Annotated in this window: 49 protein-coding genes and 3 pseudogenes (1 of these 52 running past the window's edge); 28 read left to right on the top strand and 24 right to left on the bottom strand. The window is 40.2% G+C overall.

The annotated features are described in order from the left end of the window. Together chrA and B9T24_RS15610 are read right to left on the bottom strand one after the other, a co-directional pair. A protein-coding gene (chrA, locus tag B9T24_RS15615; protein WP_086166637.1) for a chromate efflux transporter crosses the window boundary here: on the bottom strand, positions 1 to 692 show its 5' portion. Its footprint begins 658 nt before the window's first position; only the first 692 of its 1,350 coding nucleotides appear in the window; its start codon is at positions 690 to 692; its stop codon lies off the left edge, out of view. Beyond that, entirely contained in the window at positions 689 to 1,615 is a 927-nt protein-coding gene (locus B9T24_RS15610; RefSeq protein WP_086166636.1) for a chromate resistance protein ChrB domain-containing protein, read from the bottom strand. Before B9T24_RS15610 ends, chrA begins: the two co-directional genes overlap by 4 nt. A gap of 336 nt (positions 1,616 to 1,951) precedes the next feature. On the opposite strand from B9T24_RS15610, the gene B9T24_RS15605 reads away from it, so the two are divergent. The 5 genes from B9T24_RS15605 (at position 1,952) to B9T24_RS15585 (ending at position 9,004) form a co-directional block, all read left to right on the top strand. Further along, positions 1,952 to 3,829, top strand: a complete 1,878-nt coding sequence (locus B9T24_RS15605) for a potassium transporter Kup (RefSeq protein WP_086166635.1) — start codon at positions 1,952 to 1,954, stop codon at positions 3,827 to 3,829. Between the two features lie 341 nt (positions 3,830 to 4,170). Then, complete coding sequence (locus B9T24_RS15600) at positions 4,171 to 5,139, top strand: SphA family protein (RefSeq protein WP_143223766.1); 969 nt, start codon at positions 4,171 to 4,173, stop codon at positions 5,137 to 5,139. A 74-nt stretch (positions 5,140 to 5,213) separates the two neighbouring features. Next, positions 5,214 to 6,020 (top strand): SDR family oxidoreductase, encoded by an 807-nt coding sequence (locus B9T24_RS15595; RefSeq protein WP_086166634.1) that lies wholly within the window; start codon positions 5,214 to 5,216, stop codon positions 6,018 to 6,020. A gap of 153 nt (positions 6,021 to 6,173) precedes the next feature. Further along, a complete protein-coding gene (locus tag B9T24_RS15590; protein ID WP_171264925.1) occupies positions 6,174 to 7,391 on the top strand; it encodes a multidrug effflux MFS transporter in 1,218 nt (405 codons plus the stop codon). Positions 7,392 to 7,879: 488 nt separating this feature from the next. After that, the gene (locus tag B9T24_RS15585) at positions 7,880 to 9,004 is read left to right on the top strand and encodes an FAD-dependent monooxygenase (RefSeq protein WP_086166633.1); all 1,125 of its coding nucleotides are present in this window, start codon (positions 7,880 to 7,882) and stop codon (positions 9,002 to 9,004) included. A 65-nt stretch (positions 9,005 to 9,069) separates the two neighbouring features. Here the strand turns inward: B9T24_RS15585 and B9T24_RS15580 are convergent, their stop codons facing one another. The 7 genes from B9T24_RS15580 to B9T24_RS15550 all read right to left on the bottom strand — a co-directional run bounded on the left by B9T24_RS15580 (position 9,070) and on the right by B9T24_RS15550 (position 15,437). Next, positions 9,070 to 9,501, bottom strand: a complete 432-nt coding sequence (locus B9T24_RS15580; protein WP_086166632.1) for a DUF2147 domain-containing protein — start codon at positions 9,499 to 9,501, stop codon at positions 9,070 to 9,072. A gap of 221 nt (positions 9,502 to 9,722) precedes the next feature. Beyond that, positions 9,723 to 10,916 (bottom strand): MFS transporter, encoded by a 1,194-nt coding sequence (locus B9T24_RS15575; protein ID WP_086166631.1) that lies wholly within the window; start codon positions 10,914 to 10,916, stop codon positions 9,723 to 9,725. A 121-nt stretch (positions 10,917 to 11,037) separates the two neighbouring features. Next, entirely contained in the window at positions 11,038 to 12,180 is a 1,143-nt protein-coding gene (locus B9T24_RS15570) for an FAD-dependent monooxygenase (RefSeq protein WP_086166630.1), read from the bottom strand. A gap of 17 nt (positions 12,181 to 12,197) precedes the next feature. Continuing rightward, a complete protein-coding gene (locus B9T24_RS15565) occupies positions 12,198 to 13,031 on the bottom strand; it encodes an alpha/beta fold hydrolase (RefSeq protein WP_086166629.1) in 834 nt (277 codons plus the stop codon). Between the two features lie 39 nt (positions 13,032 to 13,070). Next, complete coding sequence (locus tag B9T24_RS15560; RefSeq protein ID WP_086166628.1) at positions 13,071 to 13,499, bottom strand: lipocalin-like domain-containing protein; 429 nt, start codon at positions 13,497 to 13,499, stop codon at positions 13,071 to 13,073. A gap of 23 nt (positions 13,500 to 13,522) precedes the next feature. Continuing rightward, positions 13,523 to 14,434: an alpha/beta fold hydrolase gene (locus B9T24_RS15555; protein ID WP_086166627.1), complete on the bottom strand. Its 912-nt coding sequence runs from the start codon at positions 14,432 to 14,434 to the stop codon at positions 13,523 to 13,525. 28 nt (positions 14,435 to 14,462) lie between these two features. Beyond that, a complete protein-coding gene (locus B9T24_RS15550) occupies positions 14,463 to 15,437 on the bottom strand; it encodes a VOC family protein (RefSeq protein WP_086166626.1) in 975 nt (324 codons plus the stop codon). A gap of 196 nt (positions 15,438 to 15,633) precedes the next feature. On the opposite strand from B9T24_RS15550, the gene B9T24_RS15545 reads away from it, so the two are divergent. From B9T24_RS15545 to B9T24_RS15450, 20 genes are all read left to right on the top strand, one after another. Continuing rightward, complete coding sequence (locus B9T24_RS15545; RefSeq protein ID WP_086166625.1) at positions 15,634 to 16,440, top strand: alpha/beta fold hydrolase; 807 nt, start codon at positions 15,634 to 15,636, stop codon at positions 16,438 to 16,440. Positions 16,441 to 16,470: 30 nt separating this feature from the next. Continuing rightward, positions 16,471 to 17,700: an NAD(P)/FAD-dependent oxidoreductase gene (locus B9T24_RS15540; RefSeq protein ID WP_228145739.1), complete on the top strand. Its 1,230-nt coding sequence runs from the start codon at positions 16,471 to 16,473 to the stop codon at positions 17,698 to 17,700. 90 nt (positions 17,701 to 17,790) lie between these two features. Beyond that, on the top strand, positions 17,791 to 18,711 hold the full coding sequence (locus tag B9T24_RS15535; protein ID WP_086166623.1) for a LysR family transcriptional regulator: 921 nt from the start codon (positions 17,791 to 17,793) through the stop codon (positions 18,709 to 18,711). Positions 18,712 to 18,816: 105 nt separating this feature from the next. Further along, the gene (locus B9T24_RS15530) at positions 18,817 to 19,818 is read left to right on the top strand and encodes an ornithine cyclodeaminase family protein (RefSeq protein WP_086166622.1); all 1,002 of its coding nucleotides are present in this window, start codon (positions 18,817 to 18,819) and stop codon (positions 19,816 to 19,818) included. Between the two features lie 49 nt (positions 19,819 to 19,867). Continuing rightward, positions 19,868 to 20,887, top strand: a complete 1,020-nt coding sequence (locus B9T24_RS15525; protein ID WP_086166621.1) for a dihydrodipicolinate synthase family protein — start codon at positions 19,868 to 19,870, stop codon at positions 20,885 to 20,887. Between the two features lie 11 nt (positions 20,888 to 20,898). After that, entirely contained in the window at positions 20,899 to 22,392 is a 1,494-nt protein-coding gene (locus B9T24_RS15520) for an NAD-dependent succinate-semialdehyde dehydrogenase (protein WP_086166620.1), read from the top strand. Positions 22,393 to 22,561: 169 nt separating this feature from the next. Beyond that, entirely contained in the window at positions 22,562 to 23,506 is a 945-nt protein-coding gene (locus tag B9T24_RS15515; protein WP_086166619.1) for a VOC family protein, read from the top strand. Positions 23,507 to 23,646: 140 nt separating this feature from the next. After that, the gene (locus B9T24_RS15510; RefSeq protein WP_086166618.1) at positions 23,647 to 25,074 is read left to right on the top strand and encodes an aromatic ring-hydroxylating oxygenase subunit alpha; all 1,428 of its coding nucleotides are present in this window, start codon (positions 23,647 to 23,649) and stop codon (positions 25,072 to 25,074) included. Next, on the top strand, positions 25,074 to 25,571 hold the full coding sequence (locus B9T24_RS15505) for an aromatic-ring-hydroxylating dioxygenase subunit beta (RefSeq protein WP_086166617.1): 498 nt from the start codon (positions 25,074 to 25,076) through the stop codon (positions 25,569 to 25,571). Before B9T24_RS15510 ends, B9T24_RS15505 begins: the two co-directional genes overlap by 1 nt. Positions 25,572 to 25,615: 44 nt before the next feature. Beyond that, positions 25,616 to 25,834: a ferredoxin gene (locus tag B9T24_RS15500; protein ID WP_086166616.1), complete on the top strand. Its 219-nt coding sequence runs from the start codon at positions 25,616 to 25,618 to the stop codon at positions 25,832 to 25,834. 16 nt (positions 25,835 to 25,850) lie between these two features. Further along, a complete protein-coding gene (locus B9T24_RS15495) occupies positions 25,851 to 26,390 on the top strand; it encodes a VOC family protein (protein ID WP_004649283.1) in 540 nt (179 codons plus the stop codon). A gap of 190 nt (positions 26,391 to 26,580) precedes the next feature. Continuing rightward, positions 26,581 to 27,372: a 2-keto-4-pentenoate hydratase gene (mhpD, locus tag B9T24_RS15490; RefSeq protein WP_086166615.1), complete on the top strand. Its 792-nt coding sequence runs from the start codon at positions 26,581 to 26,583 to the stop codon at positions 27,370 to 27,372. Positions 27,373 to 27,389: 17 nt separating this feature from the next. Further along, on the top strand, positions 27,390 to 28,334 hold the full coding sequence (locus tag B9T24_RS15485) for an acetaldehyde dehydrogenase (acetylating) (RefSeq protein ID WP_322853453.1): 945 nt from the start codon (positions 27,390 to 27,392) through the stop codon (positions 28,332 to 28,334). An 11-nt stretch (positions 28,335 to 28,345) separates the two neighbouring features. Next, the gene (gene dmpG, locus B9T24_RS15480) at positions 28,346 to 29,377 is read left to right on the top strand and encodes a 4-hydroxy-2-oxovalerate aldolase (RefSeq protein WP_086166613.1); all 1,032 of its coding nucleotides are present in this window, start codon (positions 28,346 to 28,348) and stop codon (positions 29,375 to 29,377) included. A 117-nt stretch (positions 29,378 to 29,494) separates the two neighbouring features. After that, on the top strand, positions 29,495 to 30,424 hold the full coding sequence (locus B9T24_RS15475) for a DUF4116 domain-containing protein (RefSeq protein WP_086166612.1): 930 nt from the start codon (positions 29,495 to 29,497) through the stop codon (positions 30,422 to 30,424). A gap of 291 nt (positions 30,425 to 30,715) precedes the next feature. After that, on the top strand, positions 30,716 to 32,878 hold the full coding sequence (locus B9T24_RS15470) for a TonB-dependent siderophore receptor (RefSeq protein WP_086166611.1): 2,163 nt from the start codon (positions 30,716 to 30,718) through the stop codon (positions 32,876 to 32,878). A gap of 529 nt (positions 32,879 to 33,407) precedes the next feature. Then, positions 33,408 to 34,415: a DUF1852 domain-containing protein gene (locus tag B9T24_RS15465; RefSeq protein WP_086166610.1), complete on the top strand. Its 1,008-nt coding sequence runs from the start codon at positions 33,408 to 33,410 to the stop codon at positions 34,413 to 34,415. A gap of 30 nt (positions 34,416 to 34,445) precedes the next feature. Further along, positions 34,446 to 35,474 (top strand): methionine synthase, encoded by a 1,029-nt coding sequence (locus B9T24_RS15460; RefSeq protein ID WP_086166609.1) that lies wholly within the window; start codon positions 34,446 to 34,448, stop codon positions 35,472 to 35,474. Positions 35,475 to 35,690: 216 nt separating this feature from the next. Then, positions 35,691 to 36,182 (top strand): flavin reductase, encoded by a 492-nt coding sequence (locus B9T24_RS15455; RefSeq protein WP_086166608.1) that lies wholly within the window; start codon positions 35,691 to 35,693, stop codon positions 36,180 to 36,182. Positions 36,183 to 36,227: 45 nt separating this feature from the next. Next, on the top strand, positions 36,228 to 37,028 hold the full coding sequence (locus B9T24_RS15450; protein WP_086166607.1) for a sulfite exporter TauE/SafE family protein: 801 nt from the start codon (positions 36,228 to 36,230) through the stop codon (positions 37,026 to 37,028). 379 nt (positions 37,029 to 37,407) lie between these two features. Here B9T24_RS15450 and B9T24_RS15445 read toward each other — a convergent pair whose 3' ends face one another. Both B9T24_RS15445 and B9T24_RS15440 read right to left on the bottom strand, forming a co-directional pair. Further along, entirely contained in the window at positions 37,408 to 38,106 is a 699-nt protein-coding gene (locus B9T24_RS15445) for a DUF1826 domain-containing protein (protein WP_086166606.1), read from the bottom strand. Positions 38,107 to 38,240: 134 nt separating this feature from the next. Then, a complete protein-coding gene (locus B9T24_RS15440; protein ID WP_086166605.1) occupies positions 38,241 to 41,729 on the bottom strand; it encodes an indolepyruvate ferredoxin oxidoreductase family protein in 3,489 nt (1,162 codons plus the stop codon). Positions 41,730 to 41,931: 202 nt separating this feature from the next. Here B9T24_RS15440 and B9T24_RS15435 point away from each other — a divergent pair, with 202 nt between their 5' ends. Continuing rightward, positions 41,932 to 42,870 (top strand): LysR family transcriptional regulator, encoded by a 939-nt coding sequence (locus tag B9T24_RS15435; protein WP_086166604.1) that lies wholly within the window; start codon positions 41,932 to 41,934, stop codon positions 42,868 to 42,870. Positions 42,871 to 43,566: 696 nt separating this feature from the next. On the opposite strand, the gene B9T24_RS15430 is transcribed toward B9T24_RS15435, so the two are convergent. After that, on the bottom strand, positions 43,567 to 43,950 hold the full coding sequence (locus B9T24_RS15430; RefSeq protein WP_213032955.1) for a MarR family winged helix-turn-helix transcriptional regulator: 384 nt from the start codon (positions 43,948 to 43,950) through the stop codon (positions 43,567 to 43,569). A gap of 160 nt (positions 43,951 to 44,110) precedes the next feature. Here B9T24_RS15430 and B9T24_RS15425 point away from each other — a divergent pair, with 160 nt between their 5' ends. Next, positions 44,111 to 44,557 (top strand): MaoC family dehydratase, encoded by a 447-nt coding sequence (locus tag B9T24_RS15425; RefSeq protein WP_086166602.1) that lies wholly within the window; start codon positions 44,111 to 44,113, stop codon positions 44,555 to 44,557. Between the two features lie 133 nt (positions 44,558 to 44,690). Here the strand turns inward: B9T24_RS15425 and B9T24_RS15420 are convergent. Continuing rightward, a pseudogene (locus B9T24_RS15420) lies at positions 44,691 to 45,140 on the bottom strand (FAD-dependent monooxygenase); the annotation flags it as partial. Here B9T24_RS15420 and B9T24_RS15415 point away from each other — a divergent pair. Continuing rightward, positions 45,135 to 45,458: pseudogene (locus B9T24_RS15415) on the top strand (IclR family transcriptional regulator domain-containing protein); the annotation flags it as partial. The pseudogenes B9T24_RS15420 and B9T24_RS15415 sit on opposite strands and share 6 nt — an antisense overlap. Before the next feature lie 87 nt (positions 45,459 to 45,545). On the opposite strand, the gene B9T24_RS15410 reads toward B9T24_RS15415, so the two are convergent. From B9T24_RS15410 to B9T24_RS15360, 11 genes and pseudogenes are all read right to left on the bottom strand, one after another. Then, entirely contained in the window at positions 45,546 to 47,975 is a 2,430-nt protein-coding gene (locus B9T24_RS15410; RefSeq protein ID WP_086166601.1) for a glucose/quinate/shikimate family membrane-bound PQQ-dependent dehydrogenase, read from the bottom strand. 175 nt (positions 47,976 to 48,150) lie between these two features. Beyond that, on the bottom strand, positions 48,151 to 49,470 hold the full coding sequence (locus B9T24_RS15405) for a carbohydrate porin (RefSeq protein ID WP_086166600.1): 1,320 nt from the start codon (positions 49,468 to 49,470) through the stop codon (positions 48,151 to 48,153). Between the two features lie 64 nt (positions 49,471 to 49,534). After that, positions 49,535 to 50,995: a right-handed parallel beta-helix repeat-containing protein gene (locus B9T24_RS15400; protein ID WP_086166599.1), complete on the bottom strand. Its 1,461-nt coding sequence runs from the start codon at positions 50,993 to 50,995 to the stop codon at positions 49,535 to 49,537. Positions 50,996 to 51,016: 21 nt separating this feature from the next. Next, the gene (gene aroD, locus B9T24_RS15395) at positions 51,017 to 51,826 is read right to left on the bottom strand and encodes a type I 3-dehydroquinate dehydratase (protein WP_416224365.1); all 810 of its coding nucleotides are present in this window, start codon (positions 51,824 to 51,826) and stop codon (positions 51,017 to 51,019) included. 123 nt (positions 51,827 to 51,949) lie between these two features. Then, complete coding sequence (pcaG, locus tag B9T24_RS15390; RefSeq protein ID WP_086166597.1) at positions 51,950 to 52,579, bottom strand: protocatechuate 3,4-dioxygenase subunit alpha; 630 nt, start codon at positions 52,577 to 52,579, stop codon at positions 51,950 to 51,952. Positions 52,580 to 52,596: 17 nt separating this feature from the next. Beyond that, positions 52,597 to 53,322, bottom strand: coding sequence for a protocatechuate 3,4-dioxygenase subunit beta (gene pcaH, locus B9T24_RS15385; protein WP_086166596.1), 726 nt, complete (start codon positions 53,320 to 53,322; stop codon positions 52,597 to 52,599). Between the two features lie 21 nt (positions 53,323 to 53,343). Beyond that, entirely contained in the window at positions 53,344 to 53,751 is a 408-nt protein-coding gene (pcaC, locus tag B9T24_RS15380; protein ID WP_086166595.1) for a 4-carboxymuconolactone decarboxylase, read from the bottom strand. Between the two features lie 12 nt (positions 53,752 to 53,763). After that, a complete protein-coding gene (locus tag B9T24_RS15375; RefSeq protein WP_086166594.1) occupies positions 53,764 to 55,119 on the bottom strand; it encodes an MFS transporter in 1,356 nt (451 codons plus the stop codon). A 39-nt stretch (positions 55,120 to 55,158) separates the two neighbouring features. Continuing rightward, on the bottom strand, positions 55,159 to 55,947 hold the full coding sequence (gene pcaD, locus B9T24_RS15370) for a 3-oxoadipate enol-lactonase (RefSeq protein WP_086166593.1): 789 nt from the start codon (positions 55,945 to 55,947) through the stop codon (positions 55,159 to 55,161). Next, positions 55,944 to 57,302, bottom strand: coding sequence for a 3-carboxy-cis,cis-muconate cycloisomerase (gene pcaB / locus B9T24_RS15365; RefSeq protein WP_086166592.1), 1,359 nt, complete (start codon positions 57,300 to 57,302; stop codon positions 55,944 to 55,946). The genes pcaD and pcaB overlap by 4 nt, the downstream gene beginning before the upstream one ends. A gap of 19 nt (positions 57,303 to 57,321) precedes the next feature. After that, positions 57,322 to 57,671 (bottom strand): annotated as a pseudogene (locus B9T24_RS15360) (acetyl-CoA C-acyltransferase); the annotation flags it as partial.

Raw genomic sequence — 57,671 nt, 5'->3', positions numbered from 1 at the left:
ATTTTGATCAGATGAGACCATTTAAAAATAGCATGTTCAGGTGTAGGGGTATCATCATCAATAATGGCACGTCCATAAGATTTTTGACTGGACTGATGTGCATTAAGCATAAATAAATCAGGATGCTTTTTACCGACCAGATAACCCGATATTGCTGCACATAAAACAATGAAAGGAAAAGGGATATTAAAAATAAATATTGCCAGAAAAGCTGCAACCGCAATTGCCCATAGAAATTTATTCTTTAATGATCGACTACCAATACGATACGTGGCATGGAATACAATGGCGGCAACAGCGGGTTTAATCCCGTAAAACAGACCTGCAATGATGGGAACATTGCCATATTTCACATAGACCCAAGACAGTCCAATCAGGATAAAAAGCGAAGGTAGAACAAAGAAAACCCCTGCAATGATGCCACCTTTGGTTTTATGCATTAACCAGCCAATATAAGTGGCAAGTTGTTGAGCTTCGGGGCCGGGTAAGAGCATGCAATAATTCAAGGCATGCATAAAACGCTGTTCTGAAATCCATTTTTTTTCTTCAACCAACTCTTGGTGCATAACCGCGATTTGCCCAGCAGGGCCGCCAAAGCTAATAAATCCAAGTTTTAACCAAAATTTGAATGCTTGCCAAAAGTTGATAGATTCAATTTCTGTTTGATCTTCTAAAGATGACTTATTATTCATGTTAAATTCCTTTGAAAGTCTGCATATAAGCCATCAAAAATATGGTTTGAAAGATGGAGTAATTGATCATCATTTGTGATTGTGCTTCTAAGCCCTTGTAAAATCTTTTCAATGCCTAAGGCTTCGGCAGGCTCATTGCCTCCAACATCTAAAAAATGCACAATTTCAGCGATTTTATTTAACGCAGGATTTTGTAATTCAAAGCTATGTATTAAGACTTCAAAGCTGACTAGATTATTCACATGCGTAAATTGGGCATGATCAAAATCAAAACCTAAGGCATTTTTGGGGCAATCATTGGGATGCTCTAACCAAATAAATTTTGCCTGAGGGTCTACAAATTTCTGAATGATCCATGCCGATGCCAAGCGGTCAACCCAAGGACGCTTTCTGGTTGCCCAGATTTTATTTTGAAAATCTTGCTTAAATAAGACTTTTAATTGCTGTTCAAAATTATTGGGTTCATCGTATTCACCTAACCGAGCAATGGCATGTTCTAATCGAGTGAGTTCATTCAGTACTTTGCTTTGATGGGTATTGGGGAAAAAATCTATTTCTATCAGTGAATTGAAATTTTTTCTTAATTTTCTAATCTGTTTAAGATGTTCTTTTTTCTTATTTTCCTCAAGCGTATTTTGTATTTGTGAAATCTCGGTTCTCAGTTCTTCATATTCTGCAGTCCTGTCAAAAAGTTGAGCAAGGTCTAAATTTTCAGGCGCTTCGGTCTGAAAGATATAGGCATGCCCATGTTCATTAAGATGATCATGAACAACCGATTGGAATTTTTCAGAATGTATTGCTGGTAATAGGTAGACACCATCTCTTAAAGTTGCTGCACCATTTGACTTTAATGAACGCCAAATTCGCATTCTTGCGGTTGTGCTTTGACTGGGAAGTGATGAAATAAGCAATGCTAATTTCATGTTATAAACTCAACAAATTTTGTTTAATTTATAACAATTTTTTAAGATTGAAAATGGTTTTTCTTGAATAAGAATATGTGTAAAAGTCATAAAAAATTTCTAGATAATTTTTTTTAAATACCTTTTTAAACTCATGTACATCGTAGAGATGAAATAATATCGAGCAATCGGATGATATTTATTCCATTAAAATGCTTTGAATGTGCACTTATATAGAACAGACTTACATAAAAAACCTATTAATTTCTTATAAAGCATTGTTTTTTATGTCTAAGAAATTTTAAGACCACTCTAATGATAAAATTATAGACTTATCAATTTTATGATTCGCATATCATGCAGAATAAAGTGAGTAAGCCGGCAGTACCAGCATTGACACTGGCTGCATTAGGAGTGGTTTTCGGTGACATCGGAACGAGTCCTTTATATGCATTAAAAGAGAGCTTTCATGCAACGCGTGGATTACCTATTAATGAAATTAATGTTCTAGGCATTCTGTCTTTGATTTTTTGGACTATCACGTTAATTGTTTCAATTAAATATGTATTGGTCATCATGAGAGCTGACAACAATGGTGAAGGGGGAATTATGGCTTTATTGGCGTTAAATCTTCGCCAAAAAGGTCTCTCTCCTCGAAAGAAATTTATAATAATTATTTTAGGCTTTGTGGGAGCTTCTTTATTTTTTGGGGATGGCATTATTACCCCTGCAATTTCTGTACTTTCAGCAGTAGAAGGTCTTTCCATTGCAACACCAGCTTTTGATCGGTTTATCATTCCGATCAGTATCGGAATTTTAGTCGCGCTCTTTGCTGTTCAAAGACATGGTTCTGCAGTCATGGGGAAATTTTTTGGTCCTATAACTTTAATATGGTTTCTCTCCATTGGCGCTATAGGTATCAGCAGTATTATTCAAAGTCCATTTGTGCTCGCATTACTTAGTCCGCATTGGGCTTTTTTGTTTGTGGTGAATAATCCTTTTATTTCATTTTTTGTGATGGGAGCAGTCGTTCTAACAGTTACAGGTGGAGAGGCTTTGTATGCTGATATGGGGCATTTTGGAATTTTTCCTATTCGATTAGGCTGGTTTTTAATCGTTCTGCCATGTTTAATCCTAAATTATGCGGGTCAAGGCGCATTATTGTTACGAGATCCAAGCGCAATCGCCAACCCATTTTACTTACTTTTACCCTCAGCTCTTCTCTATCCAATGATTATTCTTGCAACAGCAGCCGCAGTAATCGCGTCTCAAGCTTTAATCAGCGGTGTATTTTCTATGGCGAAACAAGCCATTCAATTGGGATATTTACCTCGCCTCACAATTTTACATACCTCTGATTCAGAAATTGGGCAGATTTATATACCGTTACTGAATTGGCTATTATTTATTTCTATTACAATCTTAGTCTTAATATTTGAGAATAGTAGCAGTCTAGCAGGCGCATACGGCTTAGCCGTGACAGTAACGATGTTCTGTGACACGTTATTAGTTGCTTTTCTTGCTTACAGTTATTGGAAATGGCAAACATGGAAAGTATTACTTTTCATTATTCCTTTTGTCTTTATTGACCTTATTTTACTGAGTTCTAATTTGCTCAAGGTCTTTATTGGTGGCTGGGTGCCTGTATTTATTGCGATTATCGTTTTTACCTTAATGATGACTTGGAAAAAAGGCAAAGAAATTCTGCAAGAAAAATTGCAGAAAGATACGCTTGCTCTTAGTACTTTTATTCAGTACATGGGTGATACAAATCAACGTATTAGTGGAAATGCTGTCTTTTTAACGGGAACACCACAAGTCGTACCTCATGCTCTGCTACATAATTTGAAACACAATAAGGTTCTTCATGAACGTAACTTATTGGTCACTATAAATATTATGGAAATTCCTTATGTCGATTCGGAAAATAGGATTGAGACAGAAGTACTGGATAAAGGCTTTTATAGAATACGTTTAAATTATGGTTTTAAAGAAGAACCTGATGTACCTAAAGCACTAGAAAAAGCCTTCGATACATTAGGAATTGAATATAATTTAATGGATATAAGTTTCTTTGTGTCTAGAGAAAGGCTGATTCCAATCATGTCAAATAAGATGTCCAATTGGCGTGAGAAGCTATTTGTGACTATGCAAAAAAATACCAGCCCTGTGAGTGATTTTTATAAAATTCCTTCAAACAGAGTAGTCGAATTAGGCAGCCAAATTGAAATTTAAAAAAAATTAATCTTAAAAAACACCTTCTATGAAGGTGTTTTTTTATGTCATAGAAAAATTCTGATACGAGAGTTACTGTTAGAAAGCATTTAAATGTCTGTATTCTCAACCATAAAAAGCCCCACACTTGGTATAGCTTAAATTCTGTAAGTTTTAAAAAAGATATTCGTTCTTTTTTGAATGTAATTATTTTTAGGGGAGATTACCTTAGCATCTTTCATTAAAGTGTTATCTAAATTAAGCATATCTGTTTTAAAAATAAGACTCTATCTACTTATAGAGTCATACCGTACTGTTTAGCCATTAATTATAAAAACGTAAACAGCTAAATGGAGTCAGCTATGTTTTTAAAAATGGTTAAATGCACAACAGCATTATCTATTGGATTATTTTTATCTGGGCAGGTTCTAGCATTGGAACCCGGCGCAGCGCCTCAAGCACCAGCTGGAAATACCATGGGTATACCACTCAGCGCACCATTACCACCTGGGCTTTACTATACCAGTTCAACTAAATTTTTAACTGGCTCATTGAAGGATGATAACGGTGATAATTTAGGTTTGGATTTAAATGCACCGGCTTCAACCTCTATTTTTATTTATACCCCCGGTTTTCAGGTTTTAGGGGGAGATTACCGTGCATGGCTTGCGGTGCCATTTATTCTAGCAGAAGAGACTATTAGTAATCCAATGCTTGGGGAAACAGGTACGCATTCACGAACTGCTCTGGCAAATATTGATGTGCATTTCGCGGATATTGCTTGGACTTTAAGCCCAGGACAATTTATTAGCTCAGGTCTAGGTGTTATTACTACAACAGGTTTTTGGAAGCAAGGTGGTACCAATACAAGTGGTGAATACTGGTCAATCAATCCACGTGTTGGTTATAGCTTAATGAATCAGGATTGGAACATTGCATTAGAAAGTCATTATTTTTATAACTTTGAAAATGATAAAAATAAATATGATTCAGGGGATGAATTTTTCTTTGATGCAACAATTCTGAAGAAATTTGATTTTATTGAGGGTTTGCAAGTTGGGCCGATTGGTTATATCCGAGAGCAAGTGACTGACGATAAAAATAATGGCACAGCTTATTACGGTACAACCAATGCTAAAGCACGTCAGATGGGCTTAGGTGTACAGGTTCTAAAGGACTTTGGTCGTGGTCTATTTGTTGGACTAAGTTGGTCTAAAGATTTGGAAACCAAAAATGCAGTCAGCAACGATGGACGCTTTGCATTAAACGTTTCTGTGCCAATGTTTATGAAACATAAACCTAAGCCTGCAAACCTACCAAGTAAGTTTTAATTAAAACCTTATCATTTAGAAAAAGGGTCATCTATGGATGGCTCTTCTTCATATTTAAATCAGGATAGGAAAATATGTCATTACTTCAAAATCATGTCATTTTAGTCACGGGTGCAGGTTCAGGTTTGGGTTTAGGCATCGCAAAATACTGCCAAGAACAAGGTGCACAAGTCATTTTTACTGACATTTCACAAGATAAAATTGATCAATTAAAGAAAGTAGTTTCAGCTGATACATTAATTTTACAATGTGATGTGACTCAAATTCCCGATTTAGAAGCTTGTCGTGATGCCATTCTTAACAAATATGGCCGTCTTGATGCATTAATTGGTGCTCAGGGTATTTTTGATGGCAATATTCCACTCAAGCAAATGACAAGCCATCACCTTGATGCTTTATTTAATGAAATCTTTAATGTAAATGTAAAAGGATATCTGCTTTCAGCGCATATTTTTCATGATTTACTTAAAGCGAGTAAGGGATCTATTGTACTGACCACGTCAACGGCAGCGTATGCTGCAGATGGTGGAGGTGCCGTCTACACCGCTAGCAAAGGTGCTATCCGTAGTTTAGTGAATCAACTTGCTTTTGAATTTGCACCGAATATTCGCGTCAATGCCGTTGCACCAGCTGCTATTGGTAACAGTGAACTTAAAGGTCCAAAAAGTCTTGAACTGGATAATCAAAAACAATCTGATATTCCAAAGGATGCTTTTCTCCAGTTATTCCAATCTATTAGTTTGTTGCAAGAACTGCCACATGCCCGTGATTATGGTGCGATATATGCATTTTTGGCATCCAAACAGAATATTGTCATGACTGGGCAAACCATTGTTGCCGATCAAGGCTTACTCAATCGTACCTTATTAACCCAGCCTTAGCTCCACATCTCAGGGAGATGATCCATATTTTCATCTCCTTCATAGCCACTTTATTTAAAGAAGAACTGCTACCTATGTGGAATTTCATTTAAAGCCAACAATACTTTAAGCGAAAAAATGCTATTCAAATAAGATAAAAATGAAGATAAAGTCATGAATACAATGGAAATTAAGAAAGAGTATACTACGCGCTGGATTTTACTCCTCGCGATTTTGACTGCAATAGCACCATTATCAACAGATATGTATTTACCCGCACTGCCTGAAATGGCAAAAGACTTTGGTGTAAATACACTGATGATGGCCAATTCCTTACCCGCCTACTTTTTAGGGATTGCAGTGGGGCAGCTCATCTACGGACCGATCAGTGATCGTATTGGTCGTAAAAAACCACTGGTTTTTGGCTTGAGCCTACATATTGTTGCCAGTATTTTATGTATTTATGTTGATAATGTTTGGTCACTGTTTTTTGTCCGTGTTTTACAGGCTTTAGGTAGCTGTGTAGGATTGGTTTTGGCACGAGCAGCTATTCGTGATGTCATGGATACGAATTCAGCAGCAAAAGCGTTTGCCAGCATGATGATTGTAATGGGGATAGCGCCAATTCTTGCACCTACATTTGGTGCATGGTTGTTGATTTTCTTTAGCTGGCAATCTATTTTTATTGCGCTCTTTGCTTTAGGTATAGTGAGCCTGATTTGGGTATTATTTGGATTTAAAGAAACCTTAGCAGAACATAGACGTTTACAACTTTCGTTTAAAGAAGTCGGTCAGTTATATAGTACGATTTTAAAAGATCGAAGTTATCTTTTTCCAATGTTAGCTGGATGTTTTAGTTTTGGCGTGTTGTTTTGCTATATCAATGCTGCCTCAGCAGTGCTAATGGATGGTTTTCATTTAAATCAACAACAATTTGCTTATGCATTTGGTTTTAATGCCTTGGGTACTATGATTTTATCGGCGATGAATCATAAGTTAGCCGAACGTTTTAATGTCATACAACGCTTACAATTAGGTGGAATTATTCAATTGATTGGTGCCATTTTTCTTATTATTGTCGGGCTATTTCCAGACTTTGGTTTGATATTAACCATGTTGGGTTTATTTATGGCTGTGGCTGGAATTGGATTAACCGCTCCAAATTCGACAGCATTGGCTATGTCACAACAAGGTCGTCAGGCAGGCTCAGCCAGTGCCTTAATGGGTGGGCTACAATTTATCTTGGGTTTAAGCAGCGGTTTGATTCTGAATTTCTTATTCTGGAGTCCAGTGATGAATATGGCCATTTCGATGCTCATTTTTGTCGTTTTCGCAAATATCGCTATTCAAGCTACCGTTCGCTACCAACAGCAACAATCCCTTACTATCTAAAGCCACACTTGAAACTATTTTGAATGATGATTTATGGAGTACAGCGCTCCATTCATCATCTTAAAGTAGTACACTTTCGTTAAATAATTACAATCTCATATTATAAATAAACGCTTTATTCGATTAATAAGTGCTATCTGAATTTAAGATATCTCATATATCTGAATCCTCCATTTTTGAATTATTTTGCCGTTACCATCTAGCAATACGCTTTTCTAGGGATAGAGGAAAGTACATGCGAATTCTGAACAGGAAAATTTGAATGCACAGCTTAATCATTCATATCTAAAGACCGAAAATTGAGTGCATATTTTATATAGTTCGACATCTAATTATTCATTTTAAAAACCAATTTTAGGTATTTTCAAATAAAGTCGTTATTTAAAAATAGGATAGCTGCTTTAACTTTTTATGCATATTTTGATTATCTAATTTGTTTTATGCTGAAACATGAAAGGGAAAGTTAGTTCGATATAAAGGATGCAAAAATGAAAATATTGGTCTTAGGCGGTGGTATTGGTGGCATGGCTGCGGCGTTAAAGCTAAAAGCTTTGGGGCATCAAGTCGATTTAGTTGAACAAGCCAAAGACTGGAAGGCGGTAGGGACAGGGCTGACACTCTCGGTATTAACTTTACGTGCTTTATGGGATTTGGGAATTGGGAAAGAAATTACTGAGCAGGGTTATGTTCATGATGGCGTCGATATTTATGACCAACATGGCGAATTTATCCGCACAGTTTTATCAAAACGGGTAATTTCATCAGAAACCCCTTCTGAAGGTGCAATTCTACGTCCTGTATTACATCAGATTATGTCTGAGAAAGTGATTGAAGCTGAGATCAATGTTCGTCTAGGCGATACGATTGATACTATCCAAAGTGAGCTTAAAACAGGTTCAGACGTTCAATTTGTCAGTGGCGTTAAAGATCACTATGACTTAGTGATTGGTGCAGATGGCGTGTTCTCAAAATTAAGAGACTTACTTATGCCTGAACAAGCCAAACCTGAATATACTGGCCAAGCTTGCTGGCGTATTCAGTTTGAACGTCCAGCGGAAATTACACGTGGGCGCATGTTCCAGTCAGAAAGAATGAAGGTAGGATTTAATCCCTGTAGTCCAACACATATGTATATGTACATGATGGAATGTGTACCAAAGGATCAGGTATGGCGTGAAGAGGCAGAACTACCACAGATTGCAAAAACTTTACTCAGCGATTTTGATGATGTACTACATGATTATATTGCACAAATTGATGCTAATACGCCCATCATTTATCGTCCTTTGGATCGCGTTATGGTCGATGGTGCGTGGCATCGGGGTTCAACATTGCTAATTGGCGATGCAGTACACGCTACAACCCCACATTTAGGTTCTGGTGCAGGCTTAGCTGTGGAGGATGCCATTGTATTGGCTCATTTTATTGAACAATATGGTGATGATCTTGAGACTGTTTTTAAAGAGTTTATGCATAAACGTCTAGAGCGTGCACGCTATGTAGTCGAAACGTCTGGTGAAATTGGTCGTATGGAAATTGCAGGTGAGTCGATGATCGCACGCAGTATGTTGCTTGCTAAAGGTTTTGAACAAGTCACTAATGCTTATATGTAAAAGTTAATTAGAGTAAAAGCCTGCATTCAGCAGGCTTTTTTGTTTTTAAAGGCTTGTCCTGTCGGTTATTTCATCCGAATCCAAGATAGCTTGCGTCCAGCTTTTTCTTCATCTGAACTGTTTCTTAAAATTAATACGGTACCTTTCGTGTTGAGTTTTCCACTCACCTCATAAAGTTGGTTAATCGCAGGATCGACCACTTTACCTTTACTAAAATTTTTAGGATTGTTTAGATTTTGCTGTAAACCAGTGAGCAATTGAAAACCAGTTAAACCGCTTAAATTTTTTGCGGGAGCATTCGGTGGATTAAATGCCTCCACAATATGTCCGTTATAGCTATTTCTATCCTGCTTGGTTATTTTAATTTTGACCAATGTAAAACCACTTTTATCATCAATGACTTTCCATAAACCGCTTAGATCATTCATATCCTGCGCGAAAGCCATCTGATACATCGTACTGTTTAAAGCAAGCAATAAAATCCATTTAAGAAACATGGTAAATCTCAACTGTTGAATAGGCAATATAGCCAAAGACTAAATTTTTACTCAGCTTAGGTTTTTAATTTAATCATTAAATAACTTAAGCATGATTGTTTTAACTATGGAAAAACGTATTTTTAATAAAACGAATAAATACGATTTTAGAGTTTAAAAAAGCCATTCATGGACAAATGGCTAAAGGAAAAAACTCATTTTTTATTTAAAGAAGTTATGGGTTAAGCAAAGGGAACAGGCTCATCTTTAATCACTGATTTAGGCAGTGCTGTACCAGACAATACCGCTTTACGCGTTTGGCTAAATAAATAAACTTGTGCAGCAACCGCTACACAGCAGGCATAACCAATTGCTTCAAAACTAATAAATTTCACCAGTGTTCCACTAATAAAGGGTGCAATTGCAGCACCAACCATCAGCATGGCAGGTGTACCTGCGACTGCACGGCCTGTCGGGTCTAAACGCGCCAATAAGCCGAATGCAAAGGTATGAACAAACAAAATTGTAAATGCCATGAAAGGTCCTGCAAGTGCAAAGACCATATAGTTATGCGTATGTGTCGTGAGAAGTGAAAAAATGGCTTGAAAAATAGGACCAAAAGCAATAATGGCCGTTACGCTGACACGGTTTTGTAAAATGGCAGCTAAAGGTGCAGGAAAAATAGTCACTATTCCGTAAATGACCAATGCCATAGTCACCATATCTCGTGTAAATCCACGTTCTAAACCGATACGTTCATAGAAACTTAAAGTCATGGCTTGGGTCATAGCAAGTAACGCGACACCCACCATACAAAACCAGACTGGACGACCCAAAGGAGGAAGATTTTTGATATTTTCATAATTATCAAAATCAACAGCACGAGTGGGTTTAGGAAAAAAGAGTAAACAGGCAAGTGTCGCAGCGAGCATGACGCCAGCTAAAACAAAAAACATGGTACTTCCACCAAATTTTTCAATTAAACCTGGGGTTCCGCCTAAAAATAACACACCAAAAATACCAATCGCTAAACCCGCAATGCCAAATATACGATGTGGATTGACCGCATGCCCCATGGTGCCATGAGTCACACTTAAGGCTGTACCCGCTGCAATTCCTCCTGCCAAATGCAAGCCTGCAAGAATAGGAAAACTGGTATTCATTCCCGAGATAATAAATGCCAAACCAGCCAGACCAAAGCCAAAAATGGCTGCAAACTTGACATGAATACGATTAAAACGTGGTGCAAAAAATATACTTGCACCCGCAGCACCCATTAAAAATAAGGTTGCAAGACCACCTGCCTGTTGGGGGTCAAAATGATAATGTGCAATTAATGTTCCTACCCAAACAGGTAGGGCAACCAAATCGACCATACCTGCACAATGGGCAATCATTAGGGCAAATATGCCACGCTTACTTTCTATTTTTGTCATTTCCATCTCCTATGGCAGCTGCCATATGTCCTTTAAGTGAATGCATTAATTCACTATCCTTTTGCTATTTTTTCCTTAAATAGCCGTTTTTTCTGTGACCATTCAAAACAAAAAGAAGCGATTAAATCGCTTCTTTTAGAATATTGAGGGCTTTTTCAACCACAGCAGTTTGCTGTTCGACAGGAGCGCGTTGTTGTTCTAAACGACCAATTTCCATTGAGCTTTGCACCACAAGGCGACAGCGGTTTTCACGGCGATGCATAAATGCAGCAAATGCTTTTTCGACATTACTTTCTTTTTGGAAAATCTCCGCCAGTACTAAAGCATCTTCAATTCCCATGCCGGCACCAGAGGCAAGTTGTGGAGTTGTGGGATGAGCTGAATCACCGATGAGTAAGACTTTTCCAACATACCAAGGGCCGGGAAGATCAAAACATTCCAATGGACGGAAATTAATGTGAGGATTGTCTTTTTCAGTTAAGGATTCACGAATTTCTGCCAAAATACCGTCATAACCTTCAAGCAGTTGTTTTAAAGTTTTGTAATTGTCTTCAGGTTCTTGCCAACGTTGTGGGCAACGTTCCAGTAAAAACATATACATATGATCTTTAGACACAGGGGTGAAGCCAACTTTGACAGGACCGCCTAAGAAATAAGTACGACGTTCAACTGATTCAGGTCGTTTTAAAAATAAACGCCAGCAGCTTTGACCGGTATATTCAGCTTTAGGGGCATTCGGAAATAAAAGTTGACGTGTTTTAGACAGCACACCATCTGAACCCAAAACAAAATCATAACGATCTGTTGTGCCATCGCTGAATGTGACCGTTACGCTATCATCATCTTGTTCAAAGGCATCTGCGGTTAAACCTAAACGCATTTTTACGCCAGCATCTTCAACATGTTTATGCATGATCGAATGCATAGTAGGGCGCATGATGCCACCACTACCCGCAGTATCTGCTCCTTCAAGCATGGGGGTAGGTAAAATACGTAATGGATTGCCTTGTGGGTCGCAAACCTGAATACCATCGCCGACATAGGCTTGATTGGTTACTTCGTCATAAACACCAAGCTGTTTTAAGGCTCGCAGAGTTGGGCCAGTAATGGTCAGACCTGCACCGAGTGCACCCCAATTGGGATTAATATCAATAATATCGATTTCAATGCCAATACGAGACAGCGTAATAGCAGATGCCATGCCCGCAGTTCCCGCACCAATAATCAGGGCTCTTTTTCCTTGAGCAGCAGAATTTTGAGTCATAGTAAACATTCCTTTGTTTATTGATCTTTCAAGAAGTTGGCAACCAATTGGGTAAATGATTTGGCATGTTCAATTTGAGTCCAGTGCCCACATTGGCTATAAATATGCAGTTGTGAGTTTTCGATCCAATTCAACATGGTGAGTGAGGTTGAAAGCGGAATAACTTGGTCATCACGGCCATGCACCATCAGCGTGGGGTGTTGAATGCTGCGAATATCTACTTCAGGATGTGACATCGCTTCCACCCAACGCTGACGCGGTGCAGGGAACATACGTTCATAGGCAGCACGGGTATCTTCTTTGGTACTGGCGATATAGCGCATTTGTACCAATTCATCACCGACCAGTTTTTGGTTGTAAGCGAAAATTTTCATAATCGCCTGCATATTTTCAAACGATGGTGTGTAACCCCAAACGGCATCAAGTCCTTTCGTCAATTCAAATGGCACACCCACGCTACCCATAAGAACCAATTTATTGACTCGTTCAGGATGATGAATGGCCAATGCAAGTGCCATAGAACCACCAAAAGAGTTACCAATGACATTAACTTTCTCTAGCCCCATTGCATCGAGAAAATCAACAATTTGTTTGAGCCAGTTTTTACGACTAAACTGCATATTTTCAGGGAATTGGCTGTAGCCAAAACCTGCCAAATCAGGCGCGATCAAACGGTATTGGTCTTGCAGCGATTGAATAGTTAAACGCCAGTTTGCCCAAGCGCTAACTCCTGGACCTGAACCGTGCAGCAATAAAATAGGTTCACCATTTCCAACATCATGGTAATTGGTGACAATGTCACCACATTGAATGTTTTTACCAATTTCAGGATTATTAATCATGGTATTCATATTCATTCCTTGGGAATTTTCTGATTCACAAAAATGGGATTAACTACGTTTCCATAGCAACAATGCCGTGCGTGCCTCTGAGGTATTTTCCTCAAGACGTGCGGTTAAACTGAGCAAGCCTTGTTCATCAAATTTGAAAACGCGCTGTTGTTGTCCACCAATCCAGTTAGGAAACAAGCTTAAATCGACAAAATGGGTCACCGTATGGTCGGTAACGCTATAACGACCCGCATACGACATCATGCTGTTATATGCACCCGCTTTTTCAGCATCGCTGGCATTCCATTGACCGCCTGTGGTGAAACTTTCACGATTTGGTCGGCTAATCATGCAACTCATAAAACCATCTTCAGTGTATTGAATGATGCCTTGAGGACCTTCACCCATGGGATAAACACGGCGACCATCGTCATAATTTTGTTCAAAAGTCACGAGTTCCCAACGACCTGCTAAATCTTGTGCTGACATTTTTATTTCCTAATTTGAATGCTTTAAATCATCTGTGCTGAAATGTTTTTACCCAATAAAAACTGAGTCACAATTTCATTGTGTACAGCAGCACTTTCAAACTGTGCCCAATGACCTGTATCTTTTGCACAATAAAATTGACCATTCTGAACTTGCTGAGCAATATGTTGCCCAAGTGCGGGCGGGGTACGGTTCGCATCTCCCCAGTACACCAAAGTCGGTTGACTAATTTCTGTGGCAAGCTCATCTGTAATGATGTGTTTTTGAATGGTTGAACCCGATAAATATTCGGTAATAAAAAGCTTTTGAACTTCTGCCAAGTCAGGTTGTTGATACAGGGCTTGACGCACTTGAATGGCTTCGTCCGTTAAGCGATTTGGATTGGCTAAAATACGGCTCATACGAGCGCGGACATTTTCAAAGGTGGGTTGTTCGAGCACTTCAATTGAACTGGGAACATTGGCTGCCCAATTTGGCTCGACAAAACCGTCAATGGCATTTGCATCGGGACGGTAGCCCATGGTCGTGGTTAAGACCAAACGATCAACACGTTCAGGATGTTGAATAGCGAGCTGCATTGCGACCCAACCGCCCAAGGACTGACCTTCCACATGTGTAGAAGTCAAACCCAGTTGATCTATGACATCAATAATTTGATCCACTAAAACGGGAATAATCTCAGGATTATAATTTTCTGTTTGTGAGCGACCATGCCATAAAAAATCCAGCGCAATCACATGGAAGTGTTCAGCCAGTGCGCTAATATTGCGGGCATAATTTTCTAAATGACCACCTGTGCCATGCAATAAAATTAGGGCAGGGGCATCTTGATTACCCGCTTCAAGAATACGTGTTTTGTATTTACCTTGAAGAATCCGTGTTTGTGTAGCCAGTAATTGCACCCAATATGGAGCGTCTTTAATTTGTGCATTCATTTCAAAATCCTTTACTCAATTCGCGTGCTTAGCTTTTTAGTTCTTCAGCTTTACTTTGAGAAATAGGACCTTTGAGCGTTCCATCAGATTTTTCTAGACCAAATGTCCATTCAGAGAAAATATGCGCTTCGGCTGCAAAATCGGTGGATTGCCATTCTTTGGTCACAATATCTTCATCTGCTGCATATTCCCAAGCGCCACCAAATGGGGTAAGGAAATACCAGAAACATGCCGATGACACACGATGACGCCCTGGACCAGCAAAGGTTTTCCAGCCTTGAGCATCAATAAATTGCCCACCGCCAATTACTTCATGGATATCACGCACTTTAAAGGCCAAATGATTGAAACGTGTGCCCGGTTGTTTGCCATTCATAAAGAACACATGGTGATGATTACCTTCAGCTGAACAGCGTAAAAATACACCACGATCGGCATAGCGGTCTGAGACAATAAAGCCAAGGCGGTCGGTATAGAATTGAATCGCTTCGCCAGCATTATCTACCCCAATGGCTAAATGACTAATTTCATGTGGACGGGCTTTTTTATACATAGGCGCACGGCTATTTAAGCGTTTTGGCTGCCCCGGTGCATTGAATTGAGTCGGTTCATAAGGAACCTCTTTGCGCTGTGCGATTCGGAAAGCCAAGTGGATGCCTAAATCATCCTGACAACGCAACACGCCATTTTCTAACGAAACTTCACGGTCTGTAGAGAGTTCAGCGACTAAGGCCTCAATGCCTGCTGTATTTTTCACTCCCCAAGTCACTTCGCACATGCCGCTCGTGTTACCAATCGGGGTACGGTCAGGACGAGTAGGATCGGCTAATACAATTTCAATCTGTGAACCATCAACCGCAACAAACAAATGGCTGTCTTGTTGGTCGGCTTCAACTTCAGTTAAGCCCCAATCATTTGCAAAACGTAATCCATCTGTTAAATTTTCAACAGCAAATTTGATTCGTTCAATTCCTGTCAGTTGGAAAGCACTATTTTGTCCCATGTCAACACTCCATATCAGTGAACAATTTATTTATTGTCCTCACTTTACGAAGCATTGAATTGTGAATACAGCATCTAACTCATAAATCAGCTATTCAATAATTAGATATCTGCTTTAGATTTTCAAAACTAGCAGCACCTACACATTTTCCATAAGGTAGTCGATATAAACCGACATTTATGGAGTAGGTACCGACATGACGTCACTACCTCAATTTAATTATCAAGTGATTGGCCCTGAAAATGGCCCAGTTCTGACCTTTATTCCCGGGATTGGCAATGATCTGCATTTTTGGGAAAAGCATGCACAATTTCTATCTAGTCATTTTCGTGTGATTACTTTTGATCCGTGGGGACATAATCACAGTCCTTTGCCACCAGAACCCTGTTCTTTCCTGCGTATTTTAGAAGGTGTGATACAACTCTGGAATCATTTGGGGGTAGAGCAAAGTGATGTCGTGGGCCTAGGTTTTGGTGGTTCTATGTCACTGGCACTCGGGTTGTATTTTCCTGAACGGGTGAAACGTATTGTGGCGTGCTGCTGTCGACCTCGTCAGCCCGATAATCGTCATGATTTTTGGCGACAGCGTCGTGATATCGCCCGCCGAGACGGATTAAAAGAGTTAGGGGAGATCACCGTGGATCGTTGGTTGAGTTCTGAATTTCGTCAAACTCATCCCGAAGTGGATCAACAATTACGAGACATGATTCATCGCACCACGGTTGAAGGCTATTGTGCTTATGTTGAAGCCTTTATTGAAATGGATTTTAGCCAGCAACTTGGGCAGATTAAGCAACCGACATTATTACTGGCTGCGGAACATGATCATGGTGGTGGACCAGTTGAAGATATGCAAGCAATGGCCGCGCGAATGCCGAATGCTGAAATTGCGGTGATTCAGGGTAGTGGGCATATATGTAATTTTGAAGCCCCTGAACAAGTCAGTCAGTATTTAACTCAATTTTTAACACAGCCCTCTTTAGATGCTGCCTTATTGGCATAAATAAAAAGATACATTTTCAAGGAGATGAGAGTGAATAAACAACGCGTCATTATTATTGGTGGTGGTCATGCCGGCTGTAGCTGTGCTAAAGCGCTTCGACAAGAAAACTTTAATGGTGAAATCATTCTGATCAGCAATGAATCTGAATTGCCTTATCACCGTCCGCCGCTCTCAAAAAGCTTTATTAAAGATGAAGAACTGATGGATCAAGCTAAGCTTTATCTACAGCCTGAAGCGTTTTATGAAAAATATCGTATTGATCTGCGCATGAACACCACGGTCAGCGAGATTGATACCGAACTTAAAGCAGTCAAACTCTATCATGGTGAAACCCTGCATTATGATGACTTGGTTTTAGCCATGGGCACCCGAGCACGTCCTTTACCTTTGTCTGGGGTAGAGTTGGATGGGGTCATGAATTTACGTACGGCAAATGATGCACGTAAAATTCGTGAACATTTAAAAAGGAGTCAACACGTGGTGATTGTGGGAGGTGGATTTATTGGTTTAGAGTTAGCCTCTACAGCACGTCATCTGGGTAAAAATGTCACGGTGTTAGAAAATATGCACCGCATCTTAGGTCGTGCTGTGGCTCCAATTATTTCTGATTATGTCACTTTGGTTCATCGTTCAAATGGCATTCGAGTTGAATTAGATACTTATATCTCTGAAATTTTGGGTGAAGATGGACATGTGAAATCTGTTGTTTGTGACCGTGGGGTAATTCCTGCCGATTTGGTTTTGGTCGGCGTTGGTGCATTGCCTAATTCCGAATTGGCTGAACAAGCAGGGATTCACTGTGAAAACGGAATTGTGGTCGATGAAGGTATGTGTACCTCAGCCAAGCATGTTTTTGCGATTGGTGACTGTGCCAACCATGAAAATCCATTTGCTGGTAATCGACATATTCGTTTGGAATCGGTACAGAATGCCAATGACCAAGCATTGATTGTGGCAAAAAACCTGATGAATCAAAAAGCCAGTTATCATACTGTACCGTGGTTTTGGACGGATCAAGGCGATGTGCGTTTGCAAATGACCGGTTTATCTTTTGATACCAATGATTATGTAGTGCGCGGAGATATTGAAACAGGACGTTTTTCAGTCTTCCACTATGCTGACAATCGTTTGGTCGCAATAGATTCAGTTAATCAACCTGTAGATCATATGATCGCTCGGAAACTTCTTGAAGCTAAAATTTCCCCAGAAAAAGCTAAAATTGCTGACATTCGGACTAATCTGAAAACTTTATTAAGTTAATTTGTGCTAAAAATTAACTATTAAGTTTAAAGACGATCTCACTGAGCATCTTCATGTTCAGTGAGATCGGTGTTTATAGGGATATACACCATGCAATCCATCCTTGATTCAAAATGGCTGATCTTTATCAAAGTCGCTGAATTGGGTAGTTTATCTAAAGCGGCAAATAGCTTTAATGTACCGCAATCGATGATTAGTCGGCATATCGCTCAACTGGAAGAGCAATGCGGTGCACGTTTATTTAATCGTACTGGCCGTGGGGTCGTACTTACTGAACTTGGCATGCAGTTATTACCAAGGATTCAACAACTTGCCAGTGATGCTTCAATTCTTGCCGATGACATTCGTACTTTCGGTGGTGAGCCGATGGGTGAGGTACGGGTGGGATTATTGCCATTTTTGGTGCATCAACTTTCTGGCGCTTTATATTCTTATATACGGCAAAATCACCCCAAAATTGAATTACATTTGAGTGAGGGCGCGAGTGTTCAACTCGAAGAACTTATCTCGGAAGGGCGTACCGATATGGCATTAATACTTCGAGAAGGTGAGGTAGTATCGACCGAAGAAGTTGTGATTGCCGAATTTGGACTGATGTTAGTGGGGCAACATCATGATCCTTTGGTACAACAACCGACCATTAAACTTAAAGATATTCAAGATTTACCGCTCATTGTTCCTTCTAGGCCTCATCCGCTTAGGGCACGACTGGAAAATTTAGCACGAGCTTATGGTTATAAGTTTAATTGTGTCATAGAAGCAGACTCTAACCGTTTGCAACATGAGCTTGTTGTGGCAGGCGGTGGCTATGCGATTACTTCGGGGTTATTCCAGTCAGATCGAGGTTCGAAACTATTACAATCCTCGTTAATTGTGGAGCCTGAACTCCCGAGGAGTATTGTGCTGAGTCACACCGTGCGCCGTCCGCATACACGTGCAACGCGTGTTGTACAACGTTGGTTAGAAAAAGAAGCACCGCTTATACTTAAACGAATGGTAGATGATAGATAAGCTTAAGCTATCCATTTAAGAGATATCTGATTTTCGATTTCAACTCTAGCTCCGACTCCTCCTAATCAGTAGATTGTAAAAATAACGCTGAAAAGGAGTTCGGATGTGAACAACTCACACCACACCACGATTTTTATTAATGATGAGAATGTTGGCCGCTTGGCTAACTGGTCTGATGTCATTACGGCTTTGACCGACGCTTATGCTCAACCTATGACTGCAACGATGGTTCCACCTCGTACCATGGCACGAGGTGACGGTTTCTGGTTGCGTAGCCTCTGTGCTGTTTCGCCTTCTAAAGAATATATGGGCTGTAAATTAATTGCAGCCAGTCCAAAAAATAAAAAAGCCAGTTACCTGATTTCACTGTTTGATCAAGAGACCATGCGTTTGGCTGCCTTGATTGATGGTAACCGCATTACCGACATTCGAACTGCCGCAAGTTCTGCTGTTGCAGTAAATGCCTTGGCAGCTCAAGATAAATTGGATATTGCCATTATTGGTTCAGGGGCTGTAGCACGTGGTCATTTACATGCTTTAAATGCAACTGGACGTGTGCAACGTGTCCGTGTTTTTAGTCCAACTCAAGCCAATCGGGAAAAATTTGCTGAAACTTTCCAAAATTTGTATGGCTTAGACATCTTGGCGGTTGCCAGTGCGGAAGAAGCTGTTGCGGGTGCCAATGTAGTGATCTGTGCATCACGTAGTAAAGATGAATCTCCAGTATTCAATGCAGCTTGGCTAGAACCGGGTATGACTATTGTTTCAGTAAGTTCCACACTGCCAGAACAACGCGAACTGGATGTGGAAACTATGCAGCGCGCGACTTTAATTGTGGCAGACATGCCAGAAGAAGTATTGCATGAAACGGGTGATGCTTTAGCTGTTCAAGCCATTGGGGATGATATTGCCAGTAAGACTGTGTCATTGGCTGATGTTGTTTCAAACAACGTTACCGCTCGAAAAAATCCAGAAGATATTTTGATCTATAAATCAGTGGGTTCAGCATTGCAAGACATAGTTACCGCTGAAATGCTGCTACGAAATGCCAAGCTTGAATCGTTATTTCAAGACATGCCAGAAAGCATTGTCACCATTGATCGATAATCAACGTATTTAATTTTAAAGACAGACTCTACAAGAAAGGATATTTAACATGGCAAATTATAAACGTGAAGATGCGCGTGCTTGGGCAAAACAACATTTAAAAGGCTGTTCATCCGTGACCATCCCAAGTTATAGCCAAGATTTAACCCGTTTAAATGAGAAAGGTATTCGTCACGATATTCAAAAAGTTATTGATCTTGGTTATACCTATACCTTGCTCTGTACTGAAGTTGCGATTACCCCTGAAGAAAATGCCCAGTTTACCGCTTGGGCAAAAGATCAAGCAGGCGATAAATTGGGTTTATTTTTTCATGCAGGTTTTGGCACCCTTGAAGAAAATATCTATGCAGTAAAGCTGGCTGAAAAAGCGGGTGCAGACATTGTTCTATTGTCTTATCCATCAAATTTTTGGCCAACATCTGAACAAGATATTTATGACTACACCAAAGCATTTTGTGATGCCACTGATCTTGGGGTGATGTTATTTGCTATTCCACTTTGGGGCTTTGAACGTGTGCATCCACAAGGTATGTCACCGGAACTGATTCAACGTTTAATTGATGATTGTCCAAACGTTGTCTCTTTAAAAGCTGAACAAGGTTTTCCTCATATTGCGGGTCTAGTAGACAGCTATGAACGTTTTAATGACCAAATTGTGGTGACGTGTCCAATTGAAAGTGACGTGATTCCATTATTACGTTACATGGATATGCAATTCTCAGGAACCAGCTATACGCAATGGATGGGTGATCATTTTGTGAAAACCTTTAATCTAGCGAAAGAAGGCAATTTTGACGAAGCTATGAAACTGTACTGGCAAGCACAGCCTGCACGTGGTGCAGTAGGTGCAGCAACAGGTGCTTATATGCCGGGTTCAAACTACATTAACCGTGCACATTGGAAATATATGGATTGGTTAGCAGGCTTTAATGGTGGTCCACTTCGTGCGCCAGTAGCACGTATTCCAGATCGTATGATGAAAGTTTTACGCCAAGGCTTAGTTGCTTCAGGTCTACCATGTACAGATGATCCAGATAGTCAATTCCTCGTTGGTCGTTTCCCTGAGTGAGGTGATGAATTATGAATAGTTTTACAAGTCCAAACCCAGAAAATCTTTTAACAGATCAAGCATTGTGGCGTACAGGTGCATTTATAAATGGGCAGTGGTTGAATGAAACCCCTCATGGTAAATACAGCCTTAAAAATCCAGCGACGGATGAAGTTCTCGTTGAACTTCCACGTTGTAAGGAACAAGAAACAGAACTAGCCATTCAATCAGCACAAGTAGCATTTGAAAAGTGGCGCAAAACCACAGCTAAACAGCGTTATGAAATTATTCATCGTTGGTATCAGCTAGTGGTGGAGCATAAAGAAGATTTAGCCACCTTAATTACGTTGGAAGAAGGTAAGCCGCTGTCTGAAGCACGTGGTGAAATGGATTATGCATCTTCATTTTTACAATGGTTTGCTGAAGAAGCAAAACGAATCCGTGGTGATGTATTGCCTGCACCCAAAGATGGTCAACGCATCGTTGTTTTGAAACAACCGATTGGTGTCTGTGCAGCCATTACACCATGGAATTTTCCAGCAGCGATGATTACCCGTAAAGCAGGTCCTGCTTTAGCTGCGGGATGTACGATGGTGGTTAAACCAGCCAGTCAAACGCCATTAACAGCACTGGCTTTGGCTGAACTTGCTCGCCGTGCAGGTGTGCCTGATGGTGTGTTCAGTGTACTTACAGGAAATGACACACGAATTATTGGTGGGATTTTAACATCACACCCACTTATTCGTAAAATCACATTTACAGGTTCAACAGAGGTTGGACGTACTTTACTTGAGCAATCTGCATCGACCATTAAAAAATGTTCAATGGAATTGGGCGGCAATGCACCTTCTATTGTGTTTGATGATGCAGATTTAGAACGCGCCGTTGACGGTGTCATGGCATCCAAATTCCGTAATACAGGTCAAGCGTGTATCAGTGCCAATCGTATTTATGTACAAGATGGCATTTATGATGAGTTTGCAAAACGTTTAGCTGCAAAAGTTGCAACCTTAAAGGTTGGTAATGGTTTAGATGAAGGTATAGAGCAAGGTCCTTTAATTGACTTAAATGCGGTTGAAAAAGTCGAATCACACATTGCTGATGCTGTTCAACATGGTGCAACTGTCCTTTGTGGCGGTCAACGTAGCGACTTAGGTGGATTCTTCTTTCAACCGACAGTATTGGCGAATGTAACTGCTGAAATGGCTATTACCCAAGAAGAGACCTTTGGACCTATAGCACCTTTAATTCGTTTTAAAGATGATGATGAGGTGATTTTTCAAGCGAACAATACTGATTTTGGCTTAGCTGCTTATTTATATAGCCAAAATGCAGCCCGCATCTGGAACACAGCTGAAGCTTTAGAGGCAGGCATGATTGGTATTAATACCGGACTGATTTCTAATGAAATTGCACCATTTGGTGGGGTAAAACAAAGCGGTTTAGGTCGTGAAGGCTCACATTATGGTATCGATGAATTTCTTGAAATAAAGTACATGTGCTGGGACGGATTGCTCACAGGCTAAGTCAATAGTCAATTAGCGGTATTCCTACTATTCGGATTAGTTTGGTTGCCTACACAATGGTGAACATCGAATAGTAGGTTTGGGAAGAAGCGAAGCTCTATTTTAATCATGGAATAGAACAAAAATATAGGATAGTGCAATCCGAGGATGGATTCACAGGAGTATGGATATGAATATTCTAGGTGTAGAAAAACTGATTTTTGGAGCAAATGATTTAGCTGCTTCCATTAAATTTGTAAAAGACTTTGGTTTAAAAGAAGTCCTGACTGAAGAGTCAGGTCACTACTTTGAAACTTTAGATGGATCTGGAATTTATATTGCAGCGACTGAAGATGAAAGTTTGCCGCAAAAGTCAGACTCCATCAGCCAGCTTCGTAAAATGATTTATGCAGTAAAAGACCAAGCGGCTTTAGATGCTGTGCATGCAGAATTAAGCAAAGATCGTCAAGTGGCTGTACTGGCTGATGGCGCTTTAGAAAGTCATGATGACTCTGGAATCAGAATTGGTTTTCAAATTTCAAAACGCCGTGAGTTAAATCTTCCTGTAGAAAAAATTAATGCACCTGGTGCGCCACATCAACGATCTTACAATGAATTAGGCGTCAATCAAGATGCTGAAATTTACCCACGTACCATAGCTCATTTGGCTGTATTTGTACCAGATGTGGCGCAAGCCGAAAAATTTTATGTCGATCGTTTAGGCTTTCGTGTCAGTGACCGTTTAGGCGGAGGCCCTTTCTTGCGTGCAGGTGGCACCACAGATCATCATTCATTATTTTTAATTCAAGCACCTGCTCATATTAAAGGTGTAGAACATATTTCATTTCACTTGGCCGGTCCAAGTGAATTAATGCTTGCTGGCAACCGTTTTCAAAAATTAGGGCATCAAAGTTTCTGGGGACCTGGTCGTCACGGCTTGGGTTCAAACTGGTTTTGGTATTTTGATGGCCCATTAGGCTGCCGTTTTGAATATGACGCAGATATGGATCAACTCGATGAAAATTGGGTACCACGTGAATTGCCACTGCATGAAGATAATGCACAAGCTTATTTACTTGAATTTAAAGATAAAAATTGGGCACCATTTAATGGGCCTGTGAAAAAAGCAAGCTAATCTTCTTAAAGGAAGATAAGGAAAAATAGCCACATAAGTGTGTTGGCGTAAATACAGGTTAGATAGGAGGCTCACTTGTATTACAGCTAGGTCACACCTATAGCGCCAAATACAAATGCTCTTATGGAGGAGATTTCCACATGTTTAAATATATTCAAGTGTCATCAGGAACCGATGAAGAATATGTCGATCATTTATGTGATCGAGTAGAAGAAAGTATCAATCAAGGTTTTCTCCCAATTGATATTTTTAATGATGAAGCGGTGTTTCGTGCCGAAATGGAACGTATTTATACCCGTAACTGGATTTTCGTTGCACATGAAACTGAAATTCCTAATAAAGGGGATTTTGTTCTACGTCGCTTAGGTTTAGATAAAGTCATTGTGACACGTGACAGTGAAGACAAAATTAATGTCTTACTGAATCATTGTCGTCATCGTGGTACGGAAGTTTGTCATACCGATCGTGGTAATGCATCTAGTTTCAAATGTCCATACCATGGTTGGGTTTATAAAAATAATGGTGATTGGATGGGTGCCCCGCATATGAAAGATGCGTATGGCGGCAAACTTGATGCCAAAGAATGGGGCTTACTGCGTGCGGCTAAAGTTGAAAGCGTTTATGGCTTTATTTTTGCGAGCCTAAATGCAGATGTTCCACCGCTACGTGAATATTTAGGTGACTCTTTGTGGGCACTTGATGCGATTTTCGGTATTCATCCAGATGGGGTCAAATTACTCAAAGAACCAGAACGTTTTCAAGTCAAAGCAGACTGGAAAAGTGGTGCAGAAAACTTCTGTGGCGATGCCTATCATGTCAGTACCGCCCATATGTCAGCGGCAGGTGCTGGATTTATTCCAAGTGTAAACCAAGTCAGTACCCATGCATCGGGCTATGATTTTGGTCATGGCAACAGTTTCATTGGACATAATTTATCTGAAATGATTGGTGTGCCTTTACCAAACTGGGGTTACCCACCAGAGATTCAAGCGCAATTTGATTTAAGCAATCTTGATGAAACGCAAATTAAAATGATTCGTGATGTGCCTCCTACGATTGGTACGATTTTCCCAAATTTTAGTTATATGCGTTTACCGCATCCGCCAGCACCGGGTGAAATGCCAATTCCATTTACCAATATTCGCATGTGGCAACCTGTGTCACCCGGGGTGATGGAACTTTGGAACTATGAGTTCGAATTTGCTTTTGTCCCTGATGAATATGCTGAAAAAGCTTATGCGGCTGGTCAGTATGCGTTTGGTTCAGGTGGGATTTTTGAAGCAGATGATACTGCTGTTTGGGAAGGCATTGCCAAAGGTGCGCAAAGTCCGTGGTTACGTAAAGAGCAAGTGAATTTACACTACAGCCAGAAGCAGTCAGGTAAAGATCCATCATGGACAGGCCCAGGTGATTTCCATCCGTCTATTTATGGCGAATATTGTCAAATTGAATTTTGGCGACGTTGGTTGAAAGAAATGCGTGATGGTAAAAAAGTTGCAGTGAAGTGCAGTGCTGACCCAGAAGTACAAACCGAATCAAATGCAGAACCAGAAAAAGGAGTTGCCTAATGGATTACGCTTCTCGTGAACAGATTCACCATTTTTTATCCAATGAAGCCTTGCTACTGGATGAACGCCGCTTCGATGAATGGTTTGCTTTGTTAGATGATGAAATTGTCTATGAAGTACCATTACGTATTGGTATGAATAATTATAAAGACGAATTCCCAGGCGATGCTTATCGTATCTTGGATAAAAAAGCCCACATCAAAACTCGTATTGATCGCTTAGCGACAGGGCAGGCTTGGGCAGAAGTTCCACCATCACGTACTTTAAGATTGATTGGTAGCATCATGATTGAAGCAACTGAACAAGCGGATGTGGTCACTGTGCATAGTGCCTCAATCATGTACCGTCAACGTGGACATGATGAAGCGGGTGATATTATTCCTTACCGCCGCGTAGATACCTTAAAAATTACCGCACAAGGGATACGCTTACTGAAGCGTAAAGCCATCTTGACTGATGCGGTCTTAAGAACTCCGAACTTAGGCGTATTTTTATAATTTTTTCGTCATTGATGACACCCGTATTTAAAGGATGAAAGCGCATGAGCGATAAAAAAATTGAAGTAATTTTAGACACAAAACAATGTCAAGGTTATGGTATGTGTTTGATGTCTGAAGATATTTTTGAAATTCCACAAGGCAGTCAAGTCGCAACCTTAAAACAACATTTGGTTGATTTTTCACGGGAAGATGAAATTCACGAATTAGTGGGTGCTTGTCCAGCTCAGGCCATTAGTTTTCGTATTTTGGAAAACGCATAATAGGATTGGAATAAATATGCAAAATTCAATTAACAGTATTTTAAGTAAACGTTTTGACCAAATTTGCTTTGTCGTTGAAGACTTACAGCAAGCGATGGATTTCTTTACTCAAACCAATGGCGTAGAAGTATGGAATGTTGCTGAAGGTTTATCTCAAAGCCAAACCGAAAAAGAATATTTTGGTGAACCCGGTGATTTTCAGTTTAGCTGTGCTTATGGTTTTGCAGGCGAAACCTTAATTGAACTGGCACGCCATGATGGTGGTCGCAGTGTGTATAAAGATTGGTTGGATGAAAAGGGCAAGGGGCCGCATCATATTGGTTTTCGTCAAAAAGATGCAGATGAATATGCACTCGCAGAAAAGCATTATCAAGATTTAGGTATTAAAAAAGCCATGGCTGGTTTTTTTGAAGGGCCTTTCGGTAACTGTCGTTGGGCTTATTTTGATACGCGTGAACAGTTGGGCTGCTATACCGAACTGTACTATGTTGATGGCGAGTTAAATGACCGTATGGCAGAACTCAAAAGCGGTAAAAATGTGAGCATTACCGACTAAAAATCTATTCAGATCCAATGCATAGTCTTGTAGGCATTTTACTTAAGTACTTTGCTTGCAAGATAAAAAATTAAAAATTTAGACAACACGTTTAATTGCATCAATTAAGCGCAGAGCCTTTTCATCTCTCGATTTAAGTTTTTTGAATTTTGCACTATGGAATCAATATCAGATGTAAGGATTTTATCACATGTCAAATCAAAACATTGAAACAGTCGCTTTTGCATTAAAACAAGCGGAAATTTCACGAAGTGCAATACCACCTATTCGTACCGAACTTGGCGGAGATCAAGCGAATGTCGATGCTGCATACGCAGTACAAGAAATAAATACTCAGAATGCTCTTGCTCAAGGTCGTCGTTTAGTGGGTCGGAAAATTGGTTTGACATCAAAAGTGGTGCAAACCCAATTAGGGGTTGACCAACCAGATTTCGGGATGTTGTTTGCAGATATGGCTTTTGGTGATGGTGAAGCAATTCCAGCAAACCTACTGATTCAACCCAAAATTGAAGCAGAAATTGCTTTAGTCATTAAGCACGATTTAAACAAAGCAAAACATACTTTTGCTGACATTATTAGTGCGACTGATTATGCCTTGGCGGCAATTGAAATTGTAGATAGCCGTATTGAAAACTGGCAGATCTCACTGATTGATACCGTGGCGGACAATGCTTCATCTGCTGCTTTTGTGTTGGGTTCACGTCCAGTCCAACTGGAAAATCTTGATTTAGTGAACTGCAAAATGCGCATGACCCGAGACGACGAAGTCGTATCACAAGGTGTTGGTCAAGCTTGTTTAGCCAACCCATTAAATGCTGCGGTATGGCTGGCAGATGAAATGATGCTTCGTGGTCGTCCATTATTGGCGGGTGACATCATTTTAACTGGAGCATTAGGACCAATGGTGATTGTAAATCCGGGTGATGAATTTGTCGTTGAAATTGAAGGGTTTGACCCAGTGACAGCTGTATTTGCGCAATAATCTGCAAAAAGGAAAAAATAATGTCAAAAATTAAATGTGCAATTATCGGTTCGGGCAATATTGGCACTGACCTGATGATTAAAATTATGCGTAATTCTCAATATCTGGAAATGGGCGCAATGGTTGGTGTAGATCCAAATTCAGATGGTTTAGCACGTGCCGCGCGTTTTGGTTTTGAAACCACTGCGGAAAGTGTTGAAGGTTTACTCAAACTACCCAATTTTAAAGAGATTAAGATTGTATTTGATGCGACTTCAGCAGGGGCACATCAACATCACAATGCTGTGCTACAACAATATGGCATACAAGTCATTGACTTAACCCCTGCTGCGATTGGTCCTTATGTCATTCCAGTGGTCAACCTAGATGAACACATGAATGCACCAAATATCAATATGGTGACTTGTGGTGGACAAGCCACTATTCCTATGGTGCATGCGGTATCTCGGGTTGCCAAAGTTCACTATGCAGAAATTATTGCTTCTATTGCCAGTAAGTCAGCTGGTCCCGGCACACGTGCCAATATTGATGAATTTACTGAAACGACCTCTAAAGCCATTGAAGAAGTGGGTGGGGCAGAAAAAGGCAAAGCGATTATCATTATGAATCCGGCAGAGCCGCCACTGATCATGCGTGACACCGTATATTGCCTTGCTGAAGTGGGCGCAGACCAAGAAGCCATCCGACAATCAGTAAAAGAGATGGCGGATGCAGTACAGGCGTATGTACCGGGTTATCGTTTAAAACAAGAAGTGCAATTTGAAGAATTTAATGTAGATCGACCTTTAAATATCCCAGGTTTAGGCAAATTACCGGGCTTAAAAGTATCCGTTTTTCTAGAAGTAGAAGGTGCAGCACATTATCTACCCGCCTATGCAGGCAATCTGGATATCATGACCAGTGCTGCTTTAGCTGCCGCAGAACGCTTTGCTGCAACCCATCTGACTCAAAAAATTGCGTAAGGAGAATCAAAATGTTTGATCAAGAAAGAAAAATCTATGTGTCAGATGTGACTTTACGTGATGGTATGCATGCGATTCGTCATCAATATTCACTCGATCAAGTGCGTCAGATTGCCCGTGCTTTGGATAAAGCGGGTGTAGACAGTATAGAAGTTGCTCATGGCGATGGTTTACAAGGTTCAAGCTTTAACTATGGTTTTGGAGCACATACCGATTTGGAGTGGATTGAAGCAGTAGCCAGCGAAGTGAAAAATGCCAAAGTGGCGACACTTTTATTGCCGGGTATTGGTACGGTGCATGACCTAAAAGCCGCTTATGATGCTGGAGCGCGTGTAGTACGCGTGGCAACCCATTGTACAGAAGCCGATGTATCAAAACAGCATATTGAATATGCTCGATCACTCGGGATGGATACAGTGGGCTTCCTAATGATGAGTCACATGAATACACCTGAAGGTTTGGCGCAGCAAGGCAAACTGATGGAAAGCTATGGCGCACAATGTATTTATGTAGTCGATTCTGGCGGTGCTATGAATATGTATGATATTGCTGAGCGTTTTAAAGCCATGAAAGATGTACTTGATCCAGCTACAGAAACAGGTATGCATGCTCATCACAACTTAAGCTTAGGTGTGGCAAATAGTATTGTCGCGTTAGAGCATGGCTGTAATCGCATCGATGCCAGTTTGACGGGGATGGGTGCAGGGGCAGGTAATGCACCGCTTGAAGTATTTATTGCAGCAGTTGAGCGTATGGGACTAAAGCATGGTTGTGACGTTAAATGTTTGATTGATGCGGCTGAAGATATTGTTCGTCCACTACAAGAAAGACCAGTGCGTGTTGACCGTGAAACCCTAGCACTTGGTTATGCAGGCGTATATTCAAGCTTCTTACGTCATACTGAAACCGCCGCAGAAAAATATGGTTTATCTGCTTTTGATATTTTAGTGGAGCTTGGCAAAAGACGTATGGTCGGTGGACAAGAAGATATGATTATTGATGTCGCGCTAAATATGCTGAAGTCAAAAGAGCTACAAATCTAAGTTTGGTACATTGAGGCTCAAAGCTTGAGCCTCAATTTTTTTATTTAGTGCTTCCTTTTATGCTGTAAACCTTAAATGCCATAAAAGGAAGTTTTTGCATTTGAAAGTAGATTTAAAATGGAATTCCGCAACTTATATAACCTATCTTATAAGCGTAATTTAAATGCAGTCAAAGAAAATGGGCTTTACTTACAATACGTAGAAAAACAGGACTTTCATATTTGTTTTGAGGCTATTAAAAATAATCCTAGAGCTTTAAGATTTGTTAAAAATCAGGATGAATTTCTATGTGGAGAGGCAGTCTCACGATGTGGTGATTTATTACAGTATGTATTCAATAAAACTTTAAAAACTTGTTTGCTGGCACTTAAAAATGAAGGTCTGGCAATCCAGTATATTAATCAACCGACTGAAGAAATGTGTCTAGTCGCGGTGAAACAAAATGGTTATGCCTTGAAGTATATTAAAGGGCAAAATATGAAAATCTGTCATGAAGCGATTTTAACCCATCCGCAAGCTATTAAATATGTAAAAAACCAGTTAGATGATTTATGTGTGTTGGCCGTAAAAAAGGATGGTTTAACCCTGAAAGATATTTTCTATCCCAATGAAATGTTGTATCTGATTGCGGTGAAATCAAATCCTGCTGCAATCCAATATATTCAGAATCCGTCTGAAGAACTTATTCTGTTAGCAGTCCGTCGTAAACCCAATATGATTCAATATATTAGAAACGCTTCCGAGAAAGCATGGAAAGAAGCGATACAAAAAAATGCTTTAGTGATTCGATATTTAAAGGAGCAGAAAGAGGAACTCATTTTATTTGCAATTCAGAAAAATCCAAAGTCATTCAAATATATTCATACTCCAAATGATGCTATGTGCCAATTGGCTATTTCTTTAGATTATGAAACTATCCGCTATATAAAAGATCCTTCAGAAAAATTGTGTTTGTTGGCATTAAAAAAATCGAGTGATGCTTATTTTTATATTAATAAAAAATCTCGAACTCCACGTGTGATAAACAAATACAGAGCAGTTTGTTAATTGTGACTCAAATTAAGCGGTCAAATAAGCGTAGGTAAATCATAGCCTTGAATATCGCCGTATGAAATAAATTGGCTGAATTAGCTAGATATCACCCCAAGTTGTGACTTGAATTTGAATGATTAAGGGATAAACTCTATCAGAAATCCTTGTGTACAGCACCGTATCAGGATAATTTAAAAAAAGCTGATATATGTTATAGAACATGCTTGTTCAACCTGAGAAAATTGTGAATACTCACGCTCGCAAAATTCAGGCTGTAAAATCATATTTTGGGGTTAGGCAACTATTGTGAAAACGTATCCATTTTCAATTTCTCGTTTACAAAAAGCATTACTGGCGGTTGGTTCATTTTCATGTCTAGGGCTGAGCCCAGTATTGGCACATGCTGAAGCTGAAAATGATACACCACGACTCGCAACGATTACTGTCACCGCTCAAACAGCACAAACTGCTTACTATCAACCAAAAGTGAATTTATCAGGTTTTACTCAGCAAAATCTTGCTGACATTCCTGCATCCATCAGCACAGTAACAGCCGAGCGTATGGCAGATCAACATGCGAAAACACTTGCCGATGTAATCAAAAATGATGCATCCGTTGGTGATGGCTACGCGCCAATTGGCTACTATCAAAACTTTGTAATGCGCGGCTTTAGCTTAAATTCGGGATCGAGTTATTTGCTAAATGGTCACTTGCTTCGTGGTGAGCAAAATGTCGCACTTGAAAACAAAGAGCAAGTCGAAATTTTAAAGGGTATGAGTGCCATTCAAAGTGGCATGTCGACACCGGGCGGTGTAGTTAACTATGTCAGCAAACGTCCCAAAGATATTCGCTCTATGACTGTTGAAGCCGACAGTCGGGGTGGCAATCGTGTGGCAACTGACCTTGGTGGTTTACTTGGAGAAGATCAGCAGTTTGGCTATCGAGTGAATTTGGCGCATGAAGAAATCCATCCTTATGTTGAGCATGCCGATGGAAAGCGCTCGTTCGGTTCTTTGGCTTTGGACTGGAAAATCTCGGATCGTTCAAAATTAGAATTTGATCTTGAATCACAGCGCCAACGTCAGCGTTCTGTACCCGGCTATCAATTGCTTGGTGGTAAAACTGTACCCACTGGAGTTGAATGGGATCGTTTACTAGGTTATCAAAGTTGGAGCAAACCTGTAGCCAATGAAAGCCTAAATGCCAGCCTAAAATATAGCTATCAAATCAATGATAATTGGACAACGAACTTGTCAGCTTCACAAAGCCGTGTGGTTGTGGATGATTATTCAGCCTTTGCATATACCTTTGACCAAAATGGTAACTATGACATTTATGATTTCCGCAGCCCTGATGATAGTTATCTGACCAATCAATTTAAAACAGGCTTAAACGGTAAATTCAATACTGGGGCATGGCAACATAACCTGAGCTTAGAGCTGTCACATGCTTACAAACGTCATACACAGTATGATGCAATTAATGAATGGGTGGGTACAGGGAATATTGATAATGATCCTATCACTTACACACCTACGAACAAAGCTTTAGGCAATCATTACAAATCATTGGATAGCCAGCAAACAGCGCTAAACTTACTCGACCAGATTGATTTTAATGATGCTTGGTCAGTTTTAGTAGGCGGTAAACTCTTACATTTGAATGAAAATGCCTATGCTGCGGATGGCAACAGCATCCGAGATAGCAACTTTAATCGCTTCTTGCCACAGCTCGCGTTGATGTATCAGCCTTGGGAGCGTACTCATCTGTATGCTTCTTATGCCAAAGGTTTGAGTGATGGCAGTCAAGCGCCGTGGTATGCCACAGGTAATCCTGCCAAAGGTATCGTAGGTAATGCCTTCGCAACATTAGCGCCAAGACATTCAACACAGTATGAGCTGGGTATTAAGCAGCAGTGGCAATCCTTACTCTTTACTGCGGCATTGTTTGACTTAACACAAGACAATCAATATACAAACTCAGACAATTACTATGTCACAGATGGTGAACAGCATAACCTTGGCTTGGAACTGGGATTGCAAGGACGTGTAGCGCAAAATCTAGAGATGACATCTACTTTGGCACTGACTCGTTCACGTTTAGAAGATATACAAGTGGATGAGTATACGGGGCATCAAACTCAAAATGTACCAACAGTTCGTTTCGCCAGTCATCTGTCTTATCAAATGCCACAAGTAGAAGGTTTACGTTTACTCGCAGGCATGCAATACAGCAGTAGCAAATATGCCAACAAAACAGGCGCCGTGAAAGTACCAAGTTATACCGTGTTTGATGTAGGTACAGCCTATAACTTCCGTGCTTATGATTATGACAATACGCTTCGTTTCAACATTGATAATCTGTTCAATAAGAAATACTGGCGAGATGCAGGTGGTTTCTTTGGAGATGATTATTTATTCCTTGGTGCACCACGTACAGCACAATTATCATGGACTGTGAATTTCTAATTCAACGGCTAGACTGCGCTAAAAGACTGTCTGAGTGTTTAGCTTAGGCAGTTAAATTTTATTTTAGTGATAAATAGACCTTGTATCTCTTGCGAAAGTTAATTTAAGAGCATCCAATTAATTATTACAGCAATTAAATTAGACAGGGTGAATATAATGACATTTCTTCAGTTTAAGATGAAGTATATTCATCACAAGCGCTCTTGGACTTCATAGCAAGTAACGCCTATTGTTCCTAAACAGATGTTTAGCTATTTCAATTTTCCATGTTGTTGGTATAGACGTTCAAATAAATAATAAATATTTATTATCAGCAATTTAACTACATTTTTAATAAATAAATTTATCAAAGATAGCTATATTCAAATTTTCTACTTTTCATGCTTAATAAGTACGACAGAACACAGACAGTGAATTTTTTTCATCTTGTGGTTAGATTAAATCATTTTTATTCATGTTTCATTTCAAGTATAAATCACTACATACAGAAATTTTGCTTTTATTTTAGAAATTAGGGTAGCGGATCACCATGAGTAAAGAATTTGCATGTTCAATTAAACGCATTCGTTTCGATGAGAGCTATCAGCCAGCAGAAAGCACACGTTTGACGACTAACTTTGCCAACTTAGCTCGTGGTGAAAGCCGTGAACAAAACCTACGTAATACGCTTCGAATGATTAACAATCGTTTTAATGCTTTAGCCGATTGTGATAACCCTAACGGTGATCGCTATACAATTGAAATTGATATTATTTCTGCAAATTTAGATATTGAGGGTAATGGTAAAACATTCCCTGTCATTGAAATGTTGAAAAGTACCATTACAGATCACAAAACAAATCAGCGTATTGATGGCATGATTGGCAACAGTTTTTCTTCTTATGTACGTGATTATGACTTTAGCGTGGTTCTGCCAGCATATTTTCAAAATCAGCCTAAATCGAATGCACCAGAAAATTTTGGTGATTTGCATGGCAAGCTTTATCAATATTTGGTGAACTCAGATGCATTTACAGCGGAATTTAAAAAATCGCCTGTGATTTGCTTGAGTGTTTCAACGACCAAAACGTATTACCGTACTGCCAATCAGCATCCTGTTTTAGGTGTTGAGTACAAGCAAGATGAATACTCACGTACGGATGACTATTTCCACAAAATGGGCTTGCAGGTTCGTTACTTTATGCCGAAAGGCAGCGCCGCACCCTTAGCATTCTATTTTGCGGGTGATTTGCTGCGTGATTACACCGACCTTGAATTGATCAGCGCGATTAGTACCATGGAAACTTTCCAGAAGGTATATCGTCCTGAAATTTACAATGCAAATTCGTCAGCGGCGCAAGTGTATCAAGCAAGTCTAGAGTACCCAGATTATTCATTGACGCAAATTGTATATGACCGCGTTGAGCGTGGTCAGTTAGCGGTAAAACAAGGTAAATGGACTGAAGAAAACTTCATTAAACCTTATCAAAATATTCTTGAGCAATGGGCTGCCAACTACGCTGTAGAGCGTAATGACGTTAAAACGAACGCTGCGTAATTCACCTAAAATAGAGATAGAAGATTAAAAATGGCAATTTTATTACCAACATCAACCGCTGGCAGCTTACCAAAACCGTCTTGGCTTGCAGAGCCTGAAAAACTTTGGTCACCTTGGAAATTAGAAGGTGATGCATTAATTGAAGCAAAGCAAGATGCGCTGCGTTTATCTTTGCAAGAACAAGTGCATGCAGGGATTGATATTGTCAGTGATGGCGAACAAACCCGTCAACATTTTGTCACCACGTTTATTGAACATCTTGACGGGGTAGATTTTGAAAAACGTGAAACCGTTCGTATTCGTAATCGTTATGATGCGAGTGTACCTTCAGTGGTAGGCGCTGTTTCTCGCCAAAAGCCTGTTTTTGTTGAAGATGCCAAGTTTTTACGTAGCCAAACCAATCAACCGATTAAATGGGCGCTGCCTGGCCCGATGACCATGATTGACACACTGTATGACGGTCACTATAAAAGCCGTGAAAAACTGGCTTGGGAATTTGCCAAAATTCTCAATCAAGAAGCGCGAGAATTAGAAGCTGCTGGCGTGGATATTATTCAGTTCGATGAGCCTGCATTTAATGTGTTCTTTGATGAAGTGAATGATTGGGGTGTTGCAACCCTCGAGCGGGCACTTGAAGGTCTGAAATGTGAAACAGCAGTTCATATTTGCTATGGCTATGGCATCAAAGCCAATACAGATTGGAAAAAGACCTTAGGTTCAGAATGGCGTCAATACGAAGAAGCATTTCCTAAACTGCAAAAATCGAAAATTGATATCATCTCGCTAGAATGTCAAAACTCGCGTGTGCCAATGGATCTGATTGAACTGATTCGCGGTAAAAAAGTGATGGTTGGTGCAATTGATGTCGCAACCAATACGGTTGAAACGGCAGAAGAAGTGGCTGATACTTTACGCAAAGCACTTCAGTTTGTCGATGCGGATAAGCTTTATCCATCGACCAACTGCGGGATGGCGCCATTATCTCGTGAAGTGGCGCGCGGCAAACTCAATGCCTTAAGTGCAGGCGCGGAAATTGTTCGAAAAGAACTCTCTGCCTAGTACTCACCGATATAGTGATATGAAAGGGTGACTTAGTTCGGTTTGGTTGAAATTCCTGATCAAATCAAACGAGTAACCCTAAGCTCAATCAAGATTAAGTGTTTTACTCCGAACTCACTCAGATCAGAACTCATTCAGATGCTATGCCAGTGTAACGAAATTACGCGGTATAGCGAAGTATCAAAAAAAGATACGGTGCAATTTAGGAACAAAGTGATGATTCAAGCAACAGACTTTAAAAATGCAATGTCTTTGTTAACAAGTGCGGTCAATGTTGTTACCACAGCAGGGGTGTCTGGTCGTTATGGATTCACTGCATCTGCTGTATGTAGTGTCACGGATACACCGCCGACATTATTGGTTTGTATGAATAAAGCATCTAGGTCGCATGAACATTTTATAGAAAATAAAATTTTAACTGTAAATGTTTTAGGCGCAGATCATCAGCATATTTCTAACGTATTTGCATCTAAAATGAGTTCAGAAGAGCGTTTTCAATATGGACGTTGGACAGAATTAGAAACTGGTGCACCCGTTTTAGAGGATGCTTTGGTGAGTTTTGATTGTGAGATTGAACACATTCAAGAAGTCGGAACGCATAGTATTTTCATGTGTCGTGTTGCCGCGATTCAGCAAAGTGAACAGGATCAAAGTCTAGTTTATTTTAATCGCGCTTATCATCAGGTGGGGCAAGTTGAAACTGCCTAAAGTAACTTTTCAATTCATATCAATTCTTAAGCAAGTAAATATATCGTGGAATTAATTATTTTCTTAGCCATAGGCGCATTAGCAGGATTTACTGCTGGGCTTTTTGGTGTTGGTGGTGGGCTTATTATCGTACCACTTTTATATGTGGTCTTTACGCAAATGGGTTATGACCCTGAAGTCGTGATGCATTTAGCTTTAGGTACTTCGTTAGCGACCATTATTGTGACATCGATAAGTTCATTGATGGCGCATCATAAAAATGGAGCTGTATTATGGTCGGTATTCAAAAATTTAGCACCGGGTTTGGTTTTGGGTGCATTTTTGGGGGCTGGTGTTGCGGGATTATTATCGAGTGCTAAGTTGCAGTTAATTATTGGCTTATTTGCAATTTGGGTTGCATATAAGATGTTTGATGGTGCAAAAAAGGCAGTAGATCAGAATAAAGTACTTCCACCGGCGACTAAACAAGTATTTGCAGGTACGGGGATAGGAGTGGCTTCTGCAATTTTTGGGATTGGAGGAGGGAGTTTAACAGTACCTTATCTAAATCATTATGGTGTGGTCATGCAAAAAGCTGTTGGAACATCAGCAGCATGTGGTTTGCCAATTGCAGTCGCTGGTGCGCTAGGCTTTATATTTTTTGGGGTACAAGACAAGGTTTTGGTCTCAAACAGTATTGGCTATGTTCATATTTATGCTTTTTTTGGCATAAGCTCAATGAGTTTTTTTACAGCGAAGTTAGGTGCTAAAGTGGCACATGCCTTATCACCACAGATGTTGAAAAAATGCTTTGCTGTATTGTTGCTTATCGTAGGATGCTTTTTCCTTTTTAAAGGAATACTTTAAAATATATTCAGTTAATTCCTATGATAAAAAGCTCACTATATGTGTAATGCTGATTAGTTAAGCCTTTTTAAATCCTCCCCTTGCGCAGCAATGCTGCTCACCTTTTTCAAAGGAGGGAGTATTAGAATCTAAAATTATTTTAAATTCTCAAGAGTTCCCCCTCTTTTTCCTTGCGCCATATATGGCTCAGGGTTGGGGGAGATTCTTAGATGAGTAACTACTAAATTAGGCTTAACTGATCAGCATTAATTCAATATGGGCTTTTACATTTTTGGTCGTAACATCTTAGTTAGATAGTTAAGCCATTTAATAAATAAACAGATATAACATCCAAATTTTATAGCGATCAAATTCAATAATTTATATATCGAATAAATATTTAACAAATCAATAGCAGTCTATACTCACCATCCTTTTCAACAGGTGCTCTATGCACACAGGGCAAAACCTGTTGTGTTGGATGATCTACCGCTAAACGCCAAAGATGTCCTGAGCCTAAATTCACAGGTTTTGCATTGGGTTTAGGCTGATAGTGCAGATCAAAGAAATAGTCTTCTAGGAACGTTTCAAATTCGTCTTCTGGGCCATCATGTAATTGTTTAAGCTTTTCCCTGATCTCGGGAATTAAAATCTTTTGCTCTACCTGATCATTGGGCACGATATCGCTTGCAGCGCCGTGATAGGTGCATAAGAACGTATCTGTTTCGATGGGTGAGCGATCAATATGATAAGAATATACATCTGTTGAAATGAAATCTAGCTCATCATCACGTTCATAACTTTTTAGTAGGTTAAGCGTAGGGGATGCGCCAAAATTAGTTAATAGCTGTATATCTTTTAAGATAATTTCTCGTGCAAAATGACCGTTTTCTGAAAGTTGTAGTGCTAAAAGATCTTCAATAGAAACTTCTGTAATATTTTCTTTTAACTCAAGTTTAGTCACAATTTCTTTAAAATCACCAACCAAATTTCTATTCCAGCAAATAGCATTCATATCTGCTTGAAAATTGGAATTTACAAGTTCAGAGAACGTGGAAACCACGCCAATTTGAGTGTTGTTAGAAAATGGATTTTTCATAATCAGTAGTGGATCACGTGCTATTCATTAGAATACTTTAATTTAACATAGTTCGGTTGTGCGATATTCAAAGATCATTTTGCCAACGATTACGATGGATCGTAGAATAGAAAACTCATCATCTTTAGATAAACCTATTTCCTAGATGAATGTTCTTTATGAAGACTCAATGAAAGCTCATCCCACCGTTGTATCGCTGTTTCCATCGCTTGCATTTTGACATGACCAAAACCTCGTACATCTGCTGGTAATTGAGCGATTTGCTTAGCAACAGATAAGTCATAATTTTCAGGTTTAGAAATGACTGCTTTGACAAATGCGATATAACGATCACGCCAAGCCTGTTCTCTTTGACGTTCTTGCTGTAAAGCAAATGGATCAAGGAACGTTTCTCTAAGCCACTGTAGACGAGCAAGAATCATCATCGGAATACGCATCCAATATCCGAAAGCACGTTTGCGTATGGCGCTATGAGTACCCAAAGCAGGAGGTGCTAAGTGATAGGTTAAACGTAGACCTTGACCAAACTGCGTTTCAATCGATTGTTTAAAGCTTTTTCCTGTAAGTAAGCGCGCAACTTCGTATTCATCTTTATACGCCATGACTCTATATAGCTGTGTCGCAATTGTTCCAGCGAGTTCTTCTGGCAATACTTTGGCAGCTTGTTCTACAAGAGTTCGATACTGCGTTGCATAATCTTGATTCCAATACTCGACCAGACGCGCAGAACGATCTTTAACGAGTTCAGCCAACGTGGTTGGTTTACGCGTTTTTGGTGTCGTTGCAATAATGCGTTTGGCTAAGTCAGGGTCACTCATTAAATGACAGCCGATACGGAAAGCTTCAAGGTTTTTTTCAGTTGCCGTACCATTCAGATGGATTGCCTGCTCAATACTTTCACGCTTCAACGGAATCTGACCTGATTGCCAAGCCATGCCAAGTAATATCTGATTTGCAAAGATCGCATCACCCAGCACTTGTGTGGCAATACGTGTTGCAGGTAAAGATACGAGTTTTCCTTGTGTAGTTCGACTACGAAGTCGATGAATCAAATCTGTAATTGGCGCATACCAATCACGAGACTCAAGGAAATCAGAAGTAGGGGAACCATCCTCATTGACGATGACAACAGCATCAGCTTTTAAACGTGAAAGTGCAGCATTACTGCCTGCGACAATGGCATCTGCACCAATTAAAAGATCACATTGACCCGCAGGGATTTTGGTTGCAGAGATTTGATCATCTTCTGTAGCGAGTTGTATATAGGAATAAACCGTACCACCTTTTTGAGCCAGTCCAGCCATGTCCATAATACGTGCAGCTTTACCCTCCAAATGAGCAGCCATTCCAAGTAAAGCACCTGCTGTAACCACGCCTGTACCGCCAACACCACCAACCATAATACGGATGGGTTGTTGATCAAGCTCAGGAAAGAGTGGTTTTTCTGGCCAGCCAGCGTCTATACCTTTAAATATCTCTGGGCGTTTCATATCACGGGTATGTACTGTCACAAAACTTGGACAGAAGCCCTCCACACAAGAGAAGTCTTTGTTACAACTGCTTTGATTGATTTGACGTTTCGTTCCTAACGCTGTTTCAACGGGTTCAATCGATAAACAGTTCGATTGCTTAGAACAGTCACCGCAACCTTCACAGATTTCACTATTGATAAAAACTCGCTCTGCAATATCGGGATAAGCATTACGTTTACGGCGACGACGTTTTTCACTGGCACAGGTTTGAACATAAATTAATGCAGTAACCCCAGAAATCTCACGTAATTTGCGTTGCACATCATCTAGCTCATTTCTGTGGTAAATCTCCACGTGAGCAGCAATACCTTCTTCGGCATGAATCAACTCAGGTTCATCCATGACAATCACTTGTTTTGTGATTCCTTCAGCATTCAATTGTCGGGTTAACTGTGCCACGCTGAGATGACCATCGACATGCTGCCCACCCGTCATTGCAACTGCGTCGTTATAGAGAATTTTGTAGGTCATATTGAGTTTTGCCGCGATTGCTTGGCGTATTGCAAGATAACCTGAATGGAAATACGTTCCATCACCTAGATTGGCAAAAATATGCTTTTCATTGGTGAAATGGGAAGCGCCAGCCCAACTCACGCCTTCACCACCCATTTGCGAGAAAGTTTCTGTACCATGATTCAGTGAGACAGCAATAAAATGACAACCGATGCCACCTAATGCACGACTACCTTCTGGTAATACTGTTGAGGAATTGTGAGGGCAGCCACTACAAAAGAAAGGTTTGCGTTCTGCAATATCTAGAACACGCCGTGACGCTTGCTCTGCTTTTTCTAACAACTCAACTCTATTTTGAATTTGCGTTTTTAAACTTTCTGGAAGATCTAATTTTAAGAATCGAGCGGCCAACATTTTTGCAATAGGTTCAGGTTGGAACTCATAGTGACCAATCAAAGGCGCTTCATCAATAGATGTGCTCCATTCACCCTTTCCATCACTCGCTTTGCCGATGATACGAGGGCGTTTGCCATCTGGAAGCGCATAGAGTTCATCTTTAATTTGTGCTTCAAGGATTGGGCGTTTTTCTTCAACAACGATTAGTTCTTCTAAACCTTCGGCAAATTCATGCAGACCTTGCGGTTCTAAGGGCCAAATTAAAGCAACTTGATACACTCTTAGTCCGAGCTGTTGCGCCGTTTCACCTTCAATTCCGAGAATACGTAATGCCTCAATGGTATCTAAATAACCTTTACCACTTGCTACAATACCAATACGCGCATCAGCACAATGCCATGTCACCTGATTCAGTTTATTTTCACGTGCATAAGCCAATACAGCGGGTAAGCGATATTGATAAAGACGTTGTTCTTGTTGAATGCCATGATCGGGCCAACGAATGTTGACACCATCTTCTGGCATTTGAACATTTTTGGGTAAAACAGGGGTGACTCGATCTAAATCTACATGCACAGAAGCAGAGGTTTCAACGATTTCACTGACTAACTTCATCGACGTCCATACACCAGCAAAACGTGACATGGCGACCGCATGAACACCTAAATCTAGAATGTGTTGTATTGAAGTCGGGTAAAAGATTGGAATGCCACAACCGATCATCACGTGTTCGGACTGGTGTGGAATACTCGACGATTTACAAGAATGGTCATCACCAAAGAAGGCAACCACACCGCCTCGTTCTGCTGTTCCTGCAAGGTTGGCATGACGCAGAACATCTCCAGAACGATCTACCCCCGGGCCTTTGCCATACCACCAAGCAGTCACACCATCATATTTACCTTGACCTGCGAGATTGGCTTGTTGAGTACCCCAAATTGCAGTAGCCGCGAGATCTTCATTTACGCCAGGTTGAAAAACAACATGATGGTCTTTGAGTATGCCTTCAACTTGCCAGAGAAAATTATCATAATTCCCAACAGGGGAACCACGATAACCTGAGATAAAACCAGCAGTATGATAACCGTTTAAAGTATCCCGCCGTGTTTGCGCAAGTGGTAAACGCACCAATGCCTGAATACCTGTCATGTAAGCAGTACCGTCATCACTGAGATATTTATCTTCAAGTGATACATCCTTTGTTGGAATTTTATTTGGCGTAAATTTTGTTGCTATATTCATTTATGTCTCCTTAGAATCTTGTAGTTCGAGCTACTTTCTTATTTCAACATCCAGTTGAATATTTGGAGTAAATGACACACTTGGATAAAGATTGATCAGTTCATTTAAGACAGTAGAACAGTTCAATGTATGTACATTAATGTCATTGTGGGTGATCCAGACTGGTGCAACAATGCGTAATTAAGAAAAACATATTTACGTTATGCGCAAAAATCTTGATGGTGGATTACTCCATGCAATGCATGCTTTCCTAAAAGTCATTGATAGTGGCAGCTTTACGGCTGCCGCAGAGCAGATGGAACTGACAACAGCGCAAGTGTCCCGACTCATTAGCGAGTTAGAAGGGCGTTTAGGAACAAAATTACTACAACGATCTACGAGACAGCACGCGTTGACCGATATTGGTGCAACTTATGCAGAGCAATGCCGTCAAGTGCTGGCAATGGTGGGAGAGGCCGAAGCTCAAGCAATGGGAATGGCAAGTAAACCGCAGGGACGGTTACGTGTTTTGAGTATGGCAAGTTTTGGTCATCATTATGTGTCTCCGATGCTGGCCGAGTTCTGTCAAACCTATCCAGAGCTTACGGTTGAATACCGTACTTCGCAGAATGTACCAGACCTTTTAGGTAAAGGAATTGACGTAAGTTTATATCTCACGGAATCTTTGGCTGACTCAAGATTTGTTGCTCGTCGAATTGGGACAATATTTTCATTACTTTGCGCATCACCAGCCTATTTAGAAAAATATGGCGAACCGAAATCATTAGATGATCTACAAAAACACGCGTGTTTAAGATTGGTTAACCCATCTATTACACCGCAATGGCATCTCGTGAGTGAAAATAGTTGTTCGTATCAAATCGATATTACAGGGCCATTGATTGCAGATACACCAGAACTATTACTGGACATGGTGCAGCAAGACATGGGCATCGCATTGCTTCCAACCTTTGCTGTGATTGAGGCTGTACGTACTGGGCGATTGCGTCGCGTCTTAGCAGATTGGAGATCACCTGATATTGGTGTTTATACCTTACTACCATCACGTAATTTTATTGATGCTAAAACAAGAGCATGGTTAACGTGGGTTGAGCAGCATATTTCGCCTAAAATTCAGAGTGATACAGACTATTTTTTATAATTCCAATTTACTATTAAGATCATTAAGGCAAACATTAAATAATAAAAAAGTAGATTTGCCACTGTCAGCTATGATAGATCAAAGGGTGTTTTAACCAAGGCTGATTATGTGTACATGCGCGATCTACTGGAGACTGCGCTAGAACAATTACAAAATTCAGAAATAGATCGTTTAAAACAATTCTTTATTAAATTCGATCATCATGTTGATCGTATGAGATAGCGCGTCGGATTTAGGCATAACGTATATTATGTTACTTAGCTTACTCGGCATCGTGAATAAACTTGTCCAGATTCACGATGCCGAGCTGTGGCAACAACTGAGGTTGTGTAGGCCACAGTCTTGGATATGTTATTTAACATAATATACATTATACGAAATAACACTTAAGTATTTAATATATAAAACAATATTTTACTGTATTTTCATTTATAAAAAGTGCCATGACCTTGTTTAGTTGTTACTTGGATAATGCTTTACCAGTCTTTGGATCTATCATTTCATCTTTGCTTGGTTCAATGCCTATAACAAATAAGATTTATCTGGTTTACGCTTCTAAGTAATTTATTTAATGTTGATTTAGGCTCAATGAACTAATAATGATCTAACACAAAATGCGTGAAGCTAAAGCGCATACATCTACCTTTGAAATTGCTATTCATGCGCCGTGGCACTGATGTTAGATGTTTGAAATTTTTATTTATCAGTATCCAATGCAATTAATGCTTCATTAATTAAAGTATGTAGTGCTTGCACCTTATCTAATCCCATTAAATGATTCATTTTCTGCTGTGCATTTTCCCAGTAAACATAGGCTTCGTTTCTTTTTTCGCGACCTAAATCGGTAATTGAAATTTCACGACTGCGTTCATCCTGCCCTTTTTCCAAAGCTAAAAAGCCATGCGATACCATCACCTGAATATTACGTGTCAATGTTGAATTATCTAATCTCATCATATTGGATAATTCTGTCGGACGAATAGTTCCGACTTTATATACAGTATTAAGCAAAGCATATTGTGTGGTTTTTAAACCAACATGGCTTAATTCAGTATCATAATGACGGGATAACTCACGCATTAATTTCCTGACTTTATAACTGGTACAGCTTTGTCTTAATTCTTCTTTTATTTCTTTCATATTGAAATTTACTAAAATGTTGTATATACAATAGTTGTATATACAAATATATTCAATCATTTTATACAATTTTAAATGTTTCTAGACAAGGAAAGAAAACGTGACTCAACTTTTTTTAGATGATTTATACGTAGGACAAAAATTTGTCAGTGAATCTTATGCTTTAAGTGAAGAAAAAATTATTCAATATGCTCAGGAATTTGATCCTCAAATCTTTCATTTAGATCCTGTTGCGGCAGAAGATACTTTTTTTAAAGGCTTGGCTGCAAGTGGATGGCATACTGCTGCTATTACTATGCGACTACTAGTCAACAGTTTAAATTTACATCATGGCATTATTGGAGCTGGTGGAGATCTTGTTTGGCCCCAACCCACGCGAGCGACTGATATTTTATCGGTTGAATCAGAAATTATTGAAATTAAACCCTCGAAATCAAAACCAAATCAGGCACTGGTGACCTTTAAGTGTGAAACTAAAAATCAACATGCTGAAGCAGTGCAAATATTACATCCCAAATTAATCGCTTTTAAAAAAATATCAATTTAAGGAAACCTAAGTTTTATTGATTCATATAAATATTTATTTCTTCAAAAAAAATTATTTTTCAAAATCAATTTTGTTAAGTACAAGAATAAAAAAACCAGATTATTACTGTTTTTTTTATTCATACAAAGTTAAATCAACTTACCTTTTTTAATTCTTCAAACGCTTTGAGTTCATAAGGAAGTCCAACATAGTTTTCAGCTAAAGTTGTTTGCCCTGCTTCTGAGCCAAGAATATAGGTTAATTCAGCATGTTTGATTTTTAAATCAAACTCACTTTCATTTTCAAACCGATGTAATAAATTTGTCATCCACCAAGAAAAATGCTCAGCTTTCCATACCCGTTTTAGGCATTTTTCAGAGTATTCATCAATACCTTGCTTAGAAGCATTTAAGTAATTCAATTAATGCACTAGATAAATATGCAATATCAGAAGCTGCTAGATTTAACCCTTTTGCACCAGTTGGTGGAACAATATGTGCGGCATCACCTGCTAAAATAAGTTTCCAAAACGCATTGGCTCGGTTACAAAACTGCGTAAAGGCGCAATACTTTTTTCAATTGAAGGTCCTGTAACTAAATGCTCGCATCTTTAAATCAAGAAGAACAAAAAAGTTGGTTCAATAAATATTGTTTAAAACGTTTAACCCCTTTTACGCTCCAAGATGAATCGGTATTTTATCAAGCGCTTAATCACGTGACTCAGCAAAATTATTGCTTATCAAAAGAAGAACACGAACTTGGGGTTATTGCAATTGCTGTACCAGTGTTAGATCGTCAAGGTAAAACCATTGCAGCATTGAACTGTATGTCACAAGTTAACCGTGTTACAGAGGAATATCTTATTCAGAGTATTTTACCTTTACTTCAAAATACGGCTTATGAAATTAGAGCAATGATTTAATACAGTGGTCAATCATCAACAAAAATGCCTGCCAGTATTAAACCAACAGGCATTGATTAGGATAAATTCTTTTATAGCATTAATACATTACTTATCTAAAGCATATGCAATCACGTAATCACCATGATCAGGAGACTGACGTGCACCACCAGCAGAAATGACAACATACTGTTTTCCAGTTTTAGGCGAAATATAACTCATAGGTGTACCTTGGCTACCGACGGGTAAGCGTGATTTCCAAAGTTCTTGACCATTTGAAGAGTTAAATGCTCTTAAGTAGTAATCTTGCGTTGCTGCAAAAAATACTAAACCACCTTGAGTTGCCATTGGGCCGCCAATCGTTGGCATACCAATCGGTGCTTTTAAGCCCATTTTAATTCCCATCGGCCCCGTATCTTGTACTGTGCCTAAAGGAACTTGCCATGCAATTTGACGAGTCGTCATATCAATTGCCGTCATTGTTCCAAATGGCGGTTTTTGACACGGAATACCCAAAACGGACATAAAGCGATTTTTATTTACTTTATATGGTGTACCTTTCATCGGTACAGCACCCATACCCGTATTCACTTTCTCTCCACCATTGGCTTGAATTTTAAGGTCTTCTGGAGTCTGTTTAATAAGTTGAATCCATAACCCTAAACGCATGTCATTGACAAACATATAACGGTGCGTCGGATCAAAGGCTATGCTGCCCCAGTTCATACCACCTAATGAACCTGGGAAACTTAGTGCTACATCTGTGCCAGGTGCTGTAAATAAACCATCATAGCGCATTGATTTAAAGTTAATACGACACATCAGTTGATCAAATGGTGTCGCGCCCCACATATCGGACTCAGTTAATGTCTGATTACCAATTTGTGGCATTTCAACTGAACGTGGTTGTGTCGCACTGTATTGTTCATCTGGAATATCCGCAGCTTTTACCGGTTGCTCAACAACTTTGGTCAAAGGTTTTCCCGTTAAACGATCAAGTACAAAGAACTGCCCTGACTTGGTTCCAATCACAACAGCAGGTTTTGTTGTTCCATCTTTCATTGGAAAATCAACTAAACTCGGTTGCATTGGTAAGTCAAAATCCCACAGATCATTATGTACCGTTTGATAGACCCATTTTTCTTTCCCCGTGGTGGCATCAAGGGCCAATATCGAAGAATTATATTTATGATCAATCGGTTGACGATTACCACCCCAAACATCCACAGATGAACTGCCCATTGGCAAAAATACTGTATTCATTTGTGGATCATAAGACATTGCAGCCCAAGAGTTCGCAGAACTACGCTTGTAAATTTCACCAGCTTTGAGCACATAATTAGGATCTGGATTACGTGGATCAAATGCCCAACGTAATTTACCTGTAATGACATCGTATGCACGAATAACACCACCCGGCATATCTGCTGCAACATTATCTGCAATACGGCTACCAATTACGATAGTTGTACCTGCAATAGTCGGTGCTGATGTCACCTCAAAACGAGGTGCTTTAGTTCCATCTCCTAAGCCTACAAGTAAATCGACAGTTCCATCGACACCAAAGTCTTTACAGCGTTCACCTGTATCCGCATTGACTGCAATTAAGCGTCCATCGGGTGTATTGGTATAGACTCGACGTGGACAAGCTGTATTTGCTGCAACTGTTGTTACAGGAGTCGCACCCGCTAAAGTTGGTTGTACCAAAGGCTGCGTAGCATCAAAATAGGCTACTCCACGACAACGCTCCCATGCATCAGCTTTGGAATTAACTTCTGCTTTCCAAATTTGTTTCCCAGAATCTGTATCTAAAGCAATAATGTTGTTATGCGGTGTACAAACAAAAACTTTATCCCCAACTTGTAAAGGTGTGGTTTGATCTTCTGCACCATTTCCCGTACCTGTCGTCAAATCACCTGTTTGAAAACGCCAAACTTCTTTTAAATCTTTAACATTATTTCGGTTAATTTGATCTAGGGCAGCAAAACGACTACCACCAGTATCATTACCATAGTGCTGCCAATTGACTTGCTGTTTATCTGCATTAACTGGAATAAGGGGTAATTCTTGACCCGAAGCAGCCACCGTCGGATGAGGTTGAAACATTTGATAAAAAGCAATCAACATACCAATAACGACAACTGTTGCACCTGTATAAGCGGGTGCAACCAAGCTACTTTGTGCTTGATAACGACGAATAGTGGGTAAAGTAAACAATAACGCTGCAAAGACACCCGCAGGGAACATCAGTCTGGAAAAAAGTGCCCAGAAGTCCCAACCTGCATCAAACCATGCCCAAACAAGGGTGCCTACAAATACAAGCGCAAATAACCACACACCGAATGCTTTTTTTCTAAAAACAAAAAATGCTGATGCTGTGGTCAGCAATCCAGCAATAAAGAAATACCATGAACCACCCAAACTAATGAGTTTTCCACCACCAATCAAATAAAATAAGCCCGTCAATAACAAGGCTAAGCCAAGTATAAAACACCATATTTTGAATATGGGTTGAGACTTAGAATGAGGTTCAGACATACATCTTACTCCAAGTATTGTGAGTTTAAATGATCACACCCTCTCCTTTGAGCATCATTTTCAATCACGGATAATGTGTTGCTGTCGCAATAGATTTGCTTGAGCAATTTAAAAAATGTTTAAATCCAAAGTGCTTTATTATTTAGATTTTAAGCACTTTGGATTTTGTGTACTGTTAAAAATTAACGCGCATACTTAATCCTGCAACCCATGCATCATCGACTTCTTTGACACCTGCCGGTTGATGAATATATTGAAGATTTGGACGTAACATGACTGCTGGAGACCATTGATAGGTATAGTTTAATTCAACGTTTAATTCATCCCGTTGAATTGGTGTATAGTCACTGGAAAATGCGTCATAGCGGTCATAACCTCGACTTTGATTGGTGGCAATTTGTCGGTCTTGCACACGTTCATTGACCACATAATTCGCCAAACCAAAACCAACGGAGTCATTTGGACGATTCTCTAAAGGCCCCTTGTACCAAAGTGCGATCTGTTGAGTACTTTGAACTGTCGTGGTGGCTTTATCATTAATCACACCATTAAAACTGACATATAAACCGCGTTTTGGATCTGCACCCTGCTGAATTAATTGTTGCTGAGCATTCAGCCAAAAGCTTTGTTTCCCGTCATGGACTTTGCCTGTTGTTTTGACATCTTTGGCTTCAGCTGTTGAATACAATGCACCGAGTTTATATTCCCCCGGCAAACCATCAAACATGCTCAGTTTTGGTTTCCATGCCAGTTCGACTGGAATCGTGGCACCTTCAACATTATTCATATCAAGGTTAAAACCATCGCTGTCTGATTGAGTTTTCACATTGTCTGGATTGACTTCATAAACACCTAATCCTAATGTCCATTCTGGTGCAAATTGATATTTAACATTTGCACCCCATAAACCGACAGGCCAGTTGTACCAAATTGAACCAATTGATTTACCTAACTGACCGCCACAAAGCAGTAAATTTTGAAATTCACACTGTGAACTATTGAAGTCATCAGACATGCCCATACGTCCAATTTTGAACTGAACCGTATTGTCTGCAAATCCTGTTTTGACCCAAGCTTGCGTTAAGCGCCAAATTTTTCCACGACCATAAATTTCTTGCGTATTGCCCAAAGCGCTGCTTCGCGGGTCTTTAATACGTTCTAGCGTAAGTGAATTACCATCTCGCTTAGTCATCATGATTGCTGCTGTCGTGTTTTCCCAACCTGCAATTTTGTTGAAGTCAAAAGTCGCACCGAGCGTTAACTGCCCTGCATTTTCCAAGGTATTGTCATCGTTATAACCACCTGCCAAATTGGTTGCCGCCTGACTCATAATGGATGTCGTAAATTTATAACCCTGATCTTCAAGTTGCTTACGCTCCCCATTCCAGTCACCGAGTAACCACTGACGATCTTGTGACCAAAAGTCATTTGCACTGGCAAATTGACTACCCAACAGAGCGACTGACAAAAGGCTTAATTTAAAAAAGTGTTGCATAACGAAATATCCCTTTTCTGTTTGGAAAACTCACGCCATGTGAGTTTTCCACGTTTTAATTGTTTTATTTAATGCGTACTGCTGGACTAAGTTCAGAAGTTGCGCCTAAGTGATTGATCAAAGTCGCTGTTACTGTTGCTAAAGCAGTAACAGGCTTCCAAGATGCCTGTGCTTTTCCTTCAGCATTGGTGGTAATCACTTGTGAGCCAAGATATTGTTCAGCTTCTTGAGCATTCGATTGACTGTTCGCAAAGAATTCTAATTGATAGCGTTGGTTCGGCTGAGCCTTAACCTCTGCAATCACTTGTCCCTTACTGAAACTTAATTTAGGTGCTTGAATCGCTTGATTTGGAACGGCATTACAGCCTTGTTCATTTGGCTGAGTACAGGTTTTTTGTAGTTTTGCCGCTTCAATGACCACACCACCACCACGAGAACCAACAAAATCTGCATGTTCTAGTGCAGGAACAGCAAAGATGACTGCGCCTAAACGTTGATTCGGTACGCAAGAACCACCTGCCTCACAACGCTTAATATCTTTGCCATTATTCCAAATTAAGTTTTTTGTTAATGTGGTACGTGCATTGGCATCTTTTTCTGAACGAATAGCCACACCGACACGATTACCATGCACTTTATTGCTGTCAAAAATATTACCGTCACCAGTTAAATTAAAGCCAATCGAGTTGTTGGTCAGTTCGTTATAGGCAATGTAATTACGTTTACCCCAGTTAATTTGCAAACCATCTGAATAATTTTCAAATTTATTACCCACAACGGCATTGTCATTGCCCCACAAAATTTCAATGCCTTGTGATGGCTCTGGATTGGCTTTAGTTGAAGTAAACAGATTGTTTGCGACAAGGTTAAATGCTGCACCGCGTGTCAACTCTAAACCATCACCGTTATCCACAAACAGGTTATCCAGTACTTTGTTATTGTTGGTCGTAGTTGAAGTTGGATTGCCCTTACCATCATCACCAGTCAGCATGACCCCTGAACCGCCATAGTTATTACTAATACGGTTATGCTGAATCAGATTGTTGCTTGAACGGTTGACGAGAACACCAATACAGAAACGGTGAATGTCCAAACCTTTTAAGGTCACGCCATTGACGTCTTGTAGAACCAAACCCGGTAAAGTCGTAGTACGCACATTGGTTCCATACTGTTCAGGGTTTGCACCTGGACAAGCTTTAGCACCTTCACCTTGAATATAATTTGAACCATCAATGGCAATAAACTCACCCGTTTTGTCCCATTGTGTGCCAATAATTTTGACCGATGATTTAATAGGCGGCAATGGTTTATCTGCCTTAATAATGTACGGTGCTTTACCCACGGCTTGAATTAAGATTTCATTTTCTTGAGCTGTATTTGTATTGGATTGCTCTATTGCCCAACGTAATGAACCTTTAGCACTATCATCTTGATAACGATCGACAATATAGGTTTCTGCGGCTGCAAATCCAGAACTTACTAATCCTAAAGTCAGTGCTGTTAAACGTAGTGAAGCTAATTTCATGGCGATATCCTTGTCCAAAAATTAAGGGGTTGGCTGAACGGTTTTTAAAAATTGTTTTAATTGAGCGACATCAATTTGACCGGGTGCAGAGGCTTCACCAATCATGCCAAAACTCATACTGCCGCCCATGTTGGCTGTTGCAATACGAGAAATCGTGCCTAGGCGTCCCATCGACATGGTCAATAATGGCTTTTTACTTTTCTGACTGACATTGAGCGTTGCATTCATTAAGGTGAATACATCTTGTTTAGACTTGGGCATCACTGCAATTTTGAGGATGTCTGCACCCATTTGATCTTGTTTTAATAAGCGTTGTTCAATGTCTTGTTGAGTTGGGGTTTTATCAAAATCGTGGTTTGACATAATCACCAAGACATTTTTTTGATGCGCACGTTGGGTGAGTTTTTCTACGCGGGATTGATCACGAAACATTTCAATATCCAGCAACTGCATAAAAGGTTGCTTTAAATATTCGCTATAGATTTTTTCATATTCAGCGTCGGAAACCTTCAGTTTTCCGCCTTCATTGGCTGTACGAATTGTGGCAATTAACGGTTTATTTTTCAGAACTTGATTGAGCTCTTTGCCAAGTGCAATTACCGCTTTAGTGTCGGATGCAAAATCTAATAGATCAATACGAAATTCAGCCATATCCGCATTTGGATTTTCAGCAATCATTTGCGCTTGTTCTAAGGCTTGTTGCTTGGTTTTTGCAGTAATCGGTACAATGGTTTTGACGGGAAATTCGCCAATGTTCAAATTTTTAACGTGATAAATTGCAGGAGAAATATATTTATTTACAGATTCGGCCTGTGCTGCAACAAAAGCCATTGAAATAGATGCTGCTAAACAGAGTTGTTTCGCAAATTGATTTAGATTCATCATTATTCTTCCTTGTGAGTCGGCAGTGCTCAAATCACGACTGCCGAATATCCTAAAATAGCTTTTGCTCGATTAAATATCTAAGAAAACGGTTTCTTTCTCGCCTTGAATATAAATATCAAAACGATAAACCACTTCACCATTGCGCTCTTCACGTTTAGCAATTAAGGTTTGACGACGCGGTTCCCATTCAATGCTGTTAAGTACTGGATCTTGAGCATTGGCATCACTTTCATCTTCAAAATACACACGGGTATTTAAGCCGGTGTTAATGCCACGAGCGAAAATAATCAAGTTAATGTGTGGTGCTTGAGTTGATGCCTTACGACCCGGAACAGTCCCCGGTTTAATGGTGTCAAAATGCCAAATTCCTGTTTTAAAGTCAGCACCTGCACGTCCCCAACCATGGAAATTAACGTCTGCTACTTTGTCTTGGAAATCTGCTTGGCTTGGATAAACGCCGTTGGCATCGGCTTGCCAAATTTCAACTAAAACATCACGTAAAGGTACGCCAATACCATCAAAAACTTGACCTTCTAAACGGATGCGTTGACCTTGCGGATTATTTTTAACCAGATCGTTATTAAAGTTATTTTCAAAAACTTCAATGCCGGCCTGTTTAGGCAATAAGCCAATATGTACATAAGGCCCACCTGTTTGTGATGGCGTCTCATGTAATTCTTCAAAATTCCAACCTTTCATTTTTTATACTCCATCCATTAATGTAGTTCGTTTTCGAAGTAAGTCGCTCGACGACCACGTAAGGTGATGTCAAAGCGATAACAGCGGCTATCTGCCTCAATAAAATTGCTTTTATCTTCTAAAGCAATGAGTGCGCGACGTTGTTCTTCTGATGGAATGGTTTTCAAGATTGGACATGAATCAATCAGGGTGTCACCTTCAAAATAGAATTGTGAAATTAAGCGTTGTGCCCAACCATCAGCAATCAGTGAAAAGTGAATATGTGCGGGTCGCCATTCATTAATACGATTACGCCAAGGATACGGACCCGGTTTAATGGTACGGAAAATATAGAAGCCATTTTCGTCGGTCATCATGCGACCGCAACCGCCAAAGTTTGGATCGAGTGAACCAATAAATTGGTCATTTGGATGACGATAGCGCCCAGAAGCATTGGCTTGCCAAACTTCAAGTAACGCATTCTTAACAGGACGACCAAATTGATCACGGACATAACCATGTACGATCACACGTTCACCCACAGGCAAACCTTCTTTGGCACAATTTAAAATTAAATCATTATCTTTCGGCCCAAATTGGTCAGCCGAAAAATGTGGTGCAGTGACTTCTGAAACGGTTTCACCAATCGCAATCAATGCATTTTTCGGTGAACGTAACACACTGGTCTTATAGCCTGGCGTATGTGCTGGCGGATGGTCATCGGTATTACGCTGTGCGTAAGCTCCCCAAATAATTTGAGACATTTGATCTCTCCCTTAAATACCTTATTGGTCTTTCACAATTTTTTTGGCCGCTATACCCATTTCTTCAAAAATCTCTTCAGCCATATGCATGGCTGCATTGGCAGCAGGTAAACCTGCATATAAAGAAGAATGAATAAAGAGTTCTTTTAAATCGTCTTTGGTCACGCCATTGTTGAAACACGCACGAATATGCATACGTAATTCATCGTTACGTCCAAGTGCGAGCAAAATCGCAATCGTCACTAAACTACGGGTATGACGTGGCATACCTGGGCGTGACCACACTTCACCCCAAGCAAAACGACTAATAAAATTTTGAAAATCTTCATTAAAATCATTTAAATTTTCTAAAGATCGCCCGACATGCTTTTCGCCTAATACTTCAGTACGAACTTGTATGCCTTGTGTATAACGTTCTTCGTCATTCATGATGAATACCTCTTAAGTTGCATCTGTATGGGCAACAAATGATTTAATAAGAATGGCAAGTGCAGCAGCTGTCGCTGGAATCAGTAACATGCTCAGAATTGAACTGAACGACCAATCATTACCCAGTAAAACTGCGCCAATCCATGCACCAAATACAGCACCAAAACGACCGATACCAGACATCCATGCCACACCTGTTGCGCGACATTGGGTTGGATAGAAACGCGTGCTCAAGACTGGCATTGCGGATTGCGCACCATTCACTGCCATACCTGCACATAAAATAAAGATGGCCAGTAAGGTTGGGCTAGCAAGGCTTTGACTTACGATAAAAGCGAAAATACCCGCTGCAAAATAGAAACCAGCAATGATCCTGTTTGGATTAAAACGATCCATTGCCCAGCCGACAAACAATGCGCTGAGCACACCACCGAACTGGAATAACCCACCAATAAATGCAGCGCGTTCCATCGTGGCACCAGTTTCACGCATCAACGTTGGTAACCAACTGGTGAGTAAATAAATGATGACCAGACCCATAAAATAGGTAAACCACAACAAGAAGGTTCCTTTGGCATACTGTTTTGAAAACAGGATTCCAAATACACCTTTTTTTGCCGTATTTTCGTTCTTTTCTTCTGGTACATAAAATTCTGTTGCATGTACGGCTTGCTCAGGGGCAATACGCGTCAGGATTTTTTTAACTTGGGTTGCTTTATTGCCTTTCAAAATGAGGTAACGGTACGATTCTGGTAAAAAGAAAACCACCACCAACATTAAAATAAGCGGTGACCAGCCACCGACTAAAAACAGGCTATGCCAACCATAGTTTGGAATCAGCCAACTACTGAAAAAACCACCCACTGCCATGCCTAAGTTATAACCGCAGAACATACAGGTCACTAACAATGAACGGCTGCGTGCAGGACAATATTCAGAAAACAAAGTGGTTGCATTCGGCATGGCAGCGCCTAAGCCAATACCCGTTAAAAAGCGAAAAACAACCAAACTATCTAGATCCGTTGCATAGGCACAGGCTAAGGTAAAGCCACCAAAAATCAGCATTGAAATTGCTAATACGATTTTTCGTCCAAAACGGTCAGCCATGGGGCCTGAAAATAAAGCACCAAAAATCATCCCACCCAAAGCTGCGCTCATTACTGGACCGAGCTGTGAACGATCAATGCCCCAATCTTGAGCAAGTGCAGGTGCAATAAAACCCATTGCTGCGGTATCAATACCATCGACAAAAACAATCAGAAAACAGACGGCTGCAATAAGCCATTGATATTTGCTTATTGGCGATTGATTAATTAATGCTTGCGCATCCATTCCTGATTTATGCGTATAACTATCCTGAGACGCCATTGTTGCCTCCTTAAGGCCAAATCCTTTTTGTTAATTACTCTATTGATTTTTCTCGATAAATCTCTCTAGCACTTGGCTGAATTCATCGGGGCATTCAATATTCGATAAATGAGATGCGGCTAAAATTGCAATCTCACCCTTCAGTACGTGTTCTTTAATTAATTCACCATCTTCTACTGTGGTTACAGGGTCTTTCGAACCACAAATAATTAAAGTTGGAATTTTGAGTTGAGGTAATTCATGACGAACATCTGCATATGCTAAAGCTCGACAAGCATTTGCATACCCTTTCGCTTGGGTGGTCGCTAGGCTTTGGATCGTTTGTTGTGCCAAAGCATTATGTTGATAATCAAATTTGTCACTAAACCAGCGGCTATGTGTTGTTTTCACTAAATCAGCCAAACCATTTTGTTCAACGGCATCCGCACGGCTAATCCATGCATCGGCTTGGCCAATTTTTGCAGCAGAATTTGCAACTGTAATGCTATTAAAACGATGAGCCGCATTTAAACCTAACCACAGCGCAGTAATTCCTCCCATAGAAATGCCACAAAAATGGGCCTTTTCTATATTTAAAGCATCCATAATGTCGATCACATCTTCGCCTAAATTGGCTAAGGTTGTGTTGTCAATAACATCACTTTTGCCATGACCACGCGTGTCATAACGCACAACTTTATATTTATCTTTAAAATATGTGGCTTGTGGATCCCACATGCCTTTATCTGTACCTAAAGAATTAGACAGGATAATGACCGGCAAATTTTCAGATCCATCAACCTGTATAGATAAAGTTTTTCCTTGTCGGTTGGTGATAATGTTATTCACTTTGCCTCTCCTTTTGCTTCTTTAAGCACAGCATCAATCTGATCCTGAATATTGCCTAAATAAGATTCAGGTTTAAAAATAAGTGTTAATTCATCTGCACTGAAATACTGTTTCACTTCTACAAATGAACTTACGATATCTTGTAAATGACTTTGCTCAGCAACGGCTTGTTTACAGGCTTTTTCAACAAAATGATGTGCATTTAAACGCCCCATTTTCGGTGCGAGTGCCATCATCACAGCTTCAGCCATAATCAACCCTTGTGTCGTCTCTATATTGCGCTGCATGTTTTTACTATTGACTTCTAAACCTTGCAGCACTTCAACTGTACGTTGTAATGCACCTGCACAAAGCTGAAAAATCTCAGGTAAAGCCAACCATTCTGCATGCCAAGCACCTAAGCTACGTTCATGTTCTTGAACCATACTTTGATACATACTCGACATGAGTGCAGGTACACGATTGGCTGCTGCCAATATTGAAGCTGCGGCAACGGGATTGCGCTTATGTGGCATGGTGGATGAACCACCACGCCCTTTTGCTGTAGGTTCAAATACTTCTGCAATTTCAGTTTGCATCATCAATGACCAATCACGCGCCATTTTCCCCGTATTTCCCACGACAATGGCAAGAAAGCCTGCGATTTCGATAATACGATCTCGTTCTCCATGCCAAGTACAGGTTGGAACACTCAGGTTCAGTTGCGCGGCATAAGCGTCTACAACCTTTGAACCTTGATCCAGTAGTGATGCCAATGAACCCACTGCACCACCGAGTTGAGCGGTAAGTACACGTGTTTTCATTTGCTCTAAACGATCTAAATCACGTTTAAAACCACTTGCCCAACGTGCAGCTTTATGTCCAAAAGTAATGGGTAATGCTTGTTGCAACCAAGTGCGTCCTATCATCACTTCAGCGCGATATTCTTCTGCAAGTTCAAGTGATGCTGCATATGCATGTCGCAATTGAAATTCCACAATGTCTAAAGCATCTCGCGCTTGTAAAATACACGCCGTATCCAGAATATCTTGACTGGTTGCCCCCCAATGCACATAGCGGGAAGCATCTTCGTCAATGGCTTTTACTGCTGCTGTAAACTGCTTTACAAATGGAATTGCGATATTTCCAGCAAGTCCTGTCGCTATTGCAAGGTTTTCAAAATCAATCGCTTGAATACCTTGAGTATTTGCAACATCTGCAATGATTGCGGCAGCAGACTCAGGAATTACGCCAACTTGCGCTTGTGCTTTCGCCAAAGCCACTTCAGCCTGAATCATGTACTTAAGCAAAGCATGATCACTGAAAATTTCAGTCATATCTGCTTGGTAAAATAAACTCGCATATAAGTGGCTCATAAGACGACAATCCTTTGACTTAAACGCGTTGAATAATGAGCGCGATGCCTTGACCGACGCCAATACACATTGAACACAAGGCGTATGTTCCACCTGTGGCTTCAAGTTGGTTCAGTGCTGTAGTGACCAAACGCGCACCCGATGCACCGAGTGGATGACCCAGAGCAATTGCACCCCCATTGGGATTGACTTGTGTCGAACCATCGGCAATGCCTAAATCACGTGTTACTGCTAAGGCTTGTGCGGCAAAAGCTTCATTCAGTTCAATCACATCCATTTGCTCAAGGGTTAAACCGGTTTGCGCCAAGAGTTTTTTGATTGCAGGTGCAGGTGCAAAGCCCATAATGCGCGGTTCAACACCGACTGTGG

It is taken from the genome of Acinetobacter sp. ANC 4654 (assembly GCF_002135425.1).
GTDB classification, from domain to species: Bacteria; Pseudomonadota; Gammaproteobacteria; order Pseudomonadales; family Moraxellaceae; genus Acinetobacter; species Acinetobacter kyonggiensis.
This window is presented reverse-complemented; position numbering and strand designations above follow the sequence as displayed.

What these genes read in the sequence shown, in the direction of transcription:
- B9T24_RS15610 (WP_086166636.1), bottom strand. Translation starts at nt 1,615, where the DNA reads ATGAAATTAGCATTGCTTATTTCATCACTTCCCAGTCAAAGCACAACC.
- B9T24_RS15605 (WP_086166635.1), top strand. Translation starts at nt 1,952, where the DNA reads ATGCAGAATAAAGTGAGTAAGCCGGCAGTACCAGCATTGACACTGGCT.
- B9T24_RS15600 (WP_143223766.1), top strand. Translation starts at nt 4,171, where the DNA reads ATGTTTTTAAAAATGGTTAAATGCACAACAGCATTATCTATTGGATTA.
- B9T24_RS15595 (WP_086166634.1), top strand. Translation starts at nt 5,214, where the DNA reads ATGTCATTACTTCAAAATCATGTCATTTTAGTCACGGGTGCAGGTTCA.
- B9T24_RS15590 (WP_171264925.1), top strand. Translation starts at nt 6,174, where the DNA reads ATGAATACAATGGAAATTAAGAAAGAGTATACTACGCGCTGGATTTTA.
- B9T24_RS15585 (WP_086166633.1), top strand. Translation starts at nt 7,880, where the DNA reads ATGAAAATATTGGTCTTAGGCGGTGGTATTGGTGGCATGGCTGCGGCG.
- B9T24_RS15580 (WP_086166632.1), bottom strand. Translation starts at nt 9,501, where the DNA reads ATGTTTCTTAAATGGATTTTATTGCTTGCTTTAAACAGTACGATGTAT.
- B9T24_RS15575 (WP_086166631.1), bottom strand. Translation starts at nt 10,916, where the DNA reads ATGACAAAAATAGAAAGTAAGCGTGGCATATTTGCCCTAATGATTGCC.
- B9T24_RS15570 (WP_086166630.1), bottom strand. Translation starts at nt 12,180, where the DNA reads ATGACTCAAAATTCTGCTGCTCAAGGAAAAAGAGCCCTGATTATTGGT.
- B9T24_RS15565 (WP_086166629.1), bottom strand. Translation starts at nt 13,031, where the DNA reads ATGAATACCATGATTAATAATCCTGAAATTGGTAAAAACATTCAATGT.
- B9T24_RS15560 (WP_086166628.1), bottom strand. Translation starts at nt 13,499, where the DNA reads ATGTCAGCACAAGATTTAGCAGGTCGTTGGGAACTCGTGACTTTTGAA.
- B9T24_RS15555 (WP_086166627.1), bottom strand. Translation starts at nt 14,434, where the DNA reads ATGAATGCACAAATTAAAGACGCTCCATATTGGGTGCAATTACTGGCT.
- B9T24_RS15550 (WP_086166626.1), bottom strand. Translation starts at nt 15,437, where the DNA reads ATGGGACAAAATAGTGCTTTCCAACTGACAGGAATTGAACGAATCAAA.
- B9T24_RS15545 (WP_086166625.1), top strand. Translation starts at nt 15,634, where the DNA reads ATGACGTCACTACCTCAATTTAATTATCAAGTGATTGGCCCTGAAAAT.
- B9T24_RS15535 (WP_086166623.1), top strand. Translation starts at nt 17,791, where the DNA reads ATGCAATCCATCCTTGATTCAAAATGGCTGATCTTTATCAAAGTCGCT.
- B9T24_RS15525 (WP_086166621.1), top strand. Translation starts at nt 19,868, where the DNA reads ATGGCAAATTATAAACGTGAAGATGCGCGTGCTTGGGCAAAACAACAT.
- B9T24_RS15520 (WP_086166620.1), top strand. Translation starts at nt 20,899, where the DNA reads ATGAATAGTTTTACAAGTCCAAACCCAGAAAATCTTTTAACAGATCAA.
- B9T24_RS15515 (WP_086166619.1), top strand. Translation starts at nt 22,562, where the DNA reads ATGAATATTCTAGGTGTAGAAAAACTGATTTTTGGAGCAAATGATTTA.
- B9T24_RS15510 (WP_086166618.1), top strand. Translation starts at nt 23,647, where the DNA reads ATGTTTAAATATATTCAAGTGTCATCAGGAACCGATGAAGAATATGTC.
- B9T24_RS15505 (WP_086166617.1), top strand. Translation starts at nt 25,074, where the DNA reads ATGGATTACGCTTCTCGTGAACAGATTCACCATTTTTTATCCAATGAA.
- B9T24_RS15500 (WP_086166616.1), top strand. Translation starts at nt 25,616, where the DNA reads ATGAGCGATAAAAAAATTGAAGTAATTTTAGACACAAAACAATGTCAA.
- B9T24_RS15495 (WP_004649283.1), top strand. Translation starts at nt 25,851, where the DNA reads ATGCAAAATTCAATTAACAGTATTTTAAGTAAACGTTTTGACCAAATT.
- mhpD (WP_086166615.1), top strand. Translation starts at nt 26,581, where the DNA reads ATGTCAAATCAAAACATTGAAACAGTCGCTTTTGCATTAAAACAAGCG.
- dmpG (WP_086166613.1), top strand. Translation starts at nt 28,346, where the DNA reads ATGTTTGATCAAGAAAGAAAAATCTATGTGTCAGATGTGACTTTACGT.
- B9T24_RS15475 (WP_086166612.1), top strand. Translation starts at nt 29,495, where the DNA reads ATGGAATTCCGCAACTTATATAACCTATCTTATAAGCGTAATTTAAAT.
- B9T24_RS15465 (WP_086166610.1), top strand. Translation starts at nt 33,408, where the DNA reads ATGAGTAAAGAATTTGCATGTTCAATTAAACGCATTCGTTTCGATGAG.
- B9T24_RS15460 (WP_086166609.1), top strand. Translation starts at nt 34,446, where the DNA reads ATGGCAATTTTATTACCAACATCAACCGCTGGCAGCTTACCAAAACCG.
- B9T24_RS15455 (WP_086166608.1), top strand. Translation starts at nt 35,691, where the DNA reads ATGATTCAAGCAACAGACTTTAAAAATGCAATGTCTTTGTTAACAAGT.
- B9T24_RS15445 (WP_086166606.1), bottom strand. Translation starts at nt 38,106, where the DNA reads ATGAAAAATCCATTTTCTAACAACACTCAAATTGGCGTGGTTTCCACG.
- B9T24_RS15440 (WP_086166605.1), bottom strand. Translation starts at nt 41,729, where the DNA reads ATGAATATAGCAACAAAATTTACGCCAAATAAAATTCCAACAAAGGAT.
- B9T24_RS15435 (WP_086166604.1), top strand. Translation starts at nt 41,932, where the DNA reads ATGCGCAAAAATCTTGATGGTGGATTACTCCATGCAATGCATGCTTTC.
- B9T24_RS15430 (WP_213032955.1), bottom strand. Translation starts at nt 43,950, where the DNA reads ATGCGTGAGTTATCCCGTCATTATGATACTGAATTAAGCCATGTTGGT.
- B9T24_RS15410 (WP_086166601.1), bottom strand. Translation starts at nt 47,975, where the DNA reads ATGTCTGAACCTCATTCTAAGTCTCAACCCATATTCAAAATATGGTGT.
- B9T24_RS15405 (WP_086166600.1), bottom strand. Translation starts at nt 49,470, where the DNA reads ATGCAACACTTTTTTAAATTAAGCCTTTTGTCAGTCGCTCTGTTGGGT.
- B9T24_RS15400 (WP_086166599.1), bottom strand. Translation starts at nt 50,995, where the DNA reads ATGAAATTAGCTTCACTACGTTTAACAGCACTGACTTTAGGATTAGTA.
- aroD (WP_416224365.1), bottom strand. Translation starts at nt 51,826, where the DNA reads ATGGCTTTTGTTGCAGCACAGGCCGAATCTGTAAATAAATATATTTCT.
- pcaG (WP_086166597.1), bottom strand. Translation starts at nt 52,579, where the DNA reads ATGAAAGGTTGGAATTTTGAAGAATTACATGAGACGCCATCACAAACA.
- pcaH (WP_086166596.1), bottom strand. Translation starts at nt 53,322, where the DNA reads ATGTCTCAAATTATTTGGGGAGCTTACGCACAGCGTAATACCGATGAC.
- pcaC (WP_086166595.1), bottom strand. Translation starts at nt 53,751, where the DNA reads ATGAATGACGAAGAACGTTATACACAAGGCATACAAGTTCGTACTGAA.
- B9T24_RS15375 (WP_086166594.1), bottom strand. Translation starts at nt 55,119, where the DNA reads ATGGCGTCTCAGGATAGTTATACGCATAAATCAGGAATGGATGCGCAA.
- pcaB (WP_086166592.1), bottom strand. Translation starts at nt 57,302, where the DNA reads ATGAGCCACTTATATGCGAGTTTATTTTACCAAGCAGATATGACTGAA.